The sequence below is a fragment of the Streptomyces sp. TE5632 genome (assembly GCF_054061295.1).
On sequence record NZ_JBSSEA010000003.1, the window covers coordinates 6,195,688 to 6,252,519 of the forward strand.

The 56,832-nt window shown below is 72.0% G+C and carries 49 protein-coding genes and 7 pseudogenes (2 of these 56 cut by a window edge); 26 read left to right on the forward strand and 30 right to left on the reverse strand.

Annotation, left to right across the window (positions count from 1 at the left end):
* The 5 genes from ACVW19_RS33510 to ACVW19_RS33530 all read right to left on the reverse strand — a co-directional run.
* Window positions 1-1,188: the 5' portion of a TOMM precursor leader peptide-binding protein gene (locus tag ACVW19_RS33510; RefSeq protein WP_457464312.1), read on the reverse strand. It extends 768 nt beyond the left edge of the window; only the first 1,188 of its 1,956 coding nucleotides appear in the window; the start codon lies at window positions 1,186-1,188; its stop codon lies beyond the left edge, outside the window.
* Window positions 1,178-3,448: a TOMM precursor leader peptide-binding protein gene (locus tag ACVW19_RS33515; protein ID WP_457464314.1), complete on the reverse strand. Its 2,271-nt coding sequence runs from the start codon at window positions 3,446-3,448 to the stop codon at window positions 1,178-1,180. The genes ACVW19_RS33510 and ACVW19_RS33515 overlap by 11 nt, the downstream gene beginning before the upstream one ends.
* 143 nt (window positions 3,449-3,591) lie before the next feature.
* Complete coding sequence (locus ACVW19_RS33520; RefSeq protein ID WP_457464316.1) at window positions 3,592-5,505, reverse strand: BTAD domain-containing putative transcriptional regulator; 1,914 nt, start codon at window positions 5,503-5,505, stop codon at window positions 3,592-3,594.
* A gap of 542 nt (window positions 5,506-6,047) precedes the next feature.
* Entirely contained in the window at window positions 6,048-6,218 is a 171-nt protein-coding gene (locus ACVW19_RS33525; protein ID WP_031128743.1) for a thiazolylpeptide-type bacteriocin, read from the reverse strand.
* A gap of 258 nt (window positions 6,219-6,476) precedes the next feature.
* On the reverse strand, window positions 6,477-7,538 hold the full coding sequence (locus ACVW19_RS33530; RefSeq protein ID WP_457464318.1) for a LacI family DNA-binding transcriptional regulator: 1,062 nt from the start codon (window positions 7,536-7,538) through the stop codon (window positions 6,477-6,479).
* A gap of 244 nt (window positions 7,539-7,782) precedes the next feature.
* On the opposite strand from ACVW19_RS33530, the gene ACVW19_RS33535 reads away from it, so the two are divergent.
* The 7 genes from ACVW19_RS33535 (at window position 7,783) to ACVW19_RS33565 (ending at window position 14,297) form a co-directional block, all read left to right on the forward strand.
* On the forward strand, window positions 7,783-8,784 hold the full coding sequence (locus ACVW19_RS33535) for an asparaginase (RefSeq protein WP_457464320.1): 1,002 nt from the start codon (window positions 7,783-7,785) through the stop codon (window positions 8,782-8,784).
* Between the two features lie 87 nt (window positions 8,785-8,871).
* Window positions 8,872-9,765 (forward strand): polysaccharide deacetylase family protein, encoded by an 894-nt coding sequence (locus ACVW19_RS33540; RefSeq protein WP_457464321.1) that lies wholly within the window; start codon window positions 8,872-8,874, stop codon window positions 9,763-9,765.
* Window positions 9,762-11,153 (forward strand): MFS transporter, encoded by a 1,392-nt coding sequence (locus ACVW19_RS33545; RefSeq protein WP_457464323.1) that lies wholly within the window; start codon window positions 9,762-9,764, stop codon window positions 11,151-11,153. The genes ACVW19_RS33540 and ACVW19_RS33545 overlap by 4 nt, the downstream gene beginning before the upstream one ends.
* An 81-nt stretch (window positions 11,154-11,234) precedes the next feature.
* Entirely contained in the window at window positions 11,235-12,038 is an 804-nt protein-coding gene (locus ACVW19_RS33550) for an SDR family NAD(P)-dependent oxidoreductase (protein WP_457464325.1), read from the forward strand.
* Window positions 12,039-12,163: 125 nt separating this feature from the next.
* A complete protein-coding gene (locus tag ACVW19_RS33555) occupies window positions 12,164-12,913 on the forward strand; it encodes an SDR family NAD(P)-dependent oxidoreductase (protein WP_457464327.1) in 750 nt (249 codons plus the stop codon).
* A gap of 80 nt (window positions 12,914-12,993) precedes the next feature.
* A complete protein-coding gene (locus ACVW19_RS33560; protein ID WP_457464329.1) occupies window positions 12,994-13,566 on the forward strand; it encodes a hypothetical protein in 573 nt (190 codons plus the stop codon).
* Between the two features lie 146 nt (window positions 13,567-13,712).
* Window positions 13,713-14,297, forward strand: coding sequence for a TerD family protein (locus ACVW19_RS33565; RefSeq protein ID WP_457464330.1), 585 nt, complete (start codon window positions 13,713-13,715; stop codon window positions 14,295-14,297).
* Between the two features lie 116 nt (window positions 14,298-14,413).
* Here the strand turns inward: ACVW19_RS33565 and ACVW19_RS33570 are convergent, their stop codons facing one another.
* The 9 genes from ACVW19_RS33570 to ACVW19_RS33610 form a co-directional block, all read right to left on the reverse strand.
* Window positions 14,414-14,821 (reverse strand): ASCH domain-containing protein, encoded by a 408-nt coding sequence (locus tag ACVW19_RS33570; RefSeq protein ID WP_457464331.1) that lies wholly within the window; start codon window positions 14,819-14,821, stop codon window positions 14,414-14,416.
* Window positions 14,822-14,986: 165 nt separating this feature from the next.
* On the reverse strand, window positions 14,987-15,352 hold the full coding sequence (locus ACVW19_RS33575) for a hypothetical protein (protein ID WP_457464332.1): 366 nt from the start codon (window positions 15,350-15,352) through the stop codon (window positions 14,987-14,989).
* A gap of 177 nt (window positions 15,353-15,529) precedes the next feature.
* Complete coding sequence (locus ACVW19_RS33580; RefSeq protein ID WP_457464334.1) at window positions 15,530-16,318, reverse strand: ABC transporter ATP-binding protein; 789 nt, start codon at window positions 16,316-16,318, stop codon at window positions 15,530-15,532.
* Entirely contained in the window at window positions 16,315-17,115 is an 801-nt protein-coding gene (locus tag ACVW19_RS33585) for an ABC transporter ATP-binding protein (RefSeq protein ID WP_457464336.1), read from the reverse strand. Before ACVW19_RS33585 ends, ACVW19_RS33580 begins: the two co-directional genes overlap by 4 nt.
* Window positions 17,112-17,957: an ABC transporter permease gene (locus ACVW19_RS33590; RefSeq protein ID WP_457464337.1), complete on the reverse strand. Its 846-nt coding sequence runs from the start codon at window positions 17,955-17,957 to the stop codon at window positions 17,112-17,114. The genes ACVW19_RS33585 and ACVW19_RS33590 overlap by 4 nt, the downstream gene beginning before the upstream one ends.
* Entirely contained in the window at window positions 17,954-18,919 is a 966-nt protein-coding gene (locus ACVW19_RS33595; protein ID WP_457464339.1) for an ABC transporter permease, read from the reverse strand. Before ACVW19_RS33595 ends, ACVW19_RS33590 begins: the two co-directional genes overlap by 4 nt.
* Entirely contained in the window at window positions 18,919-20,439 is a 1,521-nt protein-coding gene (locus ACVW19_RS33600; protein ID WP_457464341.1) for an ABC transporter substrate-binding protein, read from the reverse strand. The genes ACVW19_RS33595 and ACVW19_RS33600 overlap by 1 nt, the downstream gene beginning before the upstream one ends.
* Before the next feature lie 53 nt (window positions 20,440-20,492).
* Window positions 20,493-21,239, reverse strand: coding sequence for a DUF1684 domain-containing protein (locus ACVW19_RS33605; protein WP_457464343.1), 747 nt, complete (start codon window positions 21,237-21,239; stop codon window positions 20,493-20,495).
* A gap of 250 nt (window positions 21,240-21,489) precedes the next feature.
* Complete coding sequence (locus ACVW19_RS33610) at window positions 21,490-21,864, reverse strand: ArsR/SmtB family transcription factor (RefSeq protein WP_457464344.1); 375 nt, start codon at window positions 21,862-21,864, stop codon at window positions 21,490-21,492.
* A 166-nt stretch (window positions 21,865-22,030) separates the two neighbouring features.
* On the opposite strand from ACVW19_RS33610, the gene ACVW19_RS33615 reads away from it, so the two are divergent.
* Window positions 22,031-23,155: an oxidoreductase gene (locus ACVW19_RS33615; RefSeq protein ID WP_457464346.1), complete on the forward strand. Its 1,125-nt coding sequence runs from the start codon at window positions 22,031-22,033 to the stop codon at window positions 23,153-23,155.
* A 313-nt stretch (window positions 23,156-23,468) separates the two neighbouring features.
* Here ACVW19_RS33615 and ACVW19_RS33620 read toward each other — a convergent pair whose 3' ends face one another.
* Window positions 23,469-24,395: a LysR family transcriptional regulator gene (locus ACVW19_RS33620; RefSeq protein WP_457464348.1), complete on the reverse strand. Its 927-nt coding sequence runs from the start codon at window positions 24,393-24,395 to the stop codon at window positions 23,469-23,471.
* A gap of 49 nt (window positions 24,396-24,444) precedes the next feature.
* Between ACVW19_RS33620 and ACVW19_RS33625 the strand changes: the two genes are divergently transcribed.
* Window positions 24,445-25,404, forward strand: a complete 960-nt coding sequence (locus ACVW19_RS33625; RefSeq protein ID WP_457464349.1) for a nitrilase-related carbon-nitrogen hydrolase — start codon at window positions 24,445-24,447, stop codon at window positions 25,402-25,404.
* A 149-nt stretch (window positions 25,405-25,553) separates the two neighbouring features.
* Window positions 25,554-26,759 carry a cysteine desulfurase-like protein gene (locus tag ACVW19_RS33630; protein ID WP_457464350.1) on the forward strand — a complete coding sequence of 402 codons (1,206 nt, stop codon included), beginning with the start codon at window positions 25,554-25,556 and terminating at the stop codon, window positions 26,757-26,759.
* On the opposite strand, the gene ACVW19_RS33635 is transcribed toward ACVW19_RS33630, so the two are convergent.
* On the reverse strand, window positions 26,696-27,208 hold the full coding sequence (locus ACVW19_RS33635; protein ID WP_457464352.1) for an ABATE domain-containing protein: 513 nt from the start codon (window positions 27,206-27,208) through the stop codon (window positions 26,696-26,698). The genes ACVW19_RS33630 and ACVW19_RS33635 overlap by 64 nt on opposite strands.
* On the opposite strand from ACVW19_RS33635, the pseudogene ACVW19_RS33640 reads away from it, so the two are divergent.
* From ACVW19_RS33640 to ACVW19_RS33655, 4 genes and pseudogenes are all read left to right on the forward strand, one after another.
* Window positions 27,194-27,466: pseudogene (locus ACVW19_RS33640) on the forward strand (MBL fold metallo-hydrolase); the annotation flags it as partial. The gene ACVW19_RS33635 and the pseudogene ACVW19_RS33640 sit on opposite strands and share 15 nt — an antisense overlap.
* Window positions 27,467-27,588: 122 nt before the next feature.
* Window positions 27,589-28,149, forward strand: a complete 561-nt coding sequence (locus ACVW19_RS33645) for a DUF6939 family protein (RefSeq protein ID WP_457464353.1) — start codon at window positions 27,589-27,591, stop codon at window positions 28,147-28,149.
* 170 nt (window positions 28,150-28,319) lie between these two features.
* On the forward strand, window positions 28,320-29,297 hold the full coding sequence (locus ACVW19_RS33650; protein WP_457464892.1) for a zinc-binding dehydrogenase: 978 nt from the start codon (window positions 28,320-28,322) through the stop codon (window positions 29,295-29,297).
* 271 nt (window positions 29,298-29,568) lie between these two features.
* A pseudogene (locus ACVW19_RS33655) lies at window positions 29,569-29,979 on the forward strand (ATP-binding cassette domain-containing protein); the annotation flags it as partial.
* A gap of 73 nt (window positions 29,980-30,052) precedes the next feature.
* Here the strand turns inward: ACVW19_RS33655 and ACVW19_RS33660 are convergent.
* The 3 genes from ACVW19_RS33660 to ACVW19_RS33670 form a co-directional block, all read right to left on the reverse strand.
* A complete protein-coding gene (locus tag ACVW19_RS33660; RefSeq protein WP_457464355.1) occupies window positions 30,053-30,580 on the reverse strand; it encodes a DUF488 domain-containing protein in 528 nt (175 codons plus the stop codon).
* Between the two features lie 80 nt (window positions 30,581-30,660).
* Complete coding sequence (locus tag ACVW19_RS33665; protein WP_457464356.1) at window positions 30,661-30,870, reverse strand: DUF2945 domain-containing protein; 210 nt, start codon at window positions 30,868-30,870, stop codon at window positions 30,661-30,663.
* 48 nt (window positions 30,871-30,918) lie between these two features.
* Window positions 30,919-32,790, reverse strand: coding sequence for a SpoIIE family protein phosphatase (locus ACVW19_RS33670; RefSeq protein WP_457464358.1), 1,872 nt, complete (start codon window positions 32,788-32,790; stop codon window positions 30,919-30,921).
* 462 nt (window positions 32,791-33,252) lie between these two features.
* Here ACVW19_RS33670 and ACVW19_RS33675 point away from each other — a divergent pair.
* Window positions 33,253-33,354 (forward strand): annotated as a pseudogene (locus ACVW19_RS33675) (STAS domain-containing protein); the annotation flags it as partial.
* 420 nt (window positions 33,355-33,774) lie between these two features.
* Here ACVW19_RS33675 and ACVW19_RS33680 read toward each other — a convergent pair.
* The gene (locus ACVW19_RS33680) at window positions 33,775-34,257 is read right to left on the reverse strand and encodes an Asp23/Gls24 family envelope stress response protein (RefSeq protein ID WP_457464360.1); all 483 of its coding nucleotides are present in this window, start codon (window positions 34,255-34,257) and stop codon (window positions 33,775-33,777) included.
* 378 nt (window positions 34,258-34,635) lie between these two features.
* Window positions 34,636-35,877, reverse strand: coding sequence for a PP2C family protein-serine/threonine phosphatase (locus ACVW19_RS33685; protein ID WP_457464362.1), 1,242 nt, complete (start codon window positions 35,875-35,877; stop codon window positions 34,636-34,638).
* A 299-nt stretch (window positions 35,878-36,176) separates the two neighbouring features.
* On the opposite strand from ACVW19_RS33685, the gene ACVW19_RS33690 reads away from it, so the two are divergent.
* Complete coding sequence (locus ACVW19_RS33690) at window positions 36,177-37,271, forward strand: carboxylate-amine ligase (protein ID WP_457464363.1); 1,095 nt, start codon at window positions 36,177-36,179, stop codon at window positions 37,269-37,271.
* 296 nt (window positions 37,272-37,567) lie between these two features.
* On the opposite strand, the pseudogene ACVW19_RS33695 reads toward ACVW19_RS33690, so the two are convergent.
* Window positions 37,568-37,936, reverse strand: a pseudogene (locus tag ACVW19_RS33695) (DUF4397 domain-containing protein); the annotation flags it as partial.
* Window positions 37,937-38,133: 197 nt separating this feature from the next.
* The gene (locus tag ACVW19_RS33700; protein WP_457464365.1) at window positions 38,134-38,742 is read right to left on the reverse strand and encodes a sigma-70 family RNA polymerase sigma factor; all 609 of its coding nucleotides are present in this window, start codon (window positions 38,740-38,742) and stop codon (window positions 38,134-38,136) included.
* Between the two features lie 158 nt (window positions 38,743-38,900).
* Between ACVW19_RS33700 and ACVW19_RS33705 the strand changes: the two genes are divergently transcribed.
* The 5 genes from ACVW19_RS33705 (at window position 38,901) to ACVW19_RS33725 (ending at window position 45,084) form a co-directional block, all read left to right on the forward strand.
* Complete coding sequence (locus ACVW19_RS33705; protein ID WP_457464367.1) at window positions 38,901-39,902, forward strand: MerR family transcriptional regulator; 1,002 nt, start codon at window positions 38,901-38,903, stop codon at window positions 39,900-39,902.
* Between the two features lie 237 nt (window positions 39,903-40,139).
* Window positions 40,140-41,387, forward strand: coding sequence for an NAD(P)/FAD-dependent oxidoreductase (locus ACVW19_RS33710; RefSeq protein WP_457464369.1), 1,248 nt, complete (start codon window positions 40,140-40,142; stop codon window positions 41,385-41,387).
* 177 nt (window positions 41,388-41,564) lie between these two features.
* The gene (locus ACVW19_RS33715; RefSeq protein WP_457464370.1) at window positions 41,565-42,791 is read left to right on the forward strand and encodes a lycopene cyclase family protein; all 1,227 of its coding nucleotides are present in this window, start codon (window positions 41,565-41,567) and stop codon (window positions 42,789-42,791) included.
* A complete protein-coding gene (locus tag ACVW19_RS33720; RefSeq protein WP_457464372.1) occupies window positions 42,788-43,519 on the forward strand; it encodes a methyltransferase domain-containing protein in 732 nt (243 codons plus the stop codon). The genes ACVW19_RS33715 and ACVW19_RS33720 overlap by 4 nt, the downstream gene beginning before the upstream one ends.
* Window positions 43,516-45,084: an FAD-dependent oxidoreductase gene (locus ACVW19_RS33725; protein ID WP_457464374.1), complete on the forward strand. Its 1,569-nt coding sequence runs from the start codon at window positions 43,516-43,518 to the stop codon at window positions 45,082-45,084. Before ACVW19_RS33720 ends, ACVW19_RS33725 begins: the two co-directional genes overlap by 4 nt.
* Window positions 45,085-45,093: 9 nt before the next feature.
* Here the strand turns inward: ACVW19_RS33725 and ACVW19_RS33730 are convergent, their stop codons facing one another.
* The 4 genes from ACVW19_RS33730 to ACVW19_RS33745 are packed head-to-tail and all read right to left on the reverse strand — an operon-like array spanning window position 45,094 to window position 49,795.
* Window positions 45,094-46,098: a DUF5914 domain-containing protein gene (locus ACVW19_RS33730; RefSeq protein ID WP_457464376.1), complete on the reverse strand. Its 1,005-nt coding sequence runs from the start codon at window positions 46,096-46,098 to the stop codon at window positions 45,094-45,096.
* Window positions 46,091-47,089: a phytoene/squalene synthase family protein gene (locus tag ACVW19_RS33735; protein WP_457464378.1), complete on the reverse strand. Its 999-nt coding sequence runs from the start codon at window positions 47,087-47,089 to the stop codon at window positions 46,091-46,093. Before ACVW19_RS33735 ends, ACVW19_RS33730 begins: the two co-directional genes overlap by 8 nt.
* Complete coding sequence (gene crtI, locus ACVW19_RS33740; RefSeq protein ID WP_457464380.1) at window positions 47,076-48,656, reverse strand: phytoene desaturase family protein; 1,581 nt, start codon at window positions 48,654-48,656, stop codon at window positions 47,076-47,078. The genes ACVW19_RS33735 and crtI overlap by 14 nt, the downstream gene beginning before the upstream one ends.
* Entirely contained in the window at window positions 48,653-49,795 is a 1,143-nt protein-coding gene (locus ACVW19_RS33745) for a polyprenyl synthetase family protein (protein WP_457464381.1), read from the reverse strand. The genes crtI and ACVW19_RS33745 overlap by 4 nt, the downstream gene beginning before the upstream one ends.
* Window positions 49,796-50,163: 368 nt before the next feature.
* On the opposite strand from ACVW19_RS33745, the gene ACVW19_RS33750 reads away from it, so the two are divergent.
* From ACVW19_RS33750 to ACVW19_RS33770, 5 genes and pseudogenes are all read left to right on the forward strand, one after another.
* On the forward strand, window positions 50,164-51,579 hold the full coding sequence (locus ACVW19_RS33750; protein ID WP_457464383.1) for an FAD-binding oxidoreductase: 1,416 nt from the start codon (window positions 50,164-50,166) through the stop codon (window positions 51,577-51,579).
* A 223-nt stretch (window positions 51,580-51,802) separates the two neighbouring features.
* Window positions 51,803-52,468, forward strand: a pseudogene (locus tag ACVW19_RS33755) (ATP-grasp domain-containing protein); the annotation flags it as partial.
* Window positions 52,383-53,325 (forward strand): annotated as a pseudogene (locus ACVW19_RS33760) (CocE/NonD family hydrolase C-terminal non-catalytic domain-containing protein); the annotation flags it as partial. The pseudogenes ACVW19_RS33755 and ACVW19_RS33760, both read left to right, overlap by 86 nt.
* Window positions 53,326-53,484: 159 nt before the next feature.
* The gene (locus ACVW19_RS33765) at window positions 53,485-54,903 is read left to right on the forward strand and encodes an MFS transporter (protein WP_457464384.1); all 1,419 of its coding nucleotides are present in this window, start codon (window positions 53,485-53,487) and stop codon (window positions 54,901-54,903) included.
* Between the two features lie 334 nt (window positions 54,904-55,237).
* Window positions 55,238-55,399: a hypothetical protein gene (locus tag ACVW19_RS33770; RefSeq protein ID WP_457464386.1), complete on the forward strand. Its 162-nt coding sequence runs from the start codon at window positions 55,238-55,240 to the stop codon at window positions 55,397-55,399.
* A 359-nt stretch (window positions 55,400-55,758) separates the two neighbouring features.
* On the opposite strand, the pseudogene ACVW19_RS33775 reads toward ACVW19_RS33770, so the two are convergent.
* The 3 genes and pseudogenes from ACVW19_RS33775 to ACVW19_RS33785 all read right to left on the reverse strand — a co-directional run.
* Window positions 55,759-56,376: pseudogene (locus ACVW19_RS33775) on the reverse strand (peptidoglycan recognition protein family protein); the annotation flags it as partial.
* Window positions 56,377-56,537: 161 nt separating this feature from the next.
* Window positions 56,538-56,741: a hypothetical protein gene (locus ACVW19_RS33780; RefSeq protein ID WP_457464387.1), complete on the reverse strand. Its 204-nt coding sequence runs from the start codon at window positions 56,739-56,741 to the stop codon at window positions 56,538-56,540.
* 4 nt (window positions 56,742-56,745) lie between these two features.
* Window positions 56,746-56,832, reverse strand: partial view of an AfsR/SARP family transcriptional regulator gene (locus ACVW19_RS33785; protein WP_457464389.1) — the 3' portion only. 765 nt of this gene lie beyond the right edge of the window; the window shows 87 of its 852 coding nt (coding positions 766-852); its start codon lies beyond the right edge, outside the window; its stop codon occupies window positions 56,746-56,748.

Genomic DNA, 56,832 nt, shown 5'->3' on the forward strand with positions numbered 1-56,832 from the left:
TTCCAGGACCTCCATCAGGCCGCTGAGCACGGCCTCCTCCAGACTGCCCCCGGAGGCGCAGCCGTTGGAGCTCTCCTGGACGAACCGGTGCTCGATCCCGGGCTTGTGGTAGTAGGCGAGGATCTCCGGGACGGGACGGGGACGCGCGTCCCGCAGCGACCAGCCCCACACCCAGGGGATCGGACGGTCCGGGGTGAAGGGCGGCACCCAGGGGTTCGCCCGGTGGAAGTCGTCCGCGTACAGGCCGGTCTCGCGCGGGTCGACGGCGGCCGGCCCGAGATCGTCCAGGGCGGCGGTCAGGGTGAGGGTGCGGCCCCGGGCGCGCATCCCGGCGTATCGCTCCAGACCCTCCAGCACACCGATGCGGGTGCTGGCGTGGTAGGTGTCGGCGTGACCGCCCCAGAACGTCTCCCGCAGATAGTCGCCGGAGCGGCTGGAGAAGCAGCCCACGGTGGCGGAGGTGGTCGGCGAGGTGACGTCGCACACCACCGACGGTCCGACGGCGCCCCAGTGGGGGTTGGCGAACGCGTCCACCTGGAGGCCGTACGCGTCCACCGGCCGGACCCGGCTGACGCCCGGCCGGTACTTGGGCGCGGGCCGCAGGGTGAGGGCGGCCGACTCGGCGGTCACCGGCTCCGGTGTGCCGCAGCCGGGGCAGTCCGGCTCGGGCACCAGCGGATGGTGACGGACCGTCATTTGTTCCAGGTCCACCAGCCATACGTCGGGGAAGGGCCGCCCGTCGTCGAGGGGAGCGGCGCCGAGCCGGGCGATCAGTGCGGCGACGGCCTGCGCGGCGAACGGCACCGAGTAGGGCCACGGCCCCATCTCCCGGGTGCCGCCGCGCAGTTCGAGGCCCTCCCGCAGACCGACCGAGCGCACCCCCTGCCAACGGCGCCGCAGACACGCGCCGCAGCCGGCCCTTCCCTCCACGGGCCAGGGGCCGACCAGCACATGCCGGCCGTACAGGTGCACGGGGAGCGCGGAGTGCGGCGCTCCGTCGGTGGGGACGGGGGCGGCGAAGGCGTCCCGTACCCCGAGGGCGAGGACCGCGACATCGGGCACCGGGCGGCCCGGCTCGAACGGCAACTCCGCCAGTGCGCCGCGGAGTTCCTCCGCGAAGAGACGGCACGCCCGGTGCCGCGGCTCCTCGGCCCCGCCGACGGTGGCCCGGGCGAGGTCAGCGGTCATCGTCGGCCGCCTCGGTGAGCAGGACCCGGACGGTGTGGATCCCGGCGGCGGGCAGGTCGGCCGCGTGCGTGGGCACGACGAGGGCGTCACGCCCGGCGGCGCCCAGCCGCTCCAGGACCTCCGTCCAGGTCACCGGGGCCGGACCGGCGTCCGGCCCGGCCGCGCCGTCCTCGGCGGTGACCGGTATCAGGGCCGCGTCGAGGTCGGCCAGCAGCGGGTCACCGGTGTCGGGCACGCCCAGCACTCCCTCCGCTGCGAGCTGGACGGTGCCGAGCAGGTCGCGGAGGGCGTCGGTGGCCGCGGCCGTCCGGTCCAGGGCGGAGCCGATGGCCCAGTGGCCCGGTCCGTCTCCCTCCGCCGGCCGGCTTCTGGCCAGCACGACGGACACCCCGGTGCGGTCCGTCTCCCCGAGGTCGAGGAGTTCGACGTCCAGCCCCAGGTGTCCGGCGGAACGCAGCAGGAAGGTCGCCTCCACGTCGTCGGCGAACACGGCCCGGGGGATCACCGAGGTCCGCCCGGCCCCGCGCACGGCTCGCCGCAGCGCGTCGTGGGCGAGCGCGGACAGCAGGCCGGCCGCCGCGGCCTGAGGCAGGCCGTCGCCCGCGCCGGCCCCGGCGCGGGACGGCTCGAACCGGCGGTCCCGGTTGTCCGGCCCGAAGGGCCGCACCGCGCCGGCCGGCACCAGTGTCTGTTCCTTGGTCAGCAGCGACATGGCCGGGGCCCAGGAGGCGACCGGATCACCCCCGGCGCCGGTGGCCGTGGTCAGCGTGTCCGGGTTCACCTTCGGCAGCGCGTCCGGCCGGCCGGCGCCGGAGGTGTCGTCCGGGGCGGGGGAGCCGGGCACCACGTGCTCGGCGTAGACCTCGGCGGCGGTGTTGAGGGCCCGCAGGCGGGCGCCCGCGGTGTGCTGGACGTCGAACGCGACGACGGTCCGGGTCCCGGCAGCGCCCAGACCGACCTCCACGGCGCCGACCTTCAGCGGGGTCTGGGTGACCGGCTCGTCCGCGTACCGGGTGAAGACCCCGACGGACGGACGGATCGCGAGCGAGCGACGGTCGAGCTCGGCGAGCGGCCCCTCGGTCGCGTCGTCGTCCGGAGCGGCGGCGACGACCGGCTCGAAGGCGGGCCGTTCGGGGGCCGCGGTCAGGTCGACGGGCTCGGGGGCGCCGGGCCGGGTCCGGCAGAACGGGCACCGCGGATGGGGCAGCAGCCGCTCCGCCAGGACATCGAACGAGGCCATGTCCTGAAGCAGTACCTGGCCCCGGGTCTCGGCCGGCAGCGCCTTGGTGACCAGCCGGAACACCTCGTAGCCGAGCAGGTTGCCGAGCATCGCGGCGAGCGGGCCGCGCGGCCCGGGGCCGGGGGGACCCCCCAGGGCCAGACCGCTCCAGAGGCCGGCCGCGACCGCCGCGTCCCCCGTCGCGCCGAGGCGCAGCGCCGCGCAGGCCAGGCATCCGTCGGAGTCCGGGCCGCTGACCGGGCCGACCACCGCCCGGTCGCCGAAGGTCCAGGCGGGGAGCAGGAAGCGGCCGTCCGGAACGCCGTGGCCGAGCAGGGCGATCGAGGTCCGGAACGCGTCGCGGCCGCAGGCGGCGACCACCACGTCGTACCCCTCGTACGCCGTCCAGTCGCCCGCCGAGCCGGCCCCGGCGTCGGGCAGTACCGTCACCTCGGCCGGACTGCCCTGCGTGGTGAACTCCGCCGCCTCGGCCCGCAGCTCGCCGAACTCGGCGGTGGTGGCGGGGCCTTCGGCCAGTGCGGCCTCCACGGCGACGGAGGCGCAGCCGTTGCGGATCAGGGAGAGCGCGCACCAGCGGGCGACCGGACCGTCGCCGAGCACGGCGACGCGGGTGCCGCGGAACGCGGCGAACCTGCTTTCGGCGTCGTCGGCGTAGTGGTCGAGGTAAGCGATCTGCGGCGCGAAGCGCGCGGCGACCGCCGGCTGCACGGGTGCGTCCGGTCCCGGTTCGCCGGGGGCCGGTACGGGCCGGGCGAACCCGCGGGCGTAGAGCGCCTTGACCAGGCCGCCCACCATCGCCTTCTGCTGGTCCTTGAAGCCCGCGCAGATCTCCGCCACGGTCCGGCTCCCGTCCAGGTGCGGGACGAGGAGGGTGGCGAACCGGTAGGCGGACGGGGAGCTGAGCTGGAAACCACCGTCGGCGTTGTGGAAGATCACGCCGGTGGGCGTCTCGGTGAACAGCACGTCGCGGCGCACCCTGGGACGGGTGTCCGAGGTCTCCTCGTACGGGGTCGTGGACATACGGGGTCGCACCTCCGGGTCGGGCCTGACGGCCACTCGGGTCTGAAAAGGCGGGGAAAAGGTGAGGGAAGGCGGGAAAGGCGGGATGTTCGGGTGTCCGGCCCACCGGGCCGGGCCGCGTTCCGGGCCGCAGCCCCGGTCCCTCAGGTGGCCCCGGACGGAAGGGCGCGGCGGGCCGTGGCGATGACGGCCTGCGGGATGTCGCCGGTCCGGGCGGCCCTGTGCAGTGCGTGGGCGCGGAACAGGGTGTTCATGCGGAGCGTCCCGGGTTGTTCCTCGTCGAGGAGTCCGGTGTCGAGGAGCCGCTCGAGCAACTCCTCGGCGTGTGTCTCGGGGACGGAGAGGGCACGGGCCGCGGCCGGTGCGGTGATCTGCCCGTCCAGTCGCGCCAGGCGCAGGTGCGCGTCGGCCACCGGGGCGGGCAGCCGGTCCAGGGCACCGTCGAGGGTCAGGAGCACGGACATCCGGGCGTCGTCGGGCAGGGCCAGCCGGGCGGGCAGGTCCCGCCGCAGCCATGCGGCGTGGTCCGCCAGGCGCAGCTTCGGCCGGGTCAGCAGCCGGGCCGCGACGATCCGCAGGGCCAGCGGGACATGCCCGCACGTCTCCGTGAGGGCGTGTGCGGCCGTGGCCTCGGCCGCCACCCGCTCATGACCGAGGACGGCGACGAGGAGCGCGTGGGACTCCTGCGGCGGCAGGGCGCCCAGTTGCAGCACCGCCGGGCCGTGCGTGGCGACCAGGGCGGCCAGTCGCATACGGCTGGTGACGACGAAGGCGCCGCAGCCCGTGATGTCGAGCAACCCGCGGACCTGGTCGGGGTGCACGACATCGTCGAGTATCACCAGGCACGATCCGGGGGAAGCGCCGGAGGGGAGTGCGGAGCGCAGTTCGGCGGCCGCCTCGTCGGCGGACCGTGGCGTGCCGTCGGGTCCGGTCAGCGGCAGCAGTACGCCGCCCGAGGGGTACCGGTCCGCCACCAGCTGAGCGGTGTGCAGGGCCAGCGCGGTCTTGCCCATTCCCGGGCCTCCGGAGATCACCGCGATCGCCGGGCCGGCGTGCGTCCGCCCGTCCCTTCGGCCCTCGCCGCTCAGGTGGCTCACCAGGTCGGCGGTCTCACGGGTGCGGCCGGTGAAGCCGGGGACATGGGGCAGCCTGGGCCCCGGCGGATGCGCCGGCCCTGAGGGCGGGCGGCCGTCGCCGGGGAAGGCAGGCCCGCCGGAGGGGACGCTCTCCCCCCGGGTCGCGGGGGCGTCGGGCACGGCGTCGGTCACCGCGGGCGCCACGTGCGGGGTGAGGGTGAGCGGCGCGGTCTCCAGGGCCGGGCCACGGGGCTCGTCGCCACGCAGGATGGCCAGTTCCAGACCCTGCAGTTCCGCGCCGGGATCGACGCCGAGTTCCTCCCGGAGGTGCGTCCTGATCCTTCGGTACTCGGCCAGCGCCTCGATCTGCCGTCCCGCCCGGTACAGCGCCCGCATCAACTGGGCGGCGAGACCCTCGTGCTGGGGGTGGGCGCGGGTGGCCTCCCAGAGGTCCACCAGGACCTCGCGGGACTGTCCCCGGGCCAGCTGGATCTCGCAGACGCGTTCCAGGACGCGCAGGCGCTCCTCGACCAGCCGGGGCACCTCGTCGCGGTGCAGCAGTTCGGAGGGGACATTGGCGAGAAGCGGCCCTTGCCACAGGTCGAGTGCCGTGCGAAGCAAGGGGAGTTCGGACTCCCCCGCCCCGGCCGCGTCGGCCACCAGGCCACGGAAGTGCAGCAGGTCCAGGGTGTCGCCGTCGGCCGGGAGACGGTAGCCCCCGGCAACCGCGACCACCGAATGTTCCTCTATGTCGTACTTCGCGAAGAGGCGGCGCAGCCGCAGGACGCAACTCTGCAGGGCCGCCTTCGCCGTCGCCGGCTGCTCGTCGCCCCAGACGGCCTGCCGGAGACGCTGCGTCGGGACCACCTCGCCGGGGCGGATCAGCAGCGCCGCCAGCAGTGATGTCGGTTTGGCCGGCGGGAGGACGGCCACATCGCAACCGTCGGTGATGCTGAGTGGGCCGAGCAGCTGAAAACGCACGATATTCCCCCGTTGACCCTCGAAGATCTGCCGAACCGGCTTGTCACGGCCCGCTTCGGGAAGCGGAGTCCCGTCACCGTGACCGCTCCTGGTCGGGAGGGTGGCTGGTACAGGACCTCTGCCCGCTCTCTGACGAGGGCAGGTGTGAGCACATGTGAAGCCGGTGTGCACGACGTCAATCGGCCTTGTGGCAGTGGTGAGTGTCTACTGGCGTAGACCGACGGTCAAGAGGAGGTTCTGAAGAGCTCCAAAGGCGGACTGCTGCCGCTGAGGGGCAGCCAAATACCGCTAAAACAAGCCTTGTTGCTGGTAAAAGGTCCTGTCGGTGCCGCCTCGGGACGGACGCGTCCGGCAAAGCGGGCATGCGGTTGTAGGGGTTTACCTACACGAGGTTTGCGGCGGCCGCCACCGTCCCGGCCGCCACCGTCCCGGCCGCACAGGCGTCCGGCCGCGCGGTCGGACGGGCATGACGAAAGCCCGGTCGGAACCCGCCCCTTGAAGGGGAGGGAAGCCGACCGGGCGTCTGCTTCACCGGACGTGCGTCAGGCGGAGCAGGAGGTGGTGCTGCAGGTGGAGCTGGAGGTCGAGGTGGAGCTGGTGCTGGTGCAGCCGGCCAGCACGACCTCGCTGGCGTCCGAGTAGTCGGAGATCTCGAAGGTCTCGGCCTCGAGCTCGAGGATCTCGTCCGCGAGGGTGCTCAGGTCCTTGTTCATGGTGACTCCCGATGGGTCAGGGGGGACCGCCGTGGCCGGCTGCCTCCGCCGTGTGGGTACGGAACCATTCCAGCGGCCTCCGCTCACCGTTCGTCATGTCTCCCGCCGGCATCCCGCTGGCATCCCGCTGTCACGCGGTGCCGGCGGACGGCATGGGCCGTCCCCGCCCTCCGCGCCGGAGGGTCCGGCACGCACGGGGCCACCTCCCGGCGAGGCGACTTCGGCCCCGCGTCTGCGACACGACCCGACGGACCGGCCCTACTCCTGGGGTGCGACGCCCAGGGTCGAGGCGCGGGCCACGAGGGTCGGGCGCAGGCGCCGGGAGCGGCCGGGCCTGTCCTCGAGCATGTTCACCAGCGTCGTCGCCGCCAGTTCGCCCATCCGGTACATCGGGGAGCGCACGGAGGTCAGGGGCACCGGGAGGGCCGCCGCCAGCGCGACGTCGTTGTAGCCCACGACCGCGACGTCCCGGCCGACCGTCAGGCCGGCGTCCCGGACCGCCGCCATCACGCCGATCGCCGCGAAGTCGTTGACCGCGAAGACCGCGGTGGGCATCGGCCGCAGGCTCAGCAGGTGCTCGGCGGCGGCCCGGCCACCGGGCACGTCGAAGCGGGAGTGGACGACGTGGCTCTCCGGTATCGGCAGGCCCGCCTCGGCGAAGGCGTCGAGGAAGCCCCGGGTGCGTTCGACCCCGGTGCTGGCGTAGGGCTCTCCGGCCACCACCGCGGCCCGCCGGTGACCGAGGCCGAGCAGGTGTTCGCCGGCCAGCCGTCCGCCGCGGACGTCGTCGGTGGTCACTGACACCCTGCCCGGCAGCCGGCGGGACACCAGCACCAGGGGAATGCGCCGGTCGGCCAGCTCGGCCACGAGGTCGGAGTCGGAGCGGGCGTCGCCGAGGACCAGGCCGTCGACGCGCCGGGCGAGCAGCGCGTCGGCCCGGCGCCGTTGCATCTCGCAGTCGTCGCCGGTGTTGGCGACCACGGTGTGGTATCCGGCGGCCGAGGCGGCCGCGTCGATTCCCTCGTAGACGGTGGCCAGCACGATGTCGGTCAACCGGGGCACGAGCACCCCCAGCATCCGGGAGCGGCCGGTGCGCAGCGCGGTCCCGGCGGGGTCCCGCTGGTAGCCGAGTTCCTCGGCGAGCGCCCGGATCTGCGTGGCGGTCCCGCTGGCCACCCCGCCCCGCACGCTGTCGTCCTGGCTCAGCGCCCGTGACACCGTGGAGACGTGGACGCCCGCCTGCCGGGCTATCTGGGCGAGGGTGACCGGGGCACGACCGGTCTGTGTACCGGCCCCCGCCCGTGCTCCATGTCGCTCCACTCCCGCTGCCCCTCTTCCCGAATCCTGCTCGAATCCTGCTCGAATTCCGCTCGGACGTCCTCGGACCCTGTTGGACCCTGTTCGAATCCGCTCGGTGCGGACGGCTGTTCGCCGTCCTGGCGCCTCCGAGCCTCGCACATCCCCGAACGCTCCGGCCAGACAAGTGTCCGACAACCATTGACCAAAGAGCAATCGTTTGCGTAGCCTCACCGCAATCGTTTGCAGCGAGGCGAAGAGAGGGTTCATGCGTCGAATCCAGGTCGTGGCCACCGGCGGCACCATCGCGAGCCGGGGCGGGGCGGAGGGCCGCCGGGCGACCGTGCTCGCGAAGGAGCTGGTGGCGTCGGCCGGTCCGCTTCCGGCCGGCGTGGAGGTGAGCACGCGGGACGTGGTCACCCGGGGCAGCTACGCCTTCGGCACCGCGGACCTTCTGGCGCTGGCCCGTGAGGTGCGCAAGGCGCTGCACGACGGGGCCGACGGGGTGGTGATGACGCACGGCACCGACACGATGGAGGAGACCGCCTTCCTGCTGGACCTGGCGTTCGACGACCCGCGGCCGATCGTGCTGACCGGTGCCCAGCGCCCCTTCGACGACCGCGCCGCGGACGGCCCGGCCAACCTGGGTGACGCCCTGGCCGTGGCCGCCGACGACGCGGCCCGGGGGCAGGGCCCGCTGCTGGTCTTCGACGGCTTCGCCTTCCCCGCCCGCGGGGTGCGCAAGAGCGACACCATGTCGGCGCACGCCTTCACCGCACCCGGACGTGGGCCGGCGCTCCGCATCGTGGACGGGCGCGTGGTACCGCTGTCACAGCCGGGGCCCCGCCCGCGGTTCCCCCTCGACCTCGGCCTCCCCGACCTGCCCCGGGTGGACGTGGTGCCGGTCTATCCCGGTGCGGACGGGCTGTTCGTCCGGGCCAGCCTGGCCGCCGGCGCCGCGGGGGTCGTGGTGGCGGCGGTCGGCGCGGGCAACGCCGGGCCGGAACTGGTCGAGGCGGTCGCCGAGGCGGTGGCCGCGGGCCACCCGGTGCTGATCACCTCACGGGTGCACTCCGGCCCCGTCGCACCCCTCTACGCGGGTGGCGGCACCGAACTCCGCCAGGCCGGCGCGGTGTTCGCCGACGACCTCAGTCCCTGGCAGGCCCGGCTGCTGCTGGCCGCCGCGAGCGCCGTACCCGGCCGTTCGCCGGAGACCCTGGTCCGCGCCTGGCTCGCCGGAGAGGACCCACCGTCCGGCTCCGGAGCCTGAGCGCCACGCACCACCCCCCACCGGCTTACTGACACACCCTCACCCCATCACCACCCCATCCCCAGAACGTCATCAAAGGAGATGTCGATGACCAAGGAAATCCTTGTCGGCTTCGGAGTGGACGTCGACGCGGTCGGCGGCTGGCTCGGCTCGTACGGAGGCGAGGACTCGCCCGACGACATCTCCCGCGGCCTGTTCGCGGGCGAGGTCGGCGTGCCGCGCCTGCTGGAACTGTTCCGACGCCGCGGCCTGACCCAGACGTTCTTCTGGCCCGGCCACTCCGTCGAGACCTTCCCGGAGGAGTTCGACGCCTGTGTCGCCGCCGGCCACGAGATCGGCGTGCACGGCTACAGCCACGAGAACCCGATCGCCATGAGCCGGGAGCAGGAGGCAGCGGTCCTGGACCGCTGCATCGAGCTGATCGAGACCCGCTCCGGCCGCCGTCCGACCGGCTATGTGGCGCCCTGGTGGGAGTTCAGCCCGGTCACCAACGAGCTGCTGCTCGAACGGGGCATCAAGTACGACCACTCCCTGATGCACCGTGACTTCGAGCCGTACTACGTGCGGGTCGGCGACTCCTGGACGAAGATCGACTACAGCGCGCCCGCCGAGACCTGGATGAAGCCGCTGGTGCGCGGCCAGGAGACCGATCTCATCGAGATCCCGGCCAACTGGTACCTCGACGACCTGCCTCCGATGATGTTCATCAAGGCCAGCCCGAACAGCCACGGCTTCGTCAACCCCCGTGACATCGAAGAGATGTGGCGCGACCAGTTCGACTGGGTGTACCGGGAGATGGACCAGGCGGCCTTCACCATGACCATCCACCCCGACGTGGCCGGCCGCCCCCAGGTGCAGCTGATGCTGGAGCGGCTGATCGACCACATCAACTCCCACGAAGGCGTCCGCTGGGTGACCTTCGACCAGATCGCGGACGACTTCGCCGCCCGCAACCCGCGCCAGAAGGGTGACAGCAGATGACCACCGCGCAGCAGGCCGACATAGCCCACGAGAACGAATGGCCGCGCAGCGGAGCGCCCTCGGACGAGGTCCTCTTCAAGGGTCCCCCGACGCTCAGCCGGCGCACCATCACGACCACCACCGTGGTCTGTTTCCTGGCCTGGGTCTTCTCCGTCTACGACTTCGTGCTCTTCGGCACCCTGCTGCCGAAGATCTCCGAGACGTTCGGCTGGAGCACCGGGCAGGCCACGGCGATCGCCACCGGGGTGACCGTCGGCACCTTCGTCGTCTCCCTGCTGGTCGGCCCGATGCTGGACCGTTGGGGCCGCAAGCCGAGCCTGATCGTCACCACGGCGGGCGCAGCGCTCTCCTCCGGCCTCACGGCGGTGGTCGGCGGCGCCGCCTCGCTGATCGGAGCGCGGGCCATCTCCGGCCTCGGCTACTCCGAGGAGGTCGTCAACGGCGTCTACCTCAACGAGATGTACGGCAAGAGCCGGCGCCGCGGCTTCATGTTCAGCCTGGTGCAGAGCGGCTGGCCGGTCGGCGCCCTGCTGGCCGCGGCGTTCGCGGCCGTGCTGCTGCCGGTCATGAGCTGGCGGTGGATCTTCCTCCTCGCCACCTTCCCGGTCGTCGTCATCCTCGTCGCCGGGTCCAAGCTCCGTGAGTCGCCCTCCTTCGTCGCCCTCAAGCGGACGCGCGAACTGCGCAAGGAGGGACGCGACGCCGACGCGACCGAGCTGGCGAAGCTGTACGACCTCGACATCAGCCGGGACAACGAGTCCGGTCTGCGCCAGCTCTTCGCCCCGGACCTGCGCCGGCACACCCTGTGCCTGTCCGGAGCGTGGCTGTTCAACTGGATGGGCATCCAGGTCTTCTCGGTGCTGGGCACCACCATCCTCACGGACGGCAAGGGCGTCTCGTTCTCCAGCGCACTGGTCGTGCTCATCCTGGCCAACCTGGCCGGCTTCCTCGGCTACCTCACCCACGGGTACCTCGGTGACCGGATCGGCCGGCGGACGACCATCATCGTCGGCTGGACCATCGGTGGCGTCGTGATGACGGCGATGCTCTTCGGACCGGACAGCGCCGCGTACGTCATCCCGATGTACGCCCTGGGGCTGTTCTTCCTCCTCGGCCCGTACTCCGCCATGGTCTTCTACATGGGCGAGTCGTTCCCGGCCCGGGTCCGCGGCATCGGCTCCAACACCGCCCACGTGATGGGCCCCGCGGGCGCGGTCGCCGGCTCGGCGCTGCTCAGCGCGCTCATCGGCCTCGGAGCGAGCGCCACCACGGCCGCGTTCGTCGCGGGCGCCCTGGGGATGTTCCTCTCCGGCGTGCTGATGCTCGGCGCCAACAAGGTCAGCCAGGACACGGACGACGAGCCCGCCCTCCCGGCCGCGGCGCACTGAGTCGACCGCTTTTCCTCCCCCTTTCCCGGTGCGTGGTGGTCCGCACCCACCACGCACCGGGAACTTGACGAAAGGCAGGACATGTCCTCCACCGAGCTCACCGCACCGGCCCGCGACGACGGGCTGGCCGGCAAGGTCGCCGTCATCACCGGCGGCGCGAGCGGCATCGGCCGCGCCCTGGCGGTCGCGTACGCCCGTGCCGGAGCCCACAGCGTCGTCGGCTTCTACCCCAAGGACCCGCACAGCGCCGACGAGACCGTCCGGCTGGTCGAGGCCGCCGGCGGCCGCTGCACCGCCGTCGCCGTCGACGTCCGGAACAGCGGGCAGGTCGACGACCTCGCCCGGGCCGCCGTCGAGACGTACGGGCGGCTGGACATCGCGGTGGCCGGGGCCGGCGTACTGCGCCGGGCAGCCCTGGCGGACCTCGACGACGACGCCTGGAACGACATGCTCTCGGTCGACCTGACCGGTGTGCTGCGCACCTTCCGCTCCGCCGCCGCCGTGATGACCGGCCCCGGCTCCATGGTCGCGGTCTCCTCCATCGCCGGCGGCGTGTACGGCTGGGACGACCACGCCCACTACGCCGCCGCCAAGAGCGGGGTGCTGGGACTGTGCCGGTCGCTGGCGACCGAACTCGCCCCGCGCGGCATCCGGGTCAACACCGTCATCCCCGGACTGATCGAGACCCCGCAGTCGCTGGACGAGAAGAACTCCCTGGGGCCCGCCGGGCTCGAGCGGGCCGGCCGGAGCATCCCCGCGGGCCGGGTGGGCGAGGCCGACGAGGTGGCCCGCGCGATCCGCTTCCTCACCAGTGACGACGCGGCGTACATCACCGGCCAGGAGCTGATCGTGGACGGCGGCCTCACGGTCCGCTGGCCGGAGTGACCGACTGACGGCAGGCCGGGCGGCGCGGGCCGGGCGGCAGTACATCAGGCAGCAGTGAACGAAAGCGGCAGCGGACAGAGCCGCGGCGAGAAAGCGGCGAGAAAGCGGCGAGAAAGGTGAACGGCATGGGAGTCCTCGAACAACAGGTCACGCTGGTGACGGGCGCGGCGAGTGGCATCGGGTCGGCGATAGCCGAGGCCTACGCGGCCGAGGGCGCGCGGCTCTTCCTGGCCGACCGCGACGCCGACCGGCTCTCCGCACTCGCCGAGCGCTTCACCGCGCAGGGCACGGAGGTGGCCACCGCTGTCGTCGACGTGACCGACGCGGAGCAGACCCGGCAGATGGTGGAGACCTGCGTGACCGCTCTGGGCGCGCCCGACGTCCTGGTCAACTCCGCGGGCATCCTCACCGAGGTCCCGCTGGTCGAGATGGACGTCGAGACCTGGGACGAGATGATCGCCGTCGACCTGCGCAGCGTCTTCCTGTGCTGCCGCTGGACGGTGCCGCACATGGTCGCCCGCGGCAGCGGCCGGGTCATCAACATCGCCAGCCAGCTCGGCATCAAGGGCGGCGAGGGCCTGGTGCACTACTCGGCGGCCAAGGCCGGCGTCATCGGCCTGACCAAGGCGCTGGCCAGGGAGGTCGGCCCGAAGGGGGTGCTGGTCAACGCGATCGCACCCGGCCCGGTGTTCACCCCGCTGGTGGACGGCATCAGCGAGGACTGGAAGAAGGCCAAGCAGGCCGAACTGCCCCTCGGCCGCTTCGGGGTGCCGGCGGAGGTCGCCCCCACCGCGGTCCTGCTGGCCAGTGATCCGGGCGGCAACCTCTACGTGGGGCAGACCCTCGGCCCCAACAGCGGCGACGTCATGCCGTGAGTGCGGCGGGTGCCCTGCGTTCCGAGTCCGTGAGAGGCGGGTGAGTTCCGATGTGCGGAGCCTGTGGCAGTGGCCGTTCCGTGCCGCGCTGGGAGGACGTCCTGGCCCCGCCCACCCGGTCGGTCCTCGCCGACCGGGCGGCACGGGCCGGGCAGCTCCTGGACCCCGGGTCCGGACTGAGGGTCAGGTCCTGGCTGTCCGCGGGATATCTGCTCGGCGACCGGGTCGGCCGCACCGTGCACGCGGCCGACCTGGACACGCTGTGGCGGGCGGCGGCGGAGCGCGGTGCGCGGCCGAAGGGCTGGCGGCCACTGGGCGGTGCGGACACCACCGTGTCCGTCGAGCTGCCCGGCGGCTGGGACCTGGCCGCGGCGGCGGTCTGGTGCGCCGCCGCGGCCAGGGCGGCACCGGGCGCCTCCCTGCGCGTCACCCTGCCCGACCGTGCGGGGGACCGCGTCCTCGGGATCACCATCGCGTCCGGCGCCGTACGGGCGACGGTGCTGCACGGCCCCGGGAGCCCTCCCGACGACAGCGGGCCGGACGGCCGGGCGCCCGGGACCGCGGTGCTGATCAGCGGGGCCGGCGCGGCCGACGCGGCCCGTCATCTGCGCGGCCACCACGACGCGACGCGCGCCCCGGCGGACCGGAGTTGACCGAAGCGGGCATCGGGACCGGGCCGGACGCCGAAGAACGGTCGAGAGAGGTCATATGTGCCTGTAGGGGACCCCTCACCGGGAACCACCGGGGCACCAGGCACACTCTGTGGTTGTAATCCCTCTTCACAAAGGACGACCCAGGCATGATCACTCTCACGAAGGAAGACGGCCCGGCGGACCTGGACGGAGTGACCCATCTGTCCATCGGAGTCTCCTGGGACCCCACCGCGGGCAGCAGCGGCGGGTTGCTGGGCAAGCTGCGCCACAAGACCGGCACCGACCTCGACCTGATCGCCATCGCCGTGCAGGGCGGGGACCCGGTGCGCCTGGCCGGCCTCGACTCGCTCGACCCCATGGGCAACGGCTCCCTGGTGCACAGCGGCGACAACCAGACCGGGCACGGGGACGGCGACGACGAGACCGTCACCGTCGAGTTCGCCCGGATACCGGCCAACATCACGTCGATCGTGTTCATCGCCGCCGCGTACAAGAAGGGCAGCTCCTTCCAGAAGGCACGCAACATCAGCTTCAAGGTCTACGACGCCACCGGAGGCAGCTCCCAGCAGGTCGCCGACATCTGGCCGAGCATGCTCACCCAGGACAACGGCTGCGCCGTCGCCAAGGCGATCCGGGTCGGCGGCACATGGAAGCTCGAAGTGATCAATGAGACGGGCAAGATCAAGCAGGGCGACGAGCACGCCCTGATGCGCTTCGCCGTCACCAAGTAGCCCGTTCCCCGGGGGCGGCCTCGTCGTCACCCACGGCCCGGCAGGTCACCCGGGCTGCGACGCGCGTCGGTGTCGGACGCGCTCGGTGAGGGGGCGTCGAGGAGCCTCCCGGGGGCCTATCGGTGCGGGGACTTCGCGCATGCGGGTGCGGACGGGCCGGCGGCGGGGACGACGCGGAAGGCCAGGCACACGAGGGGCGTGTCGTCCTGAACCGGCGTGCCCTCGCGCTCCCAGAAACGGCGGTGCCCGGCGCGCCACTCCTCCAGGGAGGCGTCCCCCTCGCCCTCGGCGGCGGCGTGTTCCCAGGTGACCTCGCTGAAGGAGGTCAGCTCCACCCCGGTGATCTCGATGGTGGCGATGGCGCGGCCTTCGTTGTCCAGGAGGGCCAACCGCTCACCGACGAACTCCAGACCCTCGGTCTCCTCGACGTACTCGGCCAGCAGACCGGTCGTGGCGGTCTTCTGTCCGTCCAGGACAAGGGAGTTCAGTTCGGTCCGCAGGTCATCGGGGGTACCGAGTTCCATCGCGCGCATACCGTTGACACGTGGCCACACTGCCGCATCGCCTCACTTGATCACCCGCGCCGGTCGCGGTCCGCTCCGAGGCGATCATTATGGCCGGGAGCCGGGAGCCGGGAGCCGGGAGCCGGGAGCCGGGAGCCGGGAGCCGGGAGCCGGGAGGCGACCACCTCACGCCCGGTCCGTCAACTCCTCCGCGTAGACCTGGGACAGCGGCTGGGGCCCGACGTACTGCCGGCAGTTGCACTCCCCGGCCTCATAACGCAACGGTTTCTTGTTCTCGTCCCAGGCCGTCGGCACCTCGACGCGTTCGTGGCATCGCCCCTGCTTGTCGTGCTTGGCGAGGTGGTGGGTGCACCCGCACACCGGTTCCGGGGGCTTGTGCGCCGCTTCGACGGCCAGTCGTTCCTGCTTCGCCGCCTCCAGCAGTTCGAGCTTGCGCTCGTGCCGGTTGCGCAGCGCGGTGCGGACGTTGTCGGCGGCCCACGCGAAACCGCCCGTCCAGAAGAGAACGAGTACCCACCAGATCCAGTTCATCAGCCGACTTCCCCCCAGTCCGGCGTGCAGCCGCCCCGCTGCCTCGGTGCCGGGTCTCCACCGGGCACGAGGCCAGAATAGGGGGTGACGTCGAACAGCGCGCCCAGCAGGACGTCTTCCGCCACGCCGGCCGTGGCGATCCGCCCCGCAGCGCCGGACCGGACGGTTCCCGGCGCCTCACACGGGAAGCCGCGGCACGCTCTCGAGGAGCCGCCGGGTGTACGGGTGCGCGGGGGAGCCCAGCACCTGCGCCGTGTCTCCCTGCTCGACGACCCGTCCGCGCTCCAGGACGGCGGTGCGTTCGCACAGGGACGCCACGACCGACAGGTCGTGGGAGACCATGACCACGGTCAGGCCCTGTTCCCGCTGCAGTTCGGCGAGCAGATCGACCACGGCGACGCGTGTCGTGACGTCCAGCGCGCTGACGGGCTCGTCGGCCAGCAGCACCCGCGGGTGGCACACCGTCGCCCGGGCGATCGCGATGCGCTGGCGCTGACCGCCGGAGAACTCGTGCGGATAGCGCTCGGCCGCGTCCGCCGGAAGCCCCACCCGCTCCAGCGCCTCGGTCACCTTGGGGACCGCCGTGGCCTTCGAGTCGAGGCCCAGGGAGCGCAACGGCTCGGCGACGATGCCGCCGACGCGGCTGCGGGGATCGAGCGACGAGTACGGGTCCTGGAAGACGCACTGGACGCTGCGCCGGAAGTGCCGCATCTGCCGGCGGTCACGCACGTTCAGCCCGGTGCCGTCGAAGCCGACCGTGCCCCGGGTCGGCCGGGCCAGGCCCAGGAGCAGCCGCAGCAGAGTCGTCTTGCCCGCGCCGGACTCGCCGACGAGCGCGAGGCTGCGGCCGGCCTCGACGGTGAGGGAGACGTCCCGCACGGCGGGCGTGGCGCTTCCCCGGTGGTGCAGCGAGACGTCCTTCAGCTCCAGGACCGGCGGTGGTGTCGGCGGTGACGACGCTGTCATCGGGGCTCTCCCAGGTTCAGGGCGGACTCCAGCCGCCGGGCACTGCCCACCAGCGCCCTGGTGTAGGGGTGGTTCGGTGAGCGGACGAGGTCGAGGAGGGTGCCCTCCTCGACGGCGCGGCCCCTGCGCATGACCAGGGCCCGGTCGGTGATCCTGGCGACGACGGCGAGGTCGTGGCTGACGAAGACGACGGCCATGCCGCGTTCCCGGACGAGTGTGTCGATCAGGTCGAGCATCTCGGCCTGCACGGACACGTCGAGTGCGGTGGTCGGCTCGTCCGCGATGAGCAGCTTCGGGTCGCAGGCCAGTGCCATGGCGAGCGCGACCCGCTGGCGCTGGCCGCCGGACATCTCGTGCGGGAAGGACCGGGCGATACGGTCGGGTTCGGCCAGCCGCACCTGTTCCAGGGCGTCGACGACGGCCTTCTTCAGGGCGGCGCCCCTCAGCCCCCGCCGTCGGCGCAGCGGCTCGGCGACCTGCCCGCCCGCCCGCATCAGCGGGTCCAGGGCGGTGAGCGGCTCCTGGAAGACGACGGCGGCGTCCCGCCCCCGCACCCGCGTGAGGTGCTCCTCACGCGCGCCGACGATCTGGGTTCCGGCGAGCTCGACACTGCCGGTGGCGGTGATGCCCTCCGGCAGGAGGCCGAGGACCGCCAGCGCGGTCAGCGACTTGCCGGAGCCCGACTCGCCGATGAGGCCGAGCCGTTCGCCGCGTGCGACGGACAGCGACAGGTCGTCGACGAGTGTGGTTCCGTCCGCGGTGCGCAGGGTGAGGCCGCGGATGTCGAGGAGGGTCATGCGCGCCTTCGCCGGGTCGTCGGGTCGAGGGTGTCGCGCAGGCCGTCCGCGACGAGGTTCACGCCCACGACCAGCACGACGAGCAGAACGCCGGGAGCGAGCGCGCCGGCCGGTGCGGTGGTGAAGGTGGCCTGCGCCTCCTGGAGCATGCGGCCCCACGACGCGTTGGGCGGCGGTGCGCCCAGACCCAGGTAGGACAGGCCCGCCTCGGCCAGCACGGCGAGCCCGAACTGGAGGGCCAGGTTGACCGCGAGGGTCGGCCAGATGTTGGGCAGGACGTGCCGGGCCACGGTACGCGGCCAGGACGTGCCGGAGATACGGGCCGCGGTGATGTAGTCCTGGTTCAGGACCCGTTTGACCAGGATGCGGGTCAGCCGGGCCACGACCGCGCTCTGCGCGAGCCCGATCGCCAGCACGGCCGAACCGAGCGTCGCCGAGTGCGCGGCGACGATGAGCATCGCCAGCAGCAGGGTCGGGAAGGCGATCAGGATGTCGAGGAACGCGGAGAGGGTGTCGTCCAGCCAGCCCTGAGCGAAGGCCGCGAGCAGCCCCAGCGGGACTCCGAGGGTCGCCGCGATCAGGACCGAACCCAGCCCGGCCTCGACGGCGATCCGCGATCCGATCATCACCTGGGTGAACAGATCGCGTCCGAGTTTGTCGGTACCCAGCAGACGGCCGTCCCCGGGAGCGGTGAGCCGGCCGCCGGAGGTGTCGTCGGCGTCGTACGGGGTCCACACCAGCGAGACGAGCGCGAGCAGCGCGATCAGGCCCGCGAGCACGCACCCGGTGAGCAGGGTGTACGAGCGCACCGGGCGGCGTCGTTCGGCGGCGGCCCCGGTCATCGGGTGCCTCCCGCGAGGCTGCCGCGCAGCCTCGGGTCGATGATCCGCTGGACGAGGTCGGCGGCGAAGCCGATGAGCAGGACGGCCAGGGTGGAGACGAACAGCACGCCCTGGACGACCGGGTAGTCGTGCTGGGCGATGCCGGTGACGAGCAGGGAGCCGAGGCCCGGCAGCGCGAACACCGACTCCACGACCACCGCGCCGAGCAGCGTGGACGCCAGCTCGATACCGAGGACGGAGACCACCGGCACGGAGGCGTTGCGCAGCCCGTGCCGCCACATGGCCTGTCCGAACGAGGAGCCCAGCGCCCGTGCCGTGCGCAGGTAGTCACTGCCCAGGACGTCCAGGGTCGCCGAGCGGACGTACCGGATCAGCGACGCGCTCATCACCAGCGCGATGGTCACCACGGGCAGCACCAGCGACCGGATCGCCTCGCCGGGCAGCGACCAGCCGTCCGGCGGGAATCCGCCGGCCGGCAGCCAGCCCGCGTTCAGCGCGAACACGGCGATGAGGATCATGCCGAGCCAGAACACCGGTACGGCGATGCCCAGTTGCGAGACACCGCTGAGCAGGCCGCCGTACCAGGTGTGCCGCTTGTACGCGGCCGTGAACCCGGCCGGCAGCGCGATCAGGACCGCGAGGACGAACGCGGCCAGCGTCAGCGGGACCGTCACGTCGAGCCGGGCGGCCACCTCGGGCCCGACCGGCAGCGTGCTGACGAACGAGGTTCCCAGATCCCCGCTCGCCAGCTGCCCGAGCCAGTGAGTGAACTGCTCGGGCAGCGGCTTGTCGGACCCGATGGACTGCCGGGCCGCCGCGATCTGCTCGGGGGTCGCGCCCACCGTGGTGAGCGCGTTGGCGGGGTCGCCGGGCAGCAGCCGCAGCAGCGCGAACAGCACCACGCTCGCGAGCGCCAGCGACACCAGCAGGAAGAGGAAGCGGCGCAGGAGGTACCGCGTCATCAGCTCTTCTTCTTGATGTCGTAGGCGAAGAACTGCGAGTTGAGACCGTTGAGCGGGTAGCCGGACAGCTTGCTGTTCGCCACGACGATCTGCGGGTAGAGGTAGAGCCAGTCGCTGGCCGCGTCCTCGGCGGTCTTGCGGTTGACCTTCTTCAGCAGCTCGGTCTGCTCCGCCTCGGTGGCGGCCGCCTCGGCCTCCTCGACCCAGCGGGTGACCTGCTTGTCGTCGTAGCCCCAGTAGAAGTCGGGGTTGCCGTACCAGACCAGGTCGCGGTCGTTGACGTGCTCCTGGAGCGTGGCCGTGAAGTCGCGGTTCTGGTAGATCTTCGTGTACCACTCGTCCGACGTGATCGTGTTGATCTTGACGGTGATGCCGACCTTGGCCAGCTCCGACTTGATGAACGTCGCGGCGGTCGGGTGCGGGTCGTAGTTGGGGGTGTCGAGGGTGAAGCTGAAGCCGTCCGCGTGGCCGGCCTCCTTCAGCAGCTTCTTGGCACGCGCGGGGTCGTGGGTGTCGACGTCGGTGAGGTCCTCGTACCACGGGTCGGTGGGCGGCACCATCGAGCCGATGAGCTTGCCGTAGCCGCCCCAGACGGATTCCAGCAGCTTCTTGTCGTCGATCGCGGCGGAGACGGCCTGCCGCACCTTGACGTCGGTGAAGGGCTCGGCCTTGTCGTTGAAGGCGAGCAGCAGCTTGGTGGTGGAGTTGCCGTCGTTGACCTTGTAGTTCGGGTTCGACGTGAACTGGTCGAGGGCGTCGGGCGACTGCTCGCTGGTGACGATGTCGACGGCGTTCGTCAACAGCGCGTTGTTCAGCGCGGTCGCGTCCTTGTAGTAGTGGAAGACGACCTGCTTGTTGGCCGCCGCCTCACCCCAGTACTCGGCGAACCGGTCCAGGCTCAGCGCCGATCCGCGCGTCCACTTCTTCAGCCGGTACGGCCCCGTGCCGTCCTCGTTCGTCTTCAGGTCCTTCGCCTCGGAGTTGATGATCCAGACGTAGGAGAGGTTGTAGACGAAGGAGATCGACCGCTTCGACAGGGTGACCTTCACCGTCCGGGCGTCGGGGGTGGCGATGTCCTCGATCACCTCGAGGTTGCTCTTGCGGGCGGACTGCGAGTCCTCGGCGAGCACCCGCTCCAGGCTGTACTTGACGTCCTGGCTGCTGAGCTGCTTGCCGCTGTGGAACGTCACGCCGTCCTGGAGGGTGAAGGTGTAGGTGAGGCCGTCCTCGCTGACCTTGTGGTCCTCGGCGAGCAGCGGCTCGACCTCGCCGTCGTCGGCGAGCTTGAACAGCCCCTCGTAGACGTTGCCGTTGAGGGCCTCGGTGACGCCCTGGCCGCCGCCCGCGGTGTTGTCCAGGTTCTGCGGCTCGTAGAGGGAGCCGATGTTGACGGTGGCGTCCTTGTCGTACGTGCCGCCCGCCGCGCCGCCGCCTCCCGAACCGCCGCCGCACGCGGAGAGGGCCAGGGCGAGCGTGACCGCGGTGGCGGTGCCGTACAGGGAGGACTTCTTGATGCTCATGACAGGATGTGCCTTCGTGCTGCGAGGAGGGGGAGGAAAGACGGCGGAGGCGATCAGCGCTGCGCCGGGAAGCCGTCGCGGAAGACGGGGAGCTTCTCGCCGGCCTCGACGGGCAGGTGGAAGCGGTTCTGCCGCGGCGGCATCGGACAGTTGTACTGGTCGGAGAAGCCGCAGGGCGGGACGAAGGCGCGGTTGAAGTCGAGCACGACCCGGCGGTCGTCGTCCGCCGTCCGCCGTACGAACAGGAAACGCCCCGCTCCGTAGGTGGTGGCGCCGTTGGTGGGGTCGCCGAAGACCAGCAGCAGGGCGCCGTCGTCGTCGAAGGCGCTGAGGGTGTACGTGTGTCCGTCCAGCGTGAGCTCGATGTCCCCCGGGACCACCAGGTCACGGGTGCCGCCGTTGTCGCGGATGTGCTCGAAGGGGACACGCCGGGCTCCCGGCGCCGGTGTGTAGGAGGCCTCCAGGACCCATGCCGGGTCGTGGGGGAAGGCGTCGGTGCCCTCGAAGTGGCGGAGGGCCGGTGCCGCGGAGTCCCAGAACCGGAGCCCGTACTCGGGCGCGCCGGTGACGCGGTCGGTGCGCTCCAGCGCGGTGACGGTCACCGTGTCCGGCTGCCCCGCCCGGGCCGCCTCGACGTCGGGACGCTCACCGGCCGGCAGCCAGCGGGTCTCGACGAGGGCGAGGTTTCCCGTCGGCGAGGTGAGCGCGCGACGGCGCTCGGCACGCCAGGTGTCCCACTCCGCCGCGGAATCGGCGGCGGGCGGGACGGGGACGGCGGGGTGGGACACGGTCTGGCTCATTCACGTCGAGGTCGGGGGCGGTCACGCGGCGCGCATCACGCCGCGTGAATAGATGCCCAAAGCATGGACTATATGATCCATAAGTCGACCTAATGTCAAATTCCGGCCAGGAGCGTGCGGGCTGCTCGACGGCGGTTCAGGTGCGGGGCGGTACCGGTGCGGCGGCCGACGACCGGAGTTGTTCGATCACGTCGTCCAGGTGCGCGGCCGCGGCCCGTGCCGCAGCCGCACACCAAGTGCGGCGCGGACCTCAGTGGGTTTCCGCGGCCACGGGCTTCTCCGCGGCCACGGGCTTCTCCGCGGCCAGGATGGCGGTCAGCAGCCCGGGGAAGCGCTGCTCCAGCTCCGTTTCACGCAGTTCGCTGTAGCGCGAGGTGCCTTCCTCGTACTGCGAGATGACGCCGCTCTCCCGCAGGACCTTGAAGTGGTACGTCGAGGTCGACTTGGACACCGCCAGCCCGAAAGCGCTGCAGTTCATGGGGTGGCCGGCCCGCGCGAGGGAGCGTGCGATGCCCAGCCGCAGCGGCTCGCCGAGGGCCCGCAGTACCAGCTCCACCGGGACCTCGCGCAGATCGGGGTGGGGGAGGGCCTTCTTGGCGGGCGCACGCCTGGCATGAGTGGACACGGGAGGAGTCTACGCCCCGTGGTACGTTGAATCTCGTAGTACGAAGAAATTCCGACAATGGTCCGTCGGTGGTCCGTGGGCGCGCGGGCACGCGTGACCACGCGCCCTGCCGGCCGGACCGAGTCGAGAACCGCCGCACCCGACCCCAGGCGCAACGGAGAGATCCTTGACCGACCCCACCCCGCAGCACGGCGCGACCGACGACCTGCTGTACACGCCCCTCGACCTCGGCACGGTCCGCCTGGACAACCGCACCGCCCTGGCCCCCATGACGCGGATCAGCGCCACCGAGGACGGCATGGTCACCGACCGCAACGCGCGCTACTACTCCGGATTCGCCCGCGGTGGTTTCGCGCTGCTGATCACCGAGGGCGTCTACACCGACACGGAGCACAGCCAGGGCTATCTGTACCAGCCGGGGCTCGCGACAGAGGCCCAGGGCGAGGCATGGCGGCCGGTGGTCGAGGCCGTGCATGCGGCGGGCAGTGCCGTGTTCGCCCAGCTCATGCACGCAGGCGCACAGTCCCAGGGGAACCGCCTCCGCCAGGGGACGGTCGGCCCCTCCGCCGTGGCCCCACGCGGCGAGCAGCTCGCCTTCTACCGGGGCAGCGGTCCCTACGCCACGCCGAAGGCCCTGGACGCCCGTGAACTCGCGGACATCCGCCGGGGCTTCGCGGACGCGGCCCGCCGCGCGGTCGCAGCGGGCTTCGACGGAGTGGAGGTGCACGGCGCGAACGGCTATCTGCTCGACCAGTTCCTCACCGACTACCTCAACCAGCGCGAGGACGGATACGGCGGCAGCGTCGAGAACCGCGTGCGCCTGGCGGCCGAGGTCGTGGACGAGGTGCTCCAGGCCGTGGGCTCCGAGATCGCGGTCGGCATCCGCATCTCCCAGTCCAAGGTCAGCGACTTCCACCACCGCTGGGCCGGCGGCGCCGAGGACGCCGAGACCATCTTCACCACCCTGGCCCGCACCGGCGCGCACTTCCTGCACACCACCGAACACAAGGCGCTCGAGCCCGCCTTCTCCACCGGTACGGAGACCTTGGCCGAGCTCGCGAAGAAGTTCAGCGGGCTGCCGGTGATCGCCAACGGCGGTCTGGGAGACCCGGAAGCCGCCCGTGCCGTACTGGGTTCCGGGGCCGCCGACGTCGTCGCGCTCGGCAAGGGCGCCCTCGCGCAGCGGGACTGGCCCCACCGGGTGCGTGACGGCCGCGAGTTCGCGACCGAGATGCGCCCCGACACCCTCGGGCCGCTCGCCGACGTCAAGGACTGGGAACTGGCCCCGTGACCACGCCGGCCTGACCGGCGACGTGGTCTCGCGGCCCGTTCGCGCGGGCCGGTACCCGCCCCGCCGGACCAGAGCCCGTCGAGCGGCGCGACAGCGATCGTCGCGTCGGGTGAGGTGCGGGGCCGGCGGCTTCGGAAGGCTGTCGTCGGCAGCCGGACCGACCGGCTGCCGGGCGTCGCCCCTCTCTGGCCGGGATGCCCCGCACGGCTCTGCGTGACGGCATCCTGGCCCACCCCGCCATGGATGGAGGGGCTCGACCTCCTGTTCGCGAACCTGCGTCCCGCCCGTCCGTCCGTCACAGCGGCGCCCGGGCTCAGGGCCGCCGGTTCCCGCGGGCCGCGTCCCCGACGAGGCGGCGGAGCCACAGATGGGCGGGATCGTCGGTGAGGGTGCCGTGCCAGATCGAGCTGACCGTGTAGGTGGGCATCGGCAGGGGCGGCGGGGAGGTGGTCAGGCCCAGGGCCTCGGCGTAGACGGTGGCCGCGTGGGTGGGGAGCGTGGCCAGGGCGGGCAGGGCGGGAAGGTGGAGAGCGGCTCCGGCGAAGTGGGTGGTGGAGGCGATCACCCGGCGCTCCAGTCCCCGTGCCTCCAGGATGTCGTCGACGATGCCGCGCCGGCCGTCGTAGGAGATCAGCAGGTGCGGGTGGGCCAGATAGTCGTCCAGGGTGAGGGGGGTCCCGAGGGGTAGCAGGCGGTGGTCGAACAGGCAGGTGTAGCCGGAGTCGAACAGGTCGTGGCTGCGGTGATCGGCGCCGTGGGCGGGGGCGGCGGACACCCCGAGGTCGATCTCGCCCCGGTCGATCATGCCGGTGACGGTGTTCCGGTTGGCCTGCCGTACGGCGAGCCGGACGCCCCGCAGTCCGGCGGTGGCGGCCAGCAGCCGGGGCATGAGCGCCGCCTCCAGATCGTCGGACATGCCCAGGGTGAAGACGCGCCGGGCCGTGCGGGGGTCGAAGCGGTCCCGGTCGGTGACCACACCGTGGATCAGCCCGAGGGCCGGCTCGATACGGCGGGCCAGTTCGACGGCGCGCGGTGTGGGCTCGACACCGCCACCGGTGCGGGTGAACAACTCGTCGTCGAACAGCCCGCGGAGCCGGCCCAGGGCGGCGCTGGTGGCACTCTGGCTCAGATGCAGGGCGGCGGCGGCCCGGGTGACGCTGCGCTCCCGCATCAGAGCGGAGAAGACGACCAGCAGGTTCAGGTCGGCCTTCCGGAATTCGGTCTCATAGATGTCGATCATCGTAAAGATGAGTTTGCCGGACGAGGGCGAGGGTTCCTACGGTCGACGCATGACTGCTGCCGACCCCGTCGCGCCTGCTCAGCCCCGTCGCGCCGTGACCGTCGCCGTCGTCCAGGCGGCGGCCCCCTTGTTCGACACGCCGACCGCGCTGACCCGGGCGGAGGAATTCATCCGTGAGGCCGCCGGCCGGGGCGCCCGGGTGGTCGTGCTGCCCGAGGCGTACCTCGGCGGCTACCCCAAGGGGCTGGACTTCGGCATCACGGTCGGCAGCCGCACCCCGGCGGGCCGCGACCTCTTCCGCCGCTACCACGCCGCGGCCATCGACATTCCCGGCCCGGAGGTCGAGACACTGGCCGCCGTCACCCGGGAACTCGACTGCCACGCCGTGGTCGGCGCCGTCGAGCGCAGCGGCGGCACCCTCTACTGCGTCGCGCTCTTCTTCGGCCCCGACGGCTACCTGGGCCTGCACCGCAAGCTGATGCCCACGGCGGGCGAACGCTACCTGTGGGGGCAGGGGGACGGCTCCACCCTCCCCGTCGTCGACACCGGCACGGCCCGCCTCGGTGCGGCCATCTGCTGGGAGAACTACATGCCGCTCCTGCGCACCGCCATGTACGCCAAGGGTGTCGACCTGTGGTGCGCGCCGACGGTGGACGACCGCGAGGCATGGCAGGCCACCATGCGGCACGTCGCCCTGGAGGGCCGCTGCTTCGTCCTCAGCGCCTGCCAGTACCTGCGCCGCGACGCCCTGCCTGCCGACCTCCACCCCGTCCAGGGCGACGCACCGGACACGGTCCTGATCGGTGGCGGCTCGGTCATCGTCTCCCCGCTCGGCGACGTCCTGGCCGGGCCGCTCCGCGACGGTGAGGGCATCCTGACGGCCGAACTCGACCTCGACGACCTCGCCAGGGCGCGCTTCGACTTCGACCCCGTCGGCCACTACGCCCGCCCCGACGTCTTCACGCTCCACGTCGACGAGTCGCCCCGTCCGACCGTGACCGGAAGCTGATCGCGTCCGGCAGCCGCCGGATGAGACCCTCGTCAGCGTTCAAGAGGCCGTGATCCGTCGATCCGTTGATCCAACGTCCAACGATCCAACGATGCGTCGACCACCGACGGCCGCACCACCTTCGCGCAAGTGACCGAACGGGAGTTCTCGTGACGTACGACATCGACGCCATCCGCGCGCAGTTCCCCGCGCTGGCCGCCGGGATCGCCCACTTCGACGGCCCCGGTGGTTCACAGACCCCCCGGCCCGTCATCCGGGCCATCGCCGACGCCCTGTCCCTTCCGCTGTCGAACCGCGGCCACCGGGTGGCGGGGGAGCGCAACGCCGAGACCATCGTCACCGACAGCCGCCGGGCCATGGCCGACCTGCTGGCCGCGGACCCGGCGGGGATCGTCTTCGGGCGCAGCGCCACACAGCTCGCCTACGACTTCTCCCGCGTCCTCGCCAGGACCTGGTCACCGGGGGACGAGGTGGTCGTGACCCGGCTGGACCACGACTCGAACATCCGGCCCTGGGTCCAGGCGGCCGCCCGGGCGGGTGTCACCGTCCGCTGGGCCGACTTCGATCCGGCCACCGGGGAACTGACCCCCGCCGACATCGCGGCCGTCCTGTCGGAGCGTACGCGGCTGGTCGCCGTGACCGCGGCCTCCAACCTGATCGGTACACGTCCCCGGATCGCGGAGATCTCCCGTCTGGCGCACGACGTCGGTGCGCTGACGTACGTCGACGGCGTGCACTACACCGCCCATTGCCTGGTCGACGTCGCGCAGTTGGGCGCGGACTTCTTCACCTGCTCGCCCTACAAGTTCCTGGGCCCGCACCACGGCGTTCTCGCCGCCCGCCCCGAACTGCTGGAGACCCTGCACCCCGACAAGCTCCTGCCCTCCACGGACGCGGTGCCTGAACGCTTCGAACTCGGCACGCTGCCCTATGAGTTCCTGGCCGGCACCCGCGCCGCCGTCGACTTCCTCGCCGGATTCGACCCGGACGCCGAGGGAACCCGGCGCGAGCGGCTGGCCGCGGGGTTCGCGGCGCTCGAGGAGCACGAGGAAGCACTGCGGGCCCGGATGGACAAGGAGCTGACCGCCCTCGACGGCATCACGGTCCACTCCAACGCCGCCGACCGCACCCCCACCCTGCTGCTGACCTTCGACGGCCGCAGCACGACGGACGCCTACGCGTTCCTGGCGGACCGCGGCGTCCACGCGCCGTCCGGCTCCTTCTACGCCCTCGAGGCCTCCCGGCGACTGGGCCTGGGCGACACCGGCGGCCTTCGCGTCGGCCTCGCGCCCTACACCCACGCCGGGGACGTCGACAGGCTGGTGGAGGGCCTGGCGGACTTCCTGAGCTCCTGAGAGCCGACCCGACGGGCTGTCGGGGTCTGAAGTGACTCCGGGTGGGTTTCAAAGTGAGCTGTCGCGAAGAACCAGCCATGGCCAGTCCGGTGCGGGGCGTGCAGGGTGTGTGGCACAGAACGGGATGATTCCGGGCAGGAAGGGAACTCTTCGGCGGCGTCATGCGCGCGCCACGTGGGCGGCCGTCCTTTCAGGGTGGGGGCTTCCTGGATCAGCGGCTCAGTCGGCTGTGGTCCGGGTGCGGCGGGCGCAGGCGCGGGCGCGGTCGCCGCAACGGACGGAGCACCAGTGGTGGCGAGGAGGCCCCGTACGTGCTCGCGCAGGGAGCGCATCCGTGCCGCGCAGATCTCCTGCAGTCCTGCGTCCGCCGGGGCCGAGCCGTGGTCGACCAGCCACTGGTCCGCCGCGGACGGTGTGCCGAGGAGGCCGGGGCCGTGCCCGCCCGGCACGGCCCCGGAACGCGCGAGGACCTCGAACCGGTCGTCGGGAAGGCCGTCGGCCTCGTCCTGACCGGTGACGGCCTGCCCACGGTCTGTGTCAGCGGAGACGACGCCCAGCTCGGTCCGGTCCAGGAGATCGCAGACCGCTTCGGCCCCCTGGACACCGCCGTCCACTTCGACGGCCGGGCCCACTTCACCGAGGGCCGCGACCAGCCGCTGGGCGCCTTCACCACCACCGGACCGATGGACCGTGTCCAACTCACCTGACGACACCACCGCGGTGCACGAGCGAAACGTGACGGCTCCTCGGTGGCGTCCCGTGCGCCGGGCCGATGTCAGTGGGGTGGGGGATGCTTGGCGCTCATGTCACCCTGAGCAGGAGCCGTCAGATGCCGATCCGTGTTGCCAGCCGTCGCCGTGCGACGGCGTCGTTGACCGCCGCGTTCCCCGGTGCGGAGATCATCGATGTGACCTCCAGGGCGCCGCAGCCGTGGGTGCGGCTGAGCCCCTTCTACCCGCACGGCGGCATCCCGGTCCCCTTCAGCGACGGTGTGACCGGCCAGTCGGTGGAGGGGATCTGGCAGGCCCTCAAGGTCTTCCGGCAGTCCGGCGTCGACCCGGCGAAGCTCGAGATCACGGCGATGAAGGGACTGAAGCGGACGGTGCGTCGGTACGGCCCCGTCCAGGGGCACCGCACCGGTCTGCACGGCGACCGGCTGCTGCCCTATGAGACGGCCCGGCGCCGGATCTACCTGCCGGCCTACCGATGGGTCCTCGAGCACCGCGTGGCAGATCTGGTCGAGCGGCTCCGCGACAAGCAGGATGTCGTACTGCTGGACTACACCACCAACGGCGACGTCGCCGATCCCGCCGCCCCGCTCTCCCACGCCGCGCTCATCCAACTGCACATAGAAGGCCGCTGGCCCCGGGAAGCCACACCTGGACCCTGAGACAAGGGGGTCGAGAAGTCGAGGCGGGACGCCCGACATCGGCGACGAATGCCCTGCGGGAGCTCGCCCCCTCTCCTGTCTCCTGATATCCGGCAGACGGCGTGGCCCGGGCCGGCCCGCGGCGTCCGCTCCATAGCATGTGGGTCGTGATCGGCACAGTCCCCGACGTGATGCAGGCCGCGTACATCGACTCCGTCGGCCCGGCCGACGCCATCCACTACGGCGACATCCCCGTCCCGCCACGGGGCCCCACGGACGTGCTCGTCCGTGTCCGGGCCGTGGCCGTCAACCCGGTCGACACCTTCGTGCGGTCCGGTGCCTACGCCACGCCGCTCCCGTTCCCGTTCGTCCTCGGCCGCGACCTGGTGGGCGAGGTCGCCTCGGCCGGGGCCGGCGCGGTGGGTTTCACCCCGGGGCAACGGGTGTGGTGCAACAGCCTGGGCCACGCCGGCCGGCAGGGAGCCGCCGCGCAGTACGCGACGGTCGCCGCCGAACGGCTCTACCCGGCCCCCTCCGACATCACCGCGGAACACCTCGTTGCCGCCGCCCACCCCGCGGCGTCGGCCTGGCTGGCGCTCTTCCGGCACGGGCGGCTGCGGCCCGGGGAGACCGTGTACATCGGCGGCGGAGCCGGCAACGTGGGCGGGGCCGCCGTGGCCCTGGCCGCCGCGGCCGGGACGCGTGTGGTCTGCACGGCGCGTGCCGAGGACGCCGCGGCGGCACGCGCTCTGGGCGCCACCGAGGTTCTCGACTACCGGGCGCCCGGCGTCGGCGAGCACCTGCGCCGGGCGGCGCCCGACGGCTACGACGTGTACCTGGACACGTCCGGACACGGAGCGCTCGCCGACGCCGTGGACCTGCTGGCCCGGGGCGGGCGCCTGGTCGCGATGGTCGGACTCGGCGGCGGGCCCGCCACGCTGCCGCTGGGCCGGTTGTACACCAAGGACGCGAGCATCGTGGGCTTCGCCATCAGCAATGCCACGGTGAGCGATCTCGCGGAGGCGGCAGAGGGGGTCGTGGACCTCTTGCGCAGAACGCCGTGGCGCCCACGCATCGCCGACCGCCTGCCGCTGTCGATGACGGCGGAGGCCCACCGGAGGCTGGAGGCCGGTGAGGTGCGCGGCCGGCTGGTCCTCGCGTCTCCCTGACCCTCCTCGACGACGAGATGACCCAGCGGTGTGGGGCAGCACAACAGAATCTCGGTGTCGGCGGTCTCCCGGGGCGGACGCCCCCGTTGCGCCCCATGCCGACCGTTCCGGCGAGCGGCCGCTCGGCTGAAACGCGGTGGCGCAAGTGTGGTTCGCCCACACTTGGCGAGGCCCCTTACGGGGTGCCCCTATGTAGTCCGCTCTGCCGCGTCGACCCTACGGTCTGCCCACACCGACACTCGTCGGCCCCTCCACCACATCCGAGGTCGGCATGAGTCAACAGCAGGTCATATTGACCACGCAGGGCCTGACCAAGGAGTTCCAGGGGTTCCGCGCCGTGGACGGGGTCGCGTTGAGCGTGACCGAGGGTACGTTGCACGCCCTGGTCGGCCCCAACGGGGCCGGGAAAACCACCCTGTTCAAGCTGCTCACCGGGTTCCTCGCCCCGACCGCCGGGCGGATCGTCGTGAACGGGCACGACGTCACGGGCCGACCGCCGGAGTGGATCGCCGGGCGCGGAGTCGCCCGCTCCTTCCAGGTCACCAGCCTGTTCGCCGGAGTCTTTGCCCGCGAGCACGTGGAGTCGGCGCTCCAGGCGGGTACCGGCCTCGGCCGCCGCTTCTGGCGATCCGAGAAGCTGATGCGGAGGTTCTCCACCCGCGCGGAGGAACTCCTGGACGAAGTGGGAGGCGACGGAGCCGGCCGGGATGGCGAGGGCCGCCTCCCGGACGTCGTCGACGAAGCTCATGGCGGCCTCAGTCGGCCGGTGGGTAGGTCAGGTGCCCGTCGCGGACCCGCGCATGCTCGTTCAGGACGGCCGGCCTCGACGTCGTGCCCGACAGGATGTGCACCACCTCCGCGCCGGCGACGATCAGCGCGTCGGAGACCAGCCTGCGGTGGCACCGCCACGGCACCGCCTCGCTGCACATGACGGCCGGCCGTTCGTGATCGGCCAGCTCGAGGAGTTCGTTCAGGCCTTCTGCGAATTCGTCACCGGCCATATGGTCGGCGTAATCACGGAATGCTTTCACTCGCCATGCACCGTTCTCGCTCGGTACGCCCTTGGGCGTGTGCCGTCGGCCGCCGAGCCCGGCGATCCAGCGGTAGGCGATATCGGACGGCAGAGCGTCGACGATCGCCGCCTGATTCCACTGCGGGTACTTCCTCGAGGACGGGTACGAGCGGACATCGACCAAGCAGGTGACGTCATTGTCACGCAGCATCTTCAGCACTTCGTCGAAGTCGCGTGTCGAGTGCCCGACCGTATGGATGCGGTTCGTCATCTCGAAATCTCACCCGGATCGCACAATTCTCCGATCGTTCCGCTGACCGGAGTGCGCCTCGAGGGCGCGAACACCATTCCCTACAGCTTCGTCAACGCTCCCCCCTTGTGCATGGCGATGTGACCGGTTTTGTCGCTCTTGACCTCGTATTGCGGATCGTCCTTCGAGCAGTGGCGCGTATGCCCCTTGTACTCCACGTCGCGTGTGTGTTTCTTGACGATGACGCCTTCCACGTGCCCGGCTTCCGAGTTCCACCGCACATGGTCTCCGACGTCGAACTGCCTGGCCATTCCGGTTCCCTTCCTTCGGCCGTCTCCCCGCCGTCGGCGTCGACGCCCTCATTCCGTGGGGAAGTCGTCCGGGAACTCCTCCCGGGCGCCGCGCGTGGGGTCCTCCACCGGGGCGTCCAGCTGGACGGATCCGGGGGCGGCCCGGTTCGGGGCGGCGGGGCTGTACGGGGACTGCGGTGGCGGTGGCGGTCGGCTGTCGCCGGGCGTGCCCGCACCGGCCGGGGGCAGCCGCAGGGCGAGCAGGGCGACGTCGTCGCCGCTCGGGTCGATGCGGGCCAGCAGCTCGTCGCAGAAGCCGTCCACGGTGCGCCCGGTCAGCATGGAGGCGTGGTGGCGGAGCTTGGCCATGCCGAGATCGATCGGGCGGCCTCTGCTCTCCACGAGGCCGTCGGTGTAGAGCAGCAGTGTGGAACTGGGGGGAAGTTCCACATACGCGTCCGGCCACTCCAGCCCCAGGTGCAGGGCGGCGCTCATGCCGATCAGCGGTCCGTGGCTGGTCAGAAAGCGCGTGTCTCCCTCGTCGGTGACCAGCAGCGGAGGTGGATGCCCCGCATTGGTCCAGTGCAGTTGCCAGGGGCCGCCCTCCGGGCCTTCGACACGGGCGAAGACGAGCGTGGCCATGGGCGCGTCACTGGTGTTCGTCACTGCCTCGTCCAGGCCCTGCATGATCGCGCTGGGCGGCTCCCGGTGGTTCCAGGCCAGGGCGCGCAGCATGTTGCGGACCTCGGCCATGTGGGAGGCCGCCTCGAGGTCGTGGCCGACCACGTCCCCGATCACCAGCGCCATGACGCCGTCGGAGAGCAGGAATGCGTCGTACCAGTCGCCGCCGATCTCCATGGCGCGCTGCGCCGGCAGATAGCGGGCGGCCATGCGCAGGTGGTCGACCTGGGGGAGGGGGGCGAGCAGTTGGCGCTGCATGGTCTCGGCGACGTTCCGCTGCTCGTGGTAGAGGCGGGCGTTGTCCAGCACCAGGGCCAGGCGCCGGCCGATGTCGGTGAGCAGCAGGATCTCGTTGTCCGTGAGGTCGGGGGAGTCCCCGGCGCGGGCCACGGTCAGCATGCCGTAGTGGCGCCGCCGGGCACGGAGCGGTACCACGAGGGCCGAGTGGCCCCCGAGCCGGTCGAACAGCGGTCGGTGGGTGGCGGCGAGCGGGGCGTTGGGATCGCCGAGCAATTCGGCGGCACTCAGCAGCACGGTGCCGTCACCGCCCGTGGCACGTGCCCCTGTCGGACGGGACCCGGACGGCAGCGGCGGCAGGGGACCCTCCAATCGCCGCGCCCGCCGAGGATGGGTGTGACTGCGCACGGCGACCCGCTCCAGCGCCCCGGCGGCTCTGTCCCGCTCGGAGCGCAGATCCACCGCGGCCCAGTCACCGAACGCGGGAACCAGCAACCGCAGCAACTGGGCGATCCGGTGGGAAGCCGCCACGGTGGACATCAACACCGACGAGACGTCCGCCACCAGGTTCAGCCGGGTGGTCAGGGCCTCCAGAGCCGCGGTGTGCGCCGCCGCCTGCTCCTCCGCGTCGCGATGCAGGCTGAAATCGTTGAAGACGACCACCAGTCCGGCTCGGCGGCCCGCCAGCAGCAGGGGAGTGGTCGCCCAGATGATCGGCAGGGTCGTGCCGTCGTCCCGCAGGAAGTACTCGGCGCTGCCCTCCTCGGCGGGGCGGCCACTCCGCAGAAGTGCCATGATCGAGCACTGGTCACGCGGCACCGGGCCACCGTCGGGACGGCGGTGCAGCAGATCGTGCGCGTCCTGGCCGATCAGCTGGGCCGCAGGCCGGCCCAGCAGCCGCTCGGTCCACGGGTTGACGAACGTGATGCGCCCCGAGGTGTCGACGGTGAAGACGCCGGTGCCCAGGGCGTGCAGGACCGCATGGGGGAAGCCCGGCTCCAGAGCCTCATCGGGCGCGCTCATGACCTCTCCCTCGTCGTTCGGACGGGTGTCCGATGTGCGTCCACGGCGATCACCGTTCCCCAAGCCGTCCCACACCTGGGTACCCCATCCTCCGGAACCGTGCGTTCTGGGCGGTTCCGGAGGATTCTGAGCGGTTCCGGAGGACGGGGAGCGCGCCCCGTCGCAGCCTCGCGCCGGCTCCCACCGGCATGATCCGTACGGTGACGCCATGGCCGGTCGTTCGCGCATGTGCAGAACGCGCGTGCGGCGTACACCGCCCGAAACCTCTCCCCAGGGCATGGCCGTCAGGTGAGCCAAGCAGCCCGAATTCCACATCGGCCACCGTGAAGAGGACGACCGGACCGTCGTGGAGATCCACGGCGAGATCGGCATCTACACGGTGTCGTGCATCAGGGACCAGGTGGTCCACCGTCTTGAGACAGGCCACCGACGCCTCGTCGCCGACCTGGCCGGGTGACGTTCATGGACTCGACGGGCCTGGGGTTACTCGTCGGAATCCGGAAACGGATCCGGTCGCGGACCGGCGACCTGCGGCTGGTGATCACGAATCCGGAAGTGCTCCGGATCTTCCATGTCGCAGGCCTGCACCAGGTCTTCCCGATCCATGGCTCAGTGGAGTCCGCGATGACGGAGTGGCATGAGAGGCGACCAGCACGGACTCCCGGAACCCTTCCCGCCGCCCCTGGCTGCCCCCTGGCCGAACAGCTCCGACATCGACTGCCCGTGGTGCCGGCAACTCCTCGTGGCGGTCCTGGACCGTGCCGCGCACGACACGCGAACCCCAGGGGCGAGCAGAATCGATTCCTCGTGCCGACGGTGCCGGACGGCGCCCCGGCTCGACCGGATTCGCGCGGTGATGGTGCCGGTGGCGGCGGTGGTCACGGTGGTGGCCGCAGTCGTGACCGCGCGCTCGATCCGACCCGGCCCACAGTGCGTGAACGAGCGGCGCCACGGCCTCTGCGTCCCTCCCTTCCGCGGACCGCGTCACGCAACGCGCCTGCCGCTTTGCTCGGGCTCCTCCTCGTCCGGCAGCCGTACGTCGTCGACGGCGACGTTGACCTCCACGACCTCCAGACCGGTCATGCGTTCGATCGCGGTGATGACGTTGGTACGCACGTCTGCTGCGGTGTCCGCGATGGCTGCGCCGTAATGGACGACGAGGTCCAGGTCCACGGCGGCCTGGCGCTCACCGACCTCCACCTTCACTCCTTGGGTGATGCTGCTGCTCCCGCCGGGCACGCGTTCACGCATCGCTCCGAATGCTCGGGCCACACCCGCGCCGAGGTTGTAGACCTCGGGAACCTCCCGGGCGGCCATGCTCGCGATCTTCGCCACGACGGTGTCCGCGATGGTGGTGTTGCCGCGGTTCTCCGCGGGGATGTCGGCGCCCCTGCGGCCTTGCCGGGTTGTCCTCCCCTGCTCGTCCGGTGTGGCAGCGGTGCTGCTGTGCTGTGTGCTGACTGACATGACCGTCACCTCGATCAGTGCGGGACTTGACGAGCTGCCTCACATCCAACGTAGAGCACTGAGGTCAATGGGGTGAAACGAGACGAATGGGGTGAGGGCCCGCGGTCGGATCGGCGCAAGGTCGACACCAGCCGGCCGGCTCACGCGCCCACCGGGACGCGACACCGTCAGAGAGTCCTTCCTGGCGAGCCGCCACCACGAAACTCGCGTACAGGACCAGCGGTGCGTGGGGCCCGGCAGCGAGGGTCAGCGCTGTGGACACAGAGCCAGGGGCGGCGGGCGGCGTCCCGGTCGGGTGAGCGGGCTGCCGTGACCGTCCCCAGGGCATGGCCTGAGCCGTCTCGATCACTGGGTGGCATGTGCCGGCCAAAGCCCCGTCTACAGGCGGATGACGACCAGGGCGACGTCGTCGCGTCCGCCGTCGGCTACGCCGAGGCGGGTGAGCAGGGCGTCGGCCAGTCGGTCGGGGCTCAGACGGGCGTGGCGGACGAGGGCGTCGGTGAGGCGGTGCAGCCCGGCGTCGATGTCCTCGCCGCGACGTTCGGTGAGCCCGTCGGTGTAGAGCACGAGGGTGTCGCCCGGGGTGTAGGGAACCGTGGCCTGGGCGCGCGGGTTCTGGCTGACCAGGACGCCCAGCGGTGGCTCGGTGGCCTGGTCGAGCAGGACGACCGTGCCGTCCGTACGGGAGAGGACGGGCGGGGGGTGGCCGGCGCTGGTGTAGGTGATGTGCTGACGGCGGGTGTCGATGACGGCTTTGACCGCGGTTGTCGCCAGTGCGCCCTCGAAGGTGCCGGCGTACCGGCTCAGGACGTCCATGGCTGCGCCGGGTTCGTGGATGGCGCGCACGGCCGCGGACAGTGCGCTGCGGAGCATGCCCATGACGGCGGCGGCCTCCAGACCGTGGCCGACCACGTCGCCGACCGCCACGGTGTACGTGTCGTCGGACAGATCCACCACGTCGTACCAGTCGCCGCAGACGTTGAGTGAGCGAGCGGCTGGCATGTAACGCACGGCGATCTCCCGGTGAGCGGCCAGGTCCGGGGAGTGCAGCATGGCCTCTTGCAGGGTGAGGGCGATGTGGCGTTCCCGGGCATGTGTGTTGCGGAGTTCCTCGTTGAGGCGCTGAAGTTCCTGTGCTCGTACGTACAGTTCGGACTCCAGTGCCTTGTGTTCACTCTCCGGATCCTCCGGTCTCGTGCGGAAGGAACGGGTCAGTACGAACTCGGTCATGTCCTCCACCCGGTGGAGGAGCCACTTCACCTTTCCGTCAGGTCCGAGGAGGGGTGTGTTGACGGGCGACCACCACTTCTCCTGGAACACTCCGGGGTGTCCTGACACCGGGACGTCGTACTTCTGCACCGCCATCGTGTCCGGTTCTTTCGACCGCAGAACCCGCTGCAGGGAAGCGTTCAGATTGCGCACCCCGTTGGCTTCCGGATCCGCCGGATTGTCGGGGTGGACCTCGAAGAGGTACCGACCGATCATCTCCTCGCGGGTCCGGCCTGTGACCCGGAGATACGCCTGGTTGACATCGACGACCACCAGATCGGGATCCAACACCAGGTAAGGGCTGGGCGTCACAGCGAACAGCGCCTGGTAATCGATCCGTGGTGTGGTCACACGTGCTCTCCTGTCACGTCCACCGGTCTGCGTCCCTCAGCTTCAACTATGCCTCGCTCCTGAAGCGTCGACCTGTCACCTCGTGGAGACGGCGTCGCCGATGGTTCTGCCCCGGCGACGCCCGGGGGCGAGTCGCCCGGGGCGGCAGGGCGGCACAGTCGTGTTTGGCGCGCGGCTTTCGTGGCACTCGGTGCGGGCATCCTTCGGTGGGTCGGGGCGTCGTCGGGCGCGGTGGACGGGGGCGGCAGCATGCGCCTCCCCTGCCGAAGCGGTTGGTGGCGGGAACGGAAGGATCGGCGATGGCGACCGTCGGCATAGAAGAGGAGTACCTGCTGGTCGACCCGATCACCGGTCGGCTGGCTCCGTACGCGGAAAGGGTCAGGGCCTTGGCAGGCCTGCAGCCCTTCGTCGCCGGGGAAGAGATCCAGCCGGAAATCTCGCAGGCGCAGATCGAGGTGGCGACGCCCGTATGCGCCACGCTGGAGGAGGCCGGTGGCCACCTGCTGCGGCTGCGGCACGCCGTGGCCGGTGCGGCGGAGAAGAGCGGCTACCGGATCATGGCCAGCGGCACGCCGCCGTTCCGCGAGGACGCACCCGTGCCGATCACCGACCAGACCCGTTACAAAGCGATGCAGCGGCAGGCTCCGCAGCTGGTGGCGGAGCAGATGGTCAGCGGAATGCACGTGCATGTGGGCGTCCCCAGCCGACGGATGGGGACGGAGGTCTTGAACCGGATCCGGGTGTGGTTGCCGTCCCTGACCGCCATGGCGGCGAACTCGCCGCTGTGGGAGGGACAGGACACCGGTTTCGCCAGCTGGCGCACCGTCGTCTTCGGCCGATGGCCGGTCAGCGGCATCCCGCCGCGCTTCGCCGACGCGGCGGACTACGAGGCACGAGTGCGTCGACTGCTGTCGACCGGCGTGATCAGCGACACCGGTCAGCTGTACTGGCAGATCCGGCTGTCCGAGAGCTATCCCACAGTCGAGGTCCGTTGTCTGGACGTGCAGTTGCGCACGGACGACGCGGTCATGCTCGCCGGCCTGATCCGGGCGCTGGCCGACACCGCGCTGCGCGAAGCGACGTCGGGCCGTCCGCCGGCGGAGCCCGCTCCGGAGATGATGCAGGTGGCGATGTGGCAGGCGGCACGTCATGGGCTGAGCGGAGACCTGATCGACCCGACCGGCCGGCGTCGGCGCGCGGGCGATGTGGTGTACGGGCTGCTGGACCATGTGGGTCCCGCGCTGGATGCGGCCGGTGACACTCGCGAGGTGACCTCGCTCGTCCACCGTCTGCTGCAACAGGGCACAGGCGCGGACAAGCAGCGCCAGGTCTTCGTCGAAGGCGGTCTCGACGCCGTCGTCGAGATGATCGTCGAAGTCGGCGACACGCCTTGACGGGCACTTCCTGCCCGACTGCTGAACGGCCTGGACGGCGTGGTGGAGACCGGCGGAAGTCACGCAGGACCCTGTGTTCAACCCCACCGGAACGGAGGCACGAGGCAGGGCGAACGGCGCCTGTGGGCCACCGGTCGACGAGAGGGCCGAGCAGGACCGGGAACGCGCTGACGGCGTCGTGCGGAACAGCGTTGCCCAAGGCCGGTTCCACCAGGCGCGCGGGCTCGACGTGGGTCGCTGCGCCCTCCTGCGTCTCTCACCCGGTGGGCCCCGGCACCTGTGGGGAGCGGGACCCACGCCGGAGCGGCCGTGACATGGCGGACCGTCAGGTGAGCTCCACCGGCACCGACCTGTGAGACGTCATTGACGAAGGCCGTCAGCCGGGGTTCACCGTCGGCGGTGAGATGGGCGGCGACCGTGGCGTTCGAGCCCTCGGGCACCTTGATCTCCTTCTGCAGGGCGGGAGCGCCGTCGGGGCCTTGGCCCGCTTCGAAGATCTGGATGTCGTAGGTCCCGGCGTCGAGAGCCTGAGGGCCGGTCACCGTGCCGGGCTTGAAGTCGTCGAGCAGTTCGTCGCCGTTGGCGTAGACGTCGACCGTCATCCCGGGAATGCCGTGCAAGACGGACACCGTGGCCTTGTCCTGCTCGTCGGCCGGAGCAGCCATGGCGGGCGCGGCGACAGCGAGGGCCAGGGCACAGGCGCCGGCCGAGGCGGCGACAGCGAGGGGGGGCCGGGAGGTCCTGGGGGGATCATCCCTTCGAATGAAGTCTTTGCGAGGTGCGGAGACTCGGTGGTGTTTCGTGCGCCGGCACCGCCGTGGATGCGCGAGCGACACCCCGTGTCCGACACAGTCCGACACGCCTACGCGCCCGTCTCGTGGGAGCGACTCTGTTCGAGCGCCCCGCGCAACCGGTGCACACCACGGCGGGCGTGACTCTTGACGGTGCCCAAGGGCATTCCGGTCCGTTCCGCGATCTGGGCCTGGGTCAGGTCCTCGAAGAAGGCCATGCACAGTACGTCCCGCTGATGCCGGGGCAGCCGGGACAGTTCATCGGCCAGCAGCACCCGGTCCAGGACGTCCTCCGGCGCCGCGTCCTTCCACGTGAACGCGTCGGCCCTGTGGGCGGCCGAGTCCACGAGCGTCAGCCGGCGTGTCCGGGCGGCCAGCGCGTCGACGATCTTCCGGCGGGTGATGCCGACGAGCCAGGCGCCGAGGGGGCCCCGTTCCGGACGGAAGCCGGCCCGTCCGCGCCAGGCGCCGAGGAACACCTGCTGAGTCACGTCTTCGGCCTCGTGGGGGTCACCGAGCGACCGGGCGGCCATGGTGTGGACCAGGGGCCCCCAGCGCCGGTAGATCGCCGCGAACGCGCAATCGTCGGCGGCACGCAGTCCATTGGCCAGTTCGTCCTCGTGCCGCGTTTCCGCCACGGCCGGTGCCAGGGTGCGGATGGCCGGCGTGTTCGTGCTCATGGCCTGGTTCCTCCTGCCGTGCGTCACGTGCGGGGACGGAATGCCGTCCGCTGACCGCACTGGTCGCGCGGACCGTCGTGCCGTGCGCCGGCTCCCAGTGTTGTGACGCATGAACGACGCGGGCAACCCGCGTCGTTCATGCGTCGTACGGTGGGCCCATGGGCGTGGACGAACCCGACGGTGACGGCCGGGACGACGAGGACACGCGGCGCGGCGGAGGGCTGACCACCGGTGAGGTGGCCAGGCGGCTCGGGGTGGCACCCACCACGGTCCGCACGTGGGACCGCCGCTACGGCCTCGGGCCCGACGCGCACACCGGTGGCCGGCACCGCCGCTGGACCGCGAAGGACGTGGCGCGCCTGGAGCGGATGTGCGCCCTGACGGCGACCGGACTGCCACCCGCCGAGGCCGCGCGCCTGGCGCGCGGCGACGCGCCGCCGGACGCCGGCCCGGTCCGTCGGGGCGCCGCCCTGCGACCGTCGGCCCGCGGGCGCAGCCGGGCAGGCAGCGGCCTTCGGCTCGGGGACGTCCGTCAGGAGTGCAAGGGGGTCGCCCGTGCCGCACTGCGCCTGGACGCCGCCACTCTGGACGAGCTGCTGCTCGCGGCGATCGCCGAGCACGGCACGGTCGCCGCCTGGACCGAGGTGATCATGCCGACGCTGCAGGCGGTCGGCCGCAAGTGGGAGAGTTCGGGCGAGAAGTACGTGGAGGTCGAGCACTTTCTGTCCTGGCACGTCTCCGGTGCGCTGCGGCGCAGCGCACCTCCCGCGGTCGCCGACCGCCCGGGCGCCACCACGGTGCTCGCCTGCGTGCCGGGGGAGAACCACACACTGCCGCTGGAGGCACTGGCCGTCGCACTGGCCGAACGCGGTCTTCCGGTGCGCATGTTCGGTGCCGCCCTGCCCGTCGAGTCACTCGTCGCGGCCGTGCGGAGAACGGGGCCGGTCGCGGTGGGGCTGTGGTCCCAGTCCCGTGCCACCGCGAGCCGGCCACTGGCGCAGCACGTGGCCGCGATGGAGTGGGGGGTGCGGGGTGCTCGTCGACGGCCGGTCGTCCTGACGCTGGGGCCCGGCTGGGCCGGGCAGGGCATGTCCGGTCTGCCGCGTCCGTCGGGGCTCGCGGAGGCGGTCGCGGCGGTGGAGTCGGTGGTGTCGGAGTGACGGGTCGCCGTCGTTGGCGCACTCGGCCGTGGTGGCGCCTGGCGTCCGCCGACGCGACGTGATCCGCTGGACGCACAACCCCTTCGCCGGGACCCGGCAACCAGTGCGTGGCGGACTGCGTGAGGCACCTGCGTGCTGCTCCACGAAGCCGTGCCCCGGGTACCGGCTCACGCAAGCGAGCCGGAGGGCGAGTCCAGACGCCCGCCCGACCGGTGTGGGCATCGACAGAGGAGAGCCATGAGCGACCGTCACCGCGGGGCACCGGACACCGTCGTGGTCGGCGCCGGTCTCGCCGGCCTCGCCTGCGCACTGGACCTGTGCCGTGCGGGACGCCGCGTGGTTCTGCTGGAGGCTTCCGACGGGCCGGGCGGCCGGATGAGAACAGACCGGCGGGACGGCTTCCTCCTGGACCGCGGCTTCCAGGTGTTCAACACGTCCTATCCTCAGGTGAAGCGGCGTCTGGACCTTCGGAGCCTTCGGCTGCGGCCGTTCACCCCGGGATTCGTGGCACACACCCCGACCGGGCCGGTCCGCCTTGCCGATCCGACCCGGAGGCCGAGCGCGGCGGGGGCACTGCTGCCCGGGAGGGCCCTCACGGCTCGCGACCTGGCCGCGTCGGCGGTGCTCACCGCGCGGGACGCTCTGCTGCCCGTGGCCCTGCTCAAAAGACGTCCGGACCGCGCCACCTCGGTCGCCCTGTCCCGCGCGGGGCTGTCGGACACGGCGGTGAACCACATTCTGCGGCCGTTCCTGTCCGGCGTGTTCCTGGAGGACCGTCTGGAGACCTCCGCCCGCTTCTTCCACCTGGTCTGGCGGAGCATGGTCCGAGGGACCCTTTGTCTGCCCGCCGACGGCATCGGCGCGGTACCCGCACGACTGGCCGGCGGTCTGCCCGACGGCGTCCTGCGGCTGGAGACGCCGGTTGCCGAGGTCACCGCTTCGGGAGTGCTGCTGACGGACGGCAGTGAGGTGCCGGCCACGACCGTCGTGGTCGCGACCGACGCCGTCACGGCGGCCCGACTGCTGCCGGGCCTGCCCGTGCCGGACGGACGTACGGTCACCACGTACTACCACGCGGTCGACAGCACGCCGATGGCGGAACCGACGCTGATGGTGGACAGCACCGGAACAGTCCTGAACACCTGTGTACTGACCGGAGTCGCCCCTGCCTACGCACCGCCCGGGACCGCGCTGGTCTCCAGCTCCGTGCTGGGCAGGGACGAGCCCGGTACGAGCGACGTCGTGCTGCGACGCCTGGCCGATCTGTACGGCACCGACACGAGCGGCTGGCAGCAGGTCGCCGCGTACACCGTCGAGGGGGCGCTGCCCGCGATGCCGCCGCCCTGGCCGCTCAGTCTCACGACCCGCTTCGGACCGGGGAGGTACGTGTGCGGTGACCACCGCGCGACCGGCTCGGTCCAGGGAGCCCTGGCGTCGGGTACGCGCGCCGCCCGGGAGGTACTGGCCGACTCGGCACCCGGTTGATGCCGCGCCGGCCGGTATCGACCGCCTCCACGGGCGGCCGGCGCCCTGAAGGGACGCCGACTGGAAAAGACTCGTCGATCTGGTACTCGGAGTGAACGTGGACGTCAACGGTGCGTGTGTTCCGGTGGCCGGGGCCACCGGTGTTCTCGGTGGTGCGACCGCCGAACGGCGGGCCCGGTGAGCCGGCCCCCCGCACTTCCCGCCGGCACATCCGATGTGCTCATCGTCGGCGGCGGCGCGGCCGGCCTCAGCCTCGCGTACCGGCTGACGGAGAACGGCACCGCCACCGTGACCGTCGTCGAACCGCCGGACGGGCCGACGCGTCCGCCCGAGCGAACCTGGTGCTACTGGGACCAGGGCACCGGCGACTTCGATGAAGCGATCACCGCATCCTGGTCCCGGCTGCGCGTCCGCGGTGCCGACGGCAGCGAGGTCACCGTCGACCCGGCCCCCCTGCGCTATCGCATGCTGCGGTCCGCACCGTTCGAGCGTTGGGTGCACTCCCGATTGGCTCGCTCTCCCGGTGTGCACCTGCTGCGCGCGACGGCGGACACGGTGCGCGACGTGTCCGACGGGGCGGAAGTCCGGTGCACGGCACCCGACGGACGGACACTGACGCTGCGCGCCCGCCACGTGTTCGACTCCCGCCCGTTGCGCGCTCTGCCACCGGCCCGGACGCACCTGCTGCAGCACTTCCGCGGCTGGTTCGTACGCACCGACGACAACCGGTTCGATCCCGAGGTCGCCGACCTGATGGACTTCCGGTTGCCGCAACCGCGCCACGGCCTCGCCTTCGGCTACGTCCTCCCGCTGGCGCCGGACCAGGCGCTCGTCGAGTACACCGAGTTCTCCCGGGCGCCGCTGTCCACCGAGGAGTACGAGGCGGCGCTCGGCCACTACGGCCGCGAGATCCTGAAGCTCGGCGCGTTCACGGTGGACGCGGCGGAGCAGGGAGTGATCCCCATGACCGACGCGCGCTTCCCCCGGCGCGTCGGACCGGCCGTCTTCCGTATCGGGGCGGCGGGCGGCGCCACCCGCCCCGCCACGGGCTACACCTTCGCCGCGGTGCAGCGGCAGAGCAGGGCCATCGCCGCGGCCCTGCGCGAGGGGCGCACGGCAGCAGTGCCCGCACCTCACGGACGCCGTGCGCTGGCCATGGACGCGGTCCTGCTGCGGGCCCTGGACACCGGGCGGATCGACGGCCCCGACTTCTTCACCACCCTGTTCCGCCGTACGCCCCCGGAACGACTGCTGCGCTTCCTCGACGGTGCCACCTCACCCCTGGAGGAGTGGGGCATCGGACTGCGGACCCCGGTCGGCCCGATGCTCCGAACCGCCGTCGAACTGCCCTTCCTGCCGCGTCGCACCCGCCCCGCCCCACGATCCGAAGAGAGCCACCGATGACACTGCTGCGCGACCACGACCTGGCACGCGCCTTCGACCACGCGTCGCACACCTACGACCGCCTCACGGCTCTCAACCCCGGCTACCGCACCGGTCTGCTCCGCTCGGCCCGGCGGCTCCGGCTGCCGGACGGCGGAGCGGGACTGCACGTCCTCGACCTCGGTTGCGGCACCGGTACGTCCACCCGGGCCCTGCTGCGGGCCGCGCCCCGGGCCCGGATCACGGCCGTCGACGCCTCTTCGGGCACGCTGCGGCGCGCACGGGCCAAACCCCGGCCCGCTCGCGTGCGCTTCCTGCACCTGACCGCCGGAGAAATGGCGAAGGCCGGAGAAGGCCCGCTCGACGCGGTGTTCGCCGCCTACCTGTTCCGCAACGTCACCGACCCGAACCGGGTCCTCACCGCGGTCCGAAGTCTGCTGCGACCGGGTGGGCGCCTCGCCGTCCACGAGTACAGCCTCAGCGGCTCACCGGTTCACCGTGCCCTGTGGACGGCCGTGTGCCGAGGCGTGATCGTCCCGGCGGGCACGCTCGCCGGCGACCGCGCCCTGTACCGCCACCTGTGGCGCGGCGTCCTCGCCTTCGACACCGCACCGGCCTTCGCCGACCGTCTGACGCGGGCCGGTTTCACAGGCGTGCGCGCCACGCCCGTCGCCGGCTGGCAGACCGGCATCGTGCACACGTTCCTCGCGCGCAACGGCTCCACCACGGCAGGGGAGCAGACCCGGTGAGCGCCCGCTCGTACGGTGGCGCCCGGCGGGGCCGCGACCGGAAGGCCGAGGTGCTGACGCCCGCGCCCGGCCGGGACCGGTTCGAGCGGGAGGACGCGCCGTCGGTCGCCGTGATCGGGGGCGGAATCGCCGGTCTTGCCGCAGCTGCTCTGCTGGCCGAGCGCGGCGCCCGGGTCACTCTCTACGAACGGGAGGAAGCACTCGGGGGCCGGCTCGCCGGACGCCGGACCCGCCTGGCCGACGGCTCCGCAGCGACCATGAGCCGCGGCTTCCACGCCTTCTTCCGCCAGTACTACAACCTGCGCGGCCTGCTCCGGCGGACCGACCCCGATCTCGCGCGGCTCACCCCGCTGCCCGACTACCCCCTGCGGCACAGCGGCGGCCTGAGCGACAGTTTCGCCCGGGTGCCGAGAACCCCGCCGTTCAGCGCACTCGGATTCGTCGCCCTGAGCCCCGCCTTCGGCTGGCGGGACCTTGCCACCATGGACGCACGGGCGGCGCTGCCCCTCCTCGACGTCCGGGTGCCCGACGTCTACGAACGTTTCGACGGCATCAGCGCGACAACGTTCCTGAAGGGCGTCCGTTTCCCCGAGGCCGCGCACCACCTCGCGTTCGAGGTGTTCTCGCGCAGTTTCTTCGCCGATCCGCGAGAACTGTCCGCCGCGGAACTGCTGCTGATGTTCCACATCTACTTCCTCGGCTCGGCGGAGGGGCTGCTCTTCGACGTGCCGAACGCCCCCTTCCCGCAGGCACTCTGGGAGCCGTTGGGCGACTATCTCCAGCGCCTCGGGGCCACCCTTCGCACCGGCACACCCGTGCACGGCGTCCAACCCCACGACACCGGGGGAGTGAAGGTGCAGACCGACACCGCCGTACACCCCCACGAGGCAGCGGTGCTCGCCCTCGACCCCGGCGCTCTGCGCCGGCTCGTCGCAGCGTCACCCGGCCTGGGCACCGCCCCCTGGCGCGACGACATCGCCGCCCTGCGTACGGCACCGCCGTTCCTCGTCTCCCGGCTCTGGCTCGACCGGCCGGTCCGCGCCGACCGCCCCGGCTTCCTCGGCACCAGCGGATACGGAGGCCTGGACAACATCAGCGTCCTGGAACGCTACGAGGACGAGGCGGCGCGCTGGGCCGCCCGGAACCGGGGCTCGGTGGTGGAGCTGCACGCCTACGCCCTCGCTGCCGGCGCCGAACCGGAGAAAGTGCGGAGCACGCTCGTCGACCGTCTCCACGAGGTGTACCCGGAGACCCGCGAGGCGCACATCGTCGACACCCGGCACGAGTGGCGCTCGGACTGCCCGCTCTTCCCCGTCGGCTCCCACCACCGGCGCCCCACCGTGCGGACCCCCCACCCACGGGTGACGCTGGCCGGCGACGCGATCCGCTGCGACCTCCCGGTCGCGCTCATGGAACGCGCCGCCACCACCGGCTTCCTGGCGGCAGGCGCGTTGCTCGCCACCTGGGGTGTCCGCGGGCAGGTGCTGTGGACGGTTCCCCGGGCGGGCCGTTCCCCCGTGCTGCGGGCCCTCGGCACACTCGCGGGGCGTCGCACGCACCCGTGACCGACGAGCTCACCCCGGGAACCGTCCGGTACTGCGCAGCGCCCAGCGACGCTCGGCGTACGCCATGTCATCGCGCCACAGGCGCCCGGCCGTACGACGCATCAGCGGGCGCAGTACCGGGGCGGCTCCCCGGGCCAGCTCGAAGCCGCGCCGCCCGGAGGTGGCGAGGACCGCCTCGACCACGGCGGTCCGCGGCTGCCGGCAGGCCTCGCCGGTGAGCGGCGTGGCATGGGTCTCCACCACGGACGTCGCCCCCTCGCCGTCGGTGACGCGCATGACGACCGTGCGCGGACCGGGCGCGGTGAACTCGGCCCGCACGGGCACCACCAGGCGCCCCGCCACCCGGAAGGAGACGTCGACGACGAAGGCGTCGTCCTCGTCTCCCTGCGGCTCCCGCACCACCGTCAAGTCGACGAACGAGTACGGATGGAACCACGAGCCGTGCCACGGGTCGAGCCGGTTGGCGACGACGTCCTGCGCCTCACACCGTCCGACGACCGTGAAGACCGCGTCCACCGCGCTGTCCACGGCGGGACGCACCGGCACCACAGGACGGTCCGAAGGCGCCTCACCGCCCACCGTGTCCAGACGCACCCAGACCAACACCCCGTCATCGTGCGCGGGGTAGGGGCTCCAGCCGGTGAACGGACCACCGTCCAGGGCCAGTCCGTGCCAGTGGCACACCAGCGTGCCGCAGACCACCCGGCCGTCCCGCAGAGGCGCCCCGAGGTGCGGGCAGGCGCCCGGACCCGCGTGCAGTGCTCCCGTCTCCGAGCGCCACAGCACGACCTCGACGCCACCCACCGTCCGACCGCACGGGCGCCCACCGACGCGCACGTCCCGTGAGGCGCCGACCACGAACCAGTTGCCAAAGGGCCGTGCGGACGCCCGCTTGAGCGCTTCGGCGATCACGGCCGGCCGCGCCTGCCGCCACGTCGGAGTCTGCGCCGCCCAGCCCGGGCCACGGCGCCGCCGCAACGGCGATGTCCAGCGCTTGCCCGCTCGGTCACTCACTGTCCTGCCCCTTCCGCTCGTGTGACGTGCCGCCCGCCACCCGGGGCGGATGCGGCACGCGGTCGCGCCACCGGGCGCCGGCCACCTGGACGGCACCTGCTGCGGCGGTGGCCGCGCGCCGAGCGCGGGACACCACCGCACGGTGATGCAGCACGCTGTAATCGTGGTCCGCGATCGCGTCGAGAATGCCGCCGTACAACGCGAAGGCGGTGCGGATGCAGGGGCGCACCCGCGGGTCGAGCATGGCGATGCCCGGTTCCGCCGACCGGTACACGTCCCGGGTCATCGCCTCGGCGGCGACGAGCGCCGCTCGGATCCTCGGGTCGCGCCGCCCCGTGCGCCGGCTCCACTCCAGCAGCGGCCTGTCCACACCGTGGGCGGCGAGCAGGTCCGCCGGCAGGTAGACGCGGCCCCGGTCCAGGTCCTCGCCCACGTCCCGCAGGAAGTTGGTGAGCTGGAACGCCACCCCGAGGGCCGCCGCGTGCGGCGCCGCCTCCTCGCGGGGTACGACCGTGCCCAGCACCGGGAGCATCTGCAGCCCGATCACCGCGGCCGAGCCGTGCATGTAGGCCCGCAGGTCGGCGTAGCTCGGATAGTCGGTGACGGTCAGGTCGGCACGCATCGAAGCCAGGAAGTCGGCGAACAGCGCGGGCTCGATGCGGAACCGGTCGACGGTGTCGGCCAAGGCCCGCACCACGGGCTCCCTCCCGCCGCCGGTGCGCAGCCCGTGCGTGAGGTCGCTCTCCAGGCGCTTCAGCAACCGGTCGCGCTCGTCGGAGGTACGGCTCCGGTCCAAGTCGTCCACGATGTCGTCCGCCCAGCGGGCGAACCCGTACAGCGCGTGTACGGCCGAGCGGCGTTCCAGCGGCAACAGCCGAGTGGCCAGGAAGTAGGTTCTGCCGTGGCGGGCGTTGAGCCGCCGGCACCGGGCGTAGGCCGCGCGGAGAACGGGATCGGTGATCCCGGCGGCGTCCAGTTCACGACGGGTCATCGGCGCCTGCCGCGGACGGCGCGGACGGGACAGCGGCACCGGCCGAGGCCGGCCGGTGCCGGGAGGCGCGGCGGCTGATGTCCGCGGCACCACCGGTGACGCGAGCGGCGGCGAGCTTGCCGCTGAGGAGCACCGTCGGGACGCCGACGCCGGGGGTGGTACCGCAACCTGCGAGCACGACGTTGTCCAGCCCGCGTACAAGGTTGCGCGGGCGGAAGGGGCCGGTCTGAGCGAACGTGTGGGAGACCGAGAAAGGGCTGCCCGCCGCATGACCTCGTGCCGTCCAGTCCAGAGGGGTCACCAGCATCTCCTCGTCGATGCTGTCCGCGAAACCCTCCAGACCCCGGCGCTCCAGCTCGGCGACCAGGCTGTCGCGGTAGCGCGGGCCCAGGTCCCGCCAGGCGGCGGCGGAAGGCCCGACGGTGGTGTTCGGACAGGGGGCCAGGACGTAGTGGAGGTGCCGGCCCGGCGGCGCCAGGGTGGCATCGTGTGCGGTCGGACGGCTGATCAGCAGGGACGGGTCGCTCATCAGCATCCCCGAGCGGATGATTTCGTCGAACGTGCGCTCCCAGGCCGTGCCGAAGGAGAGTGTGTGATGGGCGAGACCGGGCCAGGTGCGGTCGGTCCCGGCGTGCAGGATCACCGCGGACGGTGAGTGACGCAGCCGTACCGGGCGCCGGGGTGTGCGCCCCAGGAGCCGGTGAGCGGCGGACAGTTCGCAGCTCAGCACCACCGCGTCACAGGCGATTCGCTCACCCGACGTCAGGCGTACCGCCGTGACCCGGCCCGCCGACCGCTCCAGGCTGCTCACTTCGGCCGACCACCGGAGGTCGGCACCGGCGCCGGCTGCCGCCTCGGCCATGGCGCGGGGCAGCGCGTACATGCCGCCCTTGGGGAACCAGACGCCGGCCACGGTGTCCATGTAGGCGATCACCGCGTAGGCCGCGAGGGCCCGGGCGGGGGCGACTCCGGCGTACAGGGCCTGGAAGGAGAAGACACGGCGCAGACGGGGATCGGAGAGGAAGCGGCCGATCCCGGCGTCCAGCCGCCCGAAGCCGCCGAGTGCCGCCAGACGAGCCAGGTCCGGATGCAGGAGCTGGAAGGGCGAGTCGAAGTTGGTGTCGATGAAGCGGCGCATCTGCGCCCGGTACAGCCGCTCCAGCCAGGCCCGCAGCCTGCGGTAGCCCGCCGCCTCCACCGGTCCCGCGAAGCGCCGCACCTCCGCCTCCATCGCCTCACCGTCGGTGTGCACGTCGAGAGAGGTCCCGTCCGCGAAGCACGCCCGGTAGGCGGGGTGCAGGGCCACGAGCTCGACACGATGGTGGAGGCTGTCGCCGACGGCTGCGAAGGCTTCGTCTACCAGTTGGGGCATGGTCAACACCGTGGGGCCGGTGTCCAACCGGTATGCGCCGAGTCGCGTCCGGCCGGCCCGGCCGCCGGGGACGGCGTCCCGTTCGACGACGGTGACCCGCCTGCCTGCGCCCAGCAGGTGGAGGGCGCAGGCGAGGCCGGAGAGGCCTGCCCCCACCACGACGACATGGTCGGTCCGTCCGGTTACCGTCCTCACGTGCTCTCCTTCCTGCGGTCCGGGACGATGCCCGATGCCCGTTCGACCAGCGAGGCGAACTCCTCTTGCACTGCGGGTCCCGCACCGGTCCCGGCGAAGTGCCGCAGGCCGGCGGCCGCCAGGTCCTCGATCTTCGACTCCACCACGGCCCGGGCTCCGGTCCGCTCCAGTGCCGTCCGCATCCGCTCCACGGTCTCGTCGGACCGGGCTGCGGCGCCGGGGGCGAGCACGACCGCGGCCTCCTCGTCCCCGGCGGCGTCGGCAAGCCTGAGGGCCACGGCGAGGAGATAGGTGAGCTTGCGCGAACGCAGATCGTCACCGGTCGGCTTGCCGGTCAGCTCGGGGTCGCCGAAGGCACCGAGGAGGTCGTCGCGGAGCTGGAAGGCCAGCCCCGCGCACCGGCCGGCGGAGCGCAGCGATTCGACGGTCCACTCGTCGGCGGCGGCCAGCGAAGCCCCCAGCGCCAGGGGCCGCTCGACCGTGTACAGAGCGCTCTTGAGCGTGGCGATGGTCAACGCGTCGTCGACGCCGGACGAGCCGGTCGCCTGCGCGTGGATGTCCCGGTACTGACCGGCGACCATCTCACTGCGCATCGCCTGCCACTCGCGGTACAGCCGCGGTCCGTGCGGCGAACCGAGTGCCGCCTCCGTCAGCAGATCGTCGGCCCACGCCAGCGCCAGATCACCGGCGAGCACCGCGGCGGACGTCGCGAAGGACTCCGGCGAGCCGGTCATCCGCGCCGTGCGGTGCATTCGGACCAGGTCCACGTGCATCGCCGGCCCGCCCCGGCGCAGCGGCGACCCGTCCATCACATCGTCGTGGATGAGAGCGCACGCCTGCAGCAGTTCAAGCGCGGCTCCCGTCCGCAGGAGCGCCGTGGCGTCGCCCGTGCCACCCGCGGCCCGCCAGCCGCACCACGCGAACGCCGTGCGCAGCCGCTTCCCGCCACGTCGGACGAACGCGGTGACAGGACCGGCCACGTCACGGGCGAACACCGCGTCCACCTCACCGGCCCGGCGCAGTCGCGCGTCGAGGACGGCTCCGAGGACCCTCTCGACGGCCCTCGTGGCATCCGCAGCGGTGAGCGGGTCGTCGGCGCGCCCTGCCGGTTCGGCCGCCGTCGGTCGTGGTCCAGGCATGCTCCGCCCCTTTCTCGCTCTCGGTCACCTGCACACCAGTGCTCGCGCCGAGTGCCCCGGTGTGGATGCGTGTGATCCATGCCCGGCGCGGGGCCAATCCGTGGAACCGATCACTCCACCGGCCCATCCGCGTATGCCTCATGGCCGTGTGTCCCCGCGTGCCCGTCCCCGGCGTCCGACCCTGTCGAGGACCATCGCCCAGCCGTAGCCGTCCACGAAGCAGCGGTGTGACCAGTCCGTCGGCCTGAGCCCGCTGTCGCGGGTGCTCGCCGTGGAGTGGCCGGGCGGGTGTGCGGGCCCGGCCACTCCGGACTAGCGTGAGGGGTCACGGCGGCAGCAAGCAGCGCACCCCGAGGAAGGTGACGCAGATGCCGGACCATCAGGGGGATGTCCTCACAGCCGCTGCGGAGCAGGCGCTGACGGAGGAGCTTCGCTCCTCGCTCCTGGGTGAGGTGATCGACCGGGGGCATCGCGGCTACGACGAGGCCCGGGCCGTGTGGAACGGGCTGATCGACCGCCGCCCCGCGCTCATCGCCCGGTGCTCCGGTACGGCGGACGTGGTCGGGACGGTACGGGCCGCGCGCAAGCACCGTCCCCTGGTCAGCATCCGCGGTGGCGGGCACCAGGTGGCGGGCAGCGGAGTGTGCGACGACGGACTGGTGATCGACCTGTCGCAGATGAAGGGCGTGCACGTCGACCCCGCCGCCCGCACCGCGCGGGCCCAGGCGGGCGTGACCTGGGGTGAGCTCGACCGCGAGACCCAGCTGCACGCTCTGGCCACACCGGGCGGGGAGATCTCGGCCACCGGGATCGCCGGTCTCACGCTCGGCGGCGGCTTCGGTTTTGTGATGCGGACGTTCGGCCTGAGCTGCGACAGCGTCCGCTCGCTCGAGATCGTCACGGCGGACGGCGCGGTGCGCACGGTGAGCCGGGAGGAAGAACCCGAGCTGTTCTGGGCGGCGCGCGGCGGGGGCCGGGGCCTCGGAGTCGTCACGTCCTTCGAGTTCGGCCTCCACCCACTCGGGCCCGAGGTGGCCGGAGTGCTGGTTCTCCACCCCTACGACCGCGCCGAGGAAGTGCTGCGGGCCTGGCGGGACGCGACGTACTCCGCGCCGGAGACGGTCACGCCGGAACTCCTGCTCTGGAGCGTCCCCGCGGACCCCGCGATCCCGCCGGAACTGCACCGGTCGAACTGCGTGATGGTGGGCGCCGTGTACGGGGGCCCACCGGGCGGCGCCGCCACCGCCGCGCTGGCACCGCAACGCGAACTGGGGCCACCGCTGATGGACCTGAGCGGAACCGTTCCCTACGTCACGCTGCAGAGCGCGAACACCTGGCGGTTCCCCGACGGCGAACGCTACTTCATGAAGTCGCACTTCATGGACGAGCTGAGCGACGAGGCCATCAGGACCCTGGTGGACCGCTACTCCCGGCGGCCGACCCCGGAGAGCCTGATCGTCGTGCGCACCCTGGGCGGCGCCGTGGCGCGCGTCGGCCCCGACGACAGCGCGTTCGCGCACCGGTCCGCGCGCTACAACGTGAGCATCGACGCGGGCTGGCGGGACCCGGCACTCGACGAGACCGCGATCGAGTGGGCACGCTCGGCGTGGGACGCGATGAAGCCGTTCTCGAGCGGCGGGACGTACGTCAACTTCGCCGGGCTGGGTGAGGACGCGAGCCGGCTGGGGGACGCGGTCTTCGGCTCACACGAGGAGCGGCTCGCCCGCACCCGCGCCGCGTACGACCCGGAGGGCCTCTTCGGACCGGCCGCGGCAAGGCCGTGAGCATGTGAGCAGACCGCGATACAGGCGGTCACGCTCCTTTCCGGGCGAGGCGTGACTCACCCGCCTCCCGCGGACCGACCGCGGCGTGCCGGCCCGGCCGTATGTGGGCGACTGACGCCCACACCGCGAGCGTGCGGGCCGGGCGAGGAGTGTCAAGACGGGCCTGCCGGGGGGCTGCGTGCCGACTGCAGGCGGCCGTTCTGATTGCCGGCGTCTCCCGGGGATGGACGACAACGCGGGTCACGAACAGCGTGAGTCGGCCGGAAGAGGAGCCGTGGAGAAGAAGAACATCTTTGTGATCGGTCTTGAGGATTCCACCCTCCCGACGCTGCACGAGGTGCCGGACGCCCGGTCGCTGCGGTTCCATCAGATGCTCACCATCGAGGAGCTTCAGGCCGGCGAGGTCTCCCTGGACGGTCTGATCAAGAAGGCCGAAGGAGTGCTCGACGGCTTCGAGGAGAGCATCGACGCGATCGTCGGTTACTGGGACTTCCCCGTGAGCACCCTCGTCCCGATACTGGCCGAACGGTACGGGACCCGCAGCACAAGCCTGGAGTCCGTCGTCAAGTGCGAGCACAGGCACTGGAGCCGGCTGGAGCAGCAGAAGGTCACCGACAGGCATCCGCGCTTCGGCATGGTCGATCTGGAGTCCGACGATCCCGTGCCACCGGACGGCGTGACCTTCCCGATGTGGCTCAAGCCCGCGCCGGCGTATTCGTCGGAGCTGGCTTTCGGAGTGAAGGACCAGGAGGAGTTCCGTGCGGCCGTCAAGGAGATCCGCTCGGGCATCGTCGCCTGCGGGCGGCGACGGCGAGAGGGAGCCGATGACGCTGCAGTCCCCGCTGTCCGTCGGACAGTTCGCGGACAAGTGGGCCTCGTACAACGCGCCTCCGGACCTCCCGTACGACCGGCGTGAGGAGGACGGCGGCTCGCTGGTGTTCGACACCGAACCGCTCACCGAACCGGTGGAGATCCTGGGCCCTGTCTCCGTCGAACTGGACCTGTCCGTCAGCGAGCCGGTCGCGACGGCCGCCGCGAGGCTGTCCGACGTGGCGCCGGACGGCAGCGTCACCCGTGTCTCGTACGGCGTCCTGAACCTCACCCGGCTCGACGGCAGGGACGCCCCCGAGGCGCTGGAACCCGCCCGCCGCTACCGAGCCACTGTCGACCTCAGTGCGGTGGCACGGTCCTTTCCGCGCGGGCACCGCATCCGGCTGTCGCTCTCCACGTCGTACTGGCCCCTGGCCACCGCCTCGGCCGGTGCTGCTGAGCGTGTACGAGGGCGCCAGCACGCTCACGCTGCCGCTCCGCCCCGCGACCGCGCCCGACGGGCTGCCACGGAACGCGTTCGGCGAGCCGGAGGGCACCCCGCCGCTGGCCGCCGCTCAGCTGACGGACCCGGAGGAGCGCTGGCTGGTCACGCGCGACCTCGTCGGACACAACGCCGAGCTGGAGACCGTCAAGGACCGGGGCCTGGTCCGCCTCGAGGACATCGGCCTGGAGGTCGGTTGCCGGGCCTGCGAACGCTATGCCTCCGTTGCCGAGGACTTCACGTCCGCCACCGGTGAGTCCGCCTGGACCATGCGCTTTTGGCGCGACGACCGGGACGTGCGGGTGGGGACGCACACCCGGCTCACGTGCGACGAGACGCAGTTCTTCGTGGACGCCACCCTTGACGGATACGAGGGCGGGCGCCGCGTGTTCTCCCGCACGTGGAACGAGACCATTACACGCGACCTCCTCTGACCTGCGGGCCAAGAAGGCGCAAGCAGACGTCGCCGGTGGTCGGGGCAGGGAGGTGGCGCCTCCGGTGGCTTTGTGAGCACGGCTCCTTCGACGTGGAGGACATGCCCCTTATTGTGGATCTTTGTGTAGATCGCCCGAAGGTGGGATGGAGCTGGGGTAGTGGCGTTCGCGGAGTCGGCCGGTGGCGGTGAGTCCGTGCCCTCTCCCGAGTCGGCCCCGGGGTCCGGGCGACGGCCCTGGGCACCGCTGCTGGCAGTGTGCGCCGGGTATTTCATGGTGATCCTGGATGTGACGGTCATCAACGTCGCCGTGCCGGTGATCGGCAGGGAACTGTCGGCCTCGCTCACCGGCATCCAATGGATCACCGATGGGTACACCCTGGTCTTCGCCGGATTCCTGCTGACCGGTGGCGCGCTGGGCGACCGGCTGGGCAACCGTCGGATCTTCTGCTCGGGCGTGGCGGTGTTCACCGTGTCCTCGGCCGCGTGCGCGGCCGCGCCGAGCGCCCCCTTCCTGGTTGCGGCCCGGCTGGTGGAGGGGCTCGGCGCGGCGCTGATCGTGCCCGGTTCCCTGGCCCTGCTCCAGCAGGCCTACCCGGCGCCGGCCGCACGCTCGCGGGCCTTCGGACTGTGGGGTTCGATGGCGGGCATCGCGGCCTCCGCCGGGCCGCTGCTGGGCGGCCTCCTCGTCTCCGCGGGGGGCTGGCGCTGGGTGTTCCTCATCAACCTGCCCGTCGGTGTGGCCTGCCTGATGCTGACGCTGCGGCATGTGGCACGCTCGCCCCGGCGCGCCGCTCGGTCCCTGGACTGGCCCGCGCAGTGCGCGGTCGTGGCGGCGGTGGCGCTGCTGATCGCGGCGCTCAACGAGGCCGGACGGCGGGGCTGGTCCGATCCGGCTGTTCTCGCCGGGGTGGGCCTGGCCGTGCTGGCCGCCGCGGCGTTCGCGGTGCGCGAACGGCTGGCCCGGTCCCCTGTTCTTCCGCTGAGTCTGCTGCGGTCTCGTACGATGAGCGGCGGAGCCGTCATCGGCCTTCTGTTCAACTTCGGCTTCTACGGCATGGTGTTCACCGCCAGCCTGGAATTCCAGCACCAGCGCGGCTTCAGCGCCCTGGAAACCGGACTGGCGCTTTTCCCGGCGGTGGCGATGACCATGTTCGCCTCCGTCCTGTCCGGACGGCTGACCCGCCGCACCGGCGATCGTCCGCTGGTGATCTCCGGCATGCTCCTGGCTGCCCTGGGACTGGCCGGCTGGGCCTCGGCGGGAGCCGACCCCGCCTACCCGCTGCTGGTGGTCCCGATGATGGCTGCGGGGTTCGGTACCTCCTTCGCCCTCACCGGCTCGACCGCCACCGTGATGGGTGCCGCACCCCCGGCGTACTCGGGGGCCGCCTCCGCCCTGTTCAACACCACCCGCCAGATCGGCAGCGCCACCGGCGTGGCGCTCGGCGGCAGCCTGCTCGCCACAGCCACCGACTACGACACCGGGCTGCGCACCAGCATGGCCATCGGCGCGCTCGCCTACCTGACCGCCGCAGGCCTCGCGTGGCTGTGCGTGCCGGCGAAGTCCCCAAGGACATAGGGAGCCTTGAGACGCCGCCGCCCCGCCACCGACACGTGCTGCCAGGGCACCGCCGAGGGGGCGGCCGGCCGCCTGGACCGGACGGTTCCTGGCCGGCCTTGCTCCGGGGGAGGACGGGCGGATGCGGAGGCCGCGCGGAAGCGCCCGATGCCCGGCACCATCACTGCCCGCAGTACTGCTCGGCCGGGGCGCCGTGCACGCCACCGAACAGGGCTTGCAGAACCCGGCCGACGAGGACGTCAGGCGGTTCGGGGCAGAGCCCGCCACTCCCGGCTCGGTCGAGCACACCCTGGACCGGGTGAGACACCGGAACTGACACCTCGACCTGCGCACCGTGCCACCCGCCGCAGGCGCCTGGCTGGACACCCCCGGCCCGAACGGGAGATCGGCACGGACTTCCCCCCCGCCCGGCGACCGGGTCAACCTGCTGAGATCGACGGACCTGGTGGTGCACCTGCACGAGATCCGGCCGAGCCGCCCGCTGCCGCGCGACTGAACGGCCCCGAGGCAGCGACCCGGGGCGCTCAACCGCCGGACGCGCACAGCGGAGTACACGTCGCCGTCCCCTGGACGCCCGACCCGCCCCGGTACGCCGGATGCCCGTCGCGGCAGCCAAGGTGGTCCCGGCATCCGGCCTCTTGTCCTGAGAGCCCCGAACGAAACGGGAGTCCGGCTCACGGCGTCCGGAACCCGGCCGTCGAGGGTGGAGTCGTGCAGCCGTGCTCGGCTCCCGGACGTGCAGGGCGGTGGCGGGCCCGGTGACCGCAGCAGGGCTCACGCCCGGCCACCACCTCCCCGCAGAACCGCCACTGCGGAGCAGTGGGGGATGGTGCCGTCGGAGGAGCCGAAACCCTATGGAGAAACAGAGGTTCCTGCCAGGGCGGCGCTCAGGCGGTCCTTGATCCGGCGGCGCATCGAGGCCATGGTGAAGCCCTTGGGGTCGATCTTGCCGGGCTGCCACTCCAGGTGGCCGATCACGCTGCACTCGGTCCAGCCATGAGCCCGGCAGACGGCGGCGGCCGCCTTCTCGATCGCCTCCAGCTGCGCCTCGGGCCAGAGGTCGATGCCGTCGCCGAGGTTGATCGCCTCGAAGCCGTAGAAGTGCCGGTTGCCGTCGGTGTTGGCCTCGTTGTCGGGCGGCAGGGCGGCCTCGTCGATCACCGCGCGCAGGACGTCGTCGTCACCGAGCCCCGCGTGGTTGGCCCGGCCGTTGCCCACCAGGTGCACGGTACCGTCCTTGGCGACGACGCCGTGGCACAGCGGGCCGGGCAGGGCGGAGTGGCCGTCGTAGCACAGCTGGACGCTGCTCATGGTTCCGGAGGTGACCGTGTGGTGGATCATCACACCATGCACGGGTCCCCAGGGACCCTTGTGGTTGCGGTTGTGGGTGCGCCACGAACGGTGCTCGACGACGGTGAGCCCTTCGGCGCGCAGCGCATCGAGGAACCGGTCTGCTGACAGTGGGGTAGCCATGACTCTCCTCGTCGGGATACGGCTGCACGGGAGGCCCCTCGTCGGACAGCATTCCGTGAGGAGGCCCCCCGAGGAGTCCCGAACCGGCTCTGCCGGCCCGGTGGAATGCCAGTGTCCCGGCCGGTGCGTCACCGTCGCGTGACGGCCGTGCGGCTCCGCCCTCACCCTCCGTCGGGGTCGGTGAGCATCTCCTCCAGCCACTTCTGGACCACCCGGCACACGGCATCGACCCGGGTGAGCGTCATGCTGCGCTCGACACCGGAGGCGATGTCGTCGGTCAGGCGGATGTGGGCCCGCAGAGGTTGGGCGGAGCCCTTCTCGACCCAGACCCGGATGATCATCACGCCGGTGCCCGATGCTGTCATGCCCTCACCGTCCGGGACGGCCGTCACCGCGGCGTGACGGGGCAAGGCCCGCGACCAGCCGGTGCAGCCGCTCGGTCGGTTCCAGCCCCAG

Coding starts and splice junctions, on each gene's coding strand:
- ACVW19_RS33700 (WP_457464365.1), bottom strand. CDS start 38,742: ATGAGCACGAACACGCCGGCCATCCGCACCCTGGCACCGGCCGTGGCG.
- ACVW19_RS33515 (WP_457464314.1), bottom strand. CDS start 3,448: ATGTCCACGACCCCGTACGAGGAGACCTCGGACACCCGTCCCAGGGTG.
- ACVW19_RS33735 (WP_457464378.1), bottom strand. CDS start 47,089: ATGACCCGTCGTGAACTGGACGCCGCCGGGATCACCGATCCCGTTCTC.
- ACVW19_RS33710 (WP_457464369.1), top strand. CDS start 40,140: ATGAGCGACCGTCACCGCGGGGCACCGGACACCGTCGTGGTCGGCGCC.
- ACVW19_RS33645 (WP_457464353.1), top strand. CDS start 27,589: ATGCCGATCCGTGTTGCCAGCCGTCGCCGTGCGACGGCGTCGTTGACC.
- ACVW19_RS33665 (WP_457464356.1), bottom strand. CDS start 30,870: ATGGCCAGGCAGTTCGACGTCGGAGACCATGTGCGGTGGAACTCGGAA.
- ACVW19_RS33565 (WP_457464330.1), top strand. CDS start 13,713: ATGATCACTCTCACGAAGGAAGACGGCCCGGCGGACCTGGACGGAGTG.
- ACVW19_RS33780 (WP_457464387.1), bottom strand. CDS start 56,741: ATGACAGCATCGGGCACCGGCGTGATGATCATCCGGGTCTGGGTCGAG.
- ACVW19_RS33540 (WP_457464321.1), top strand. CDS start 8,872: ATGACCAAGGAAATCCTTGTCGGCTTCGGAGTGGACGTCGACGCGGTC.
- ACVW19_RS33720 (WP_457464372.1), top strand. CDS start 42,788: ATGACACTGCTGCGCGACCACGACCTGGCACGCGCCTTCGACCACGCG.
- ACVW19_RS33745 (WP_457464381.1), bottom strand. CDS start 49,795: ATGCCTGGACCACGACCGACGGCGGCCGAACCGGCAGGGCGCGCCGAC.
- ACVW19_RS33690 (WP_457464363.1), top strand. CDS start 36,177: ATGGCGACCGTCGGCATAGAAGAGGAGTACCTGCTGGTCGACCCGATC.
- ACVW19_RS33705 (WP_457464367.1), top strand. CDS start 38,901: ATGGGCGTGGACGAACCCGACGGTGACGGCCGGGACGACGAGGACACG.
- ACVW19_RS33570 (WP_457464331.1), bottom strand. CDS start 14,821: ATGGAACTCGGTACCCCCGATGACCTGCGGACCGAACTGAACTCCCTT.
- ACVW19_RS33535 (WP_457464320.1), top strand. CDS start 7,783: ATGCGTCGAATCCAGGTCGTGGCCACCGGCGGCACCATCGCGAGCCGG.
- ACVW19_RS33605 (WP_457464343.1), bottom strand. CDS start 21,239: ATGAGCCAGACCGTGTCCCACCCCGCCGTCCCCGTCCCGCCCGCCGCC.
- ACVW19_RS33660 (WP_457464355.1), bottom strand. CDS start 30,580: ATGACGAACCGCATCCATACGGTCGGGCACTCGACACGCGACTTCGAC.
- ACVW19_RS33670 (WP_457464358.1), bottom strand. CDS start 32,790: ATGAGCGCGCCCGATGAGGCTCTGGAGCCGGGCTTCCCCCATGCGGTC.
- ACVW19_RS33620 (WP_457464348.1), bottom strand. CDS start 24,395: ATGATCGACATCTATGAGACCGAATTCCGGAAGGCCGACCTGAACCTG.
- ACVW19_RS33680 (WP_457464360.1), bottom strand. CDS start 34,257: ATGTCAGTCAGCACACAGCACAGCAGCACCGCTGCCACACCGGACGAG.
- ACVW19_RS33650 (WP_457464892.1), top strand. CDS start 28,320: ATGCAGGCCGCGTACATCGACTCCGTCGGCCCGGCCGACGCCATCCAC.
- ACVW19_RS33550 (WP_457464325.1), top strand. CDS start 11,235: ATGTCCTCCACCGAGCTCACCGCACCGGCCCGCGACGACGGGCTGGCC.
- ACVW19_RS33600 (WP_457464341.1), bottom strand. CDS start 20,439: ATGAGCATCAAGAAGTCCTCCCTGTACGGCACCGCCACCGCGGTCACG.
- ACVW19_RS33585 (WP_457464336.1), bottom strand. CDS start 17,115: ATGACCCTCCTCGACATCCGCGGCCTCACCCTGCGCACCGCGGACGGA.
- ACVW19_RS33525 (WP_031128743.1), bottom strand. CDS start 6,218: ATGAACAAGGACCTGAGCACCCTCGCGGACGAGATCCTCGAGCTCGAG.
- ACVW19_RS33625 (WP_457464349.1), top strand. CDS start 24,445: ATGACTGCTGCCGACCCCGTCGCGCCTGCTCAGCCCCGTCGCGCCGTG.
- ACVW19_RS33590 (WP_457464337.1), bottom strand. CDS start 17,957: ATGACCGGGGCCGCCGCCGAACGACGCCGCCCGGTGCGCTCGTACACC.
- ACVW19_RS33580 (WP_457464334.1), bottom strand. CDS start 16,318: ATGACAGCGTCGTCACCGCCGACACCACCGCCGGTCCTGGAGCTGAAG.
- ACVW19_RS33545 (WP_457464323.1), top strand. CDS start 9,762: ATGACCACCGCGCAGCAGGCCGACATAGCCCACGAGAACGAATGGCCG.
- ACVW19_RS33595 (WP_457464339.1), bottom strand. CDS start 18,919: ATGACGCGGTACCTCCTGCGCCGCTTCCTCTTCCTGCTGGTGTCGCTG.
- ACVW19_RS33575 (WP_457464332.1), bottom strand. CDS start 15,352: ATGAACTGGATCTGGTGGGTACTCGTTCTCTTCTGGACGGGCGGTTTC.
- ACVW19_RS33750 (WP_457464383.1), top strand. CDS start 50,164: ATGCCGGACCATCAGGGGGATGTCCTCACAGCCGCTGCGGAGCAGGCG.
- ACVW19_RS33555 (WP_457464327.1), top strand. CDS start 12,164: ATGGGAGTCCTCGAACAACAGGTCACGCTGGTGACGGGCGCGGCGAGT.